The sequence below is a fragment of the Phormidium sp. CCY1219 genome (assembly GCF_055795085.1).
In genome coordinates this window covers 1-57,671 of the sequence record NZ_JAYFEQ010000844.1, presented here as the reverse complement: position 1 = coordinate 57,671, position 57,671 = coordinate 1, and the positions used below count along the sequence as shown (strand labels likewise).

41 protein-coding genes (1 of these 41 running past the window's edge) are annotated in these 57,671 nt (G+C 51.4%); 26 read left to right on the top strand and 15 right to left on the bottom strand.

Annotated elements, in window-relative coordinates; genetic code table 11:
- The 7 genes from AC0QH1_RS27085 to AC0QH1_RS27055 all read left to right on the top strand — a co-directional run.
- Window positions 1–368 carry the 3' portion of a hypothetical protein gene (locus tag AC0QH1_RS27085; protein WP_324634574.1) on the top strand. 328 nt of this gene lie to the left of the window's left edge, so the window shows 368 of its 696 coding nt (coding positions 329–696); the start codon falls outside the window, past its left edge; it ends in the stop codon at window positions 366–368.
- A 150-nt stretch (window positions 369–518) separates the two neighbouring features.
- Window positions 519–833, top strand: a complete 315-nt coding sequence (locus tag AC0QH1_RS27080; RefSeq protein ID WP_324634573.1) for a hypothetical protein — start codon at window positions 519–521, stop codon at window positions 831–833.
- Between the two features lie 160 nt (window positions 834–993).
- Complete coding sequence (locus AC0QH1_RS27075) at window positions 994–1,992, top strand: coiled-coil domain-containing protein (protein WP_324634572.1); 999 nt, start codon at window positions 994–996, stop codon at window positions 1,990–1,992.
- 100 nt (window positions 1,993–2,092) lie between these two features.
- Complete coding sequence (locus AC0QH1_RS27070; RefSeq protein WP_324634571.1) at window positions 2,093–3,190, top strand: coiled-coil domain-containing protein; 1,098 nt, start codon at window positions 2,093–2,095, stop codon at window positions 3,188–3,190.
- A gap of 395 nt (window positions 3,191–3,585) precedes the next feature.
- Complete coding sequence (locus AC0QH1_RS27065) at window positions 3,586–5,217, top strand: pentapeptide repeat-containing protein (protein WP_324634570.1); 1,632 nt, start codon at window positions 3,586–3,588, stop codon at window positions 5,215–5,217.
- Between the two features lie 126 nt (window positions 5,218–5,343).
- On the top strand, window positions 5,344–7,134 hold the full coding sequence (locus AC0QH1_RS27060) for an NACHT domain-containing protein (protein WP_324634569.1): 1,791 nt from the start codon (window positions 5,344–5,346) through the stop codon (window positions 7,132–7,134).
- A gap of 23 nt (window positions 7,135–7,157) precedes the next feature.
- Window positions 7,158–8,183 (top strand): ABC transporter substrate-binding protein, encoded by a 1,026-nt coding sequence (locus AC0QH1_RS27055; RefSeq protein ID WP_324634568.1) that lies wholly within the window; start codon window positions 7,158–7,160, stop codon window positions 8,181–8,183.
- A gap of 80 nt (window positions 8,184–8,263) precedes the next feature.
- On the opposite strand, the gene AC0QH1_RS27050 is transcribed toward AC0QH1_RS27055, so the two are convergent.
- A complete protein-coding gene (locus AC0QH1_RS27050; protein WP_324634567.1) occupies window positions 8,264–9,127 on the bottom strand; it encodes an ABC transporter permease in 864 nt (287 codons plus the stop codon).
- A 289-nt stretch (window positions 9,128–9,416) separates the two neighbouring features.
- Here AC0QH1_RS27050 and AC0QH1_RS27045 point away from each other — a divergent pair, with 289 nt between their 5' ends.
- Window positions 9,417–10,181: an ABC transporter ATP-binding protein gene (locus tag AC0QH1_RS27045; protein WP_324634577.1), complete on the top strand. Its 765-nt coding sequence runs from the start codon at window positions 9,417–9,419 to the stop codon at window positions 10,179–10,181.
- Between the two features lie 47 nt (window positions 10,182–10,228).
- On the opposite strand, the gene AC0QH1_RS27040 is transcribed toward AC0QH1_RS27045, so the two are convergent.
- The 3 genes from AC0QH1_RS27040 to AC0QH1_RS27030 all read right to left on the bottom strand — a co-directional run bounded on the left by AC0QH1_RS27040 (window position 10,229) and on the right by AC0QH1_RS27030 (window position 12,268).
- Window positions 10,229–10,498, bottom strand: a complete 270-nt coding sequence (locus tag AC0QH1_RS27040) for a hypothetical protein (RefSeq protein WP_324634566.1) — start codon at window positions 10,496–10,498, stop codon at window positions 10,229–10,231.
- Between the two features lie 56 nt (window positions 10,499–10,554).
- Window positions 10,555–10,764, bottom strand: a complete 210-nt coding sequence (locus AC0QH1_RS27035; RefSeq protein ID WP_324634565.1) for a hypothetical protein — start codon at window positions 10,762–10,764, stop codon at window positions 10,555–10,557.
- Window positions 10,765–12,034: 1,270 nt separating this feature from the next.
- Entirely contained in the window at window positions 12,035–12,268 is a 234-nt protein-coding gene (locus AC0QH1_RS27030; protein ID WP_324634564.1) for a DUF4278 domain-containing protein, read from the bottom strand.
- Between the two features lie 1,425 nt (window positions 12,269–13,693).
- On the opposite strand from AC0QH1_RS27030, the gene AC0QH1_RS27025 reads away from it, so the two are divergent.
- The 7 genes from AC0QH1_RS27025 to metK all read left to right on the top strand — a co-directional run bounded on the left by AC0QH1_RS27025 (window position 13,694) and on the right by metK (window position 21,151).
- A complete protein-coding gene (locus AC0QH1_RS27025; protein WP_324634563.1) occupies window positions 13,694–14,026 on the top strand; it encodes a hypothetical protein in 333 nt (110 codons plus the stop codon).
- A gap of 305 nt (window positions 14,027–14,331) precedes the next feature.
- Window positions 14,332–15,858 carry a photosystem II chlorophyll-binding protein CP47 gene (psbB, locus tag AC0QH1_RS27020; RefSeq protein WP_324634562.1) on the top strand — a complete coding sequence of 509 codons (1,527 nt, stop codon included), beginning with the start codon at window positions 14,332–14,334 and terminating at the stop codon, window positions 15,856–15,858.
- A gap of 137 nt (window positions 15,859–15,995) precedes the next feature.
- Window positions 15,996–16,091: a photosystem II reaction center protein T gene (locus tag AC0QH1_RS27015; RefSeq protein WP_324634561.1), complete on the top strand. Its 96-nt coding sequence runs from the start codon at window positions 15,996–15,998 to the stop codon at window positions 16,089–16,091.
- A gap of 259 nt (window positions 16,092–16,350) precedes the next feature.
- Complete coding sequence (gene nrdR / locus AC0QH1_RS27010) at window positions 16,351–16,914, top strand: transcriptional regulator NrdR (protein WP_324634576.1); 564 nt, start codon at window positions 16,351–16,353, stop codon at window positions 16,912–16,914.
- 855 nt (window positions 16,915–17,769) lie between these two features.
- Window positions 17,770–18,840 carry a 30S ribosomal protein S1 gene (locus AC0QH1_RS27005; RefSeq protein ID WP_324634560.1) on the top strand — a complete coding sequence of 357 codons (1,071 nt, stop codon included), beginning with the start codon at window positions 17,770–17,772 and terminating at the stop codon, window positions 18,838–18,840.
- A 218-nt stretch (window positions 18,841–19,058) separates the two neighbouring features.
- Window positions 19,059–19,799 carry an HAD family hydrolase gene (locus AC0QH1_RS27000; protein ID WP_324634559.1) on the top strand — a complete coding sequence of 247 codons (741 nt, stop codon included), beginning with the start codon at window positions 19,059–19,061 and terminating at the stop codon, window positions 19,797–19,799.
- Window positions 19,800–19,882: 83 nt separating this feature from the next.
- Window positions 19,883–21,151, top strand: a complete 1,269-nt coding sequence (gene metK / locus AC0QH1_RS26995) for a methionine adenosyltransferase (RefSeq protein ID WP_324634558.1) — start codon at window positions 19,883–19,885, stop codon at window positions 21,149–21,151.
- Between the two features lie 201 nt (window positions 21,152–21,352).
- Here metK and AC0QH1_RS26990 read toward each other — a convergent pair whose 3' ends face one another.
- The 5 genes from AC0QH1_RS26990 to AC0QH1_RS26970 form a co-directional block, all read right to left on the bottom strand.
- Window positions 21,353–23,293 (bottom strand): ATP-binding response regulator, encoded by a 1,941-nt coding sequence (locus AC0QH1_RS26990; RefSeq protein WP_324634557.1) that lies wholly within the window; start codon window positions 23,291–23,293, stop codon window positions 21,353–21,355.
- A 137-nt stretch (window positions 23,294–23,430) separates the two neighbouring features.
- A complete protein-coding gene (locus AC0QH1_RS26985; protein WP_324634556.1) occupies window positions 23,431–24,900 on the bottom strand; it encodes a sensor histidine kinase in 1,470 nt (489 codons plus the stop codon).
- A 151-nt stretch (window positions 24,901–25,051) separates the two neighbouring features.
- Window positions 25,052–25,501: a response regulator gene (locus tag AC0QH1_RS26980; RefSeq protein WP_324634555.1), complete on the bottom strand. Its 450-nt coding sequence runs from the start codon at window positions 25,499–25,501 to the stop codon at window positions 25,052–25,054.
- A gap of 161 nt (window positions 25,502–25,662) precedes the next feature.
- Window positions 25,663–30,411, bottom strand: a complete 4,749-nt coding sequence (locus tag AC0QH1_RS26975; protein ID WP_324634554.1) for a PAS domain S-box protein — start codon at window positions 30,409–30,411, stop codon at window positions 25,663–25,665.
- Window positions 30,412–30,821: 410 nt separating this feature from the next.
- Complete coding sequence (locus tag AC0QH1_RS26970) at window positions 30,822–31,553, bottom strand: SIMPL domain-containing protein (RefSeq protein WP_324634553.1); 732 nt, start codon at window positions 31,551–31,553, stop codon at window positions 30,822–30,824.
- Between the two features lie 197 nt (window positions 31,554–31,750).
- Between AC0QH1_RS26970 and AC0QH1_RS26965 the strand changes: the two genes are divergently transcribed.
- On the top strand, window positions 31,751–33,679 hold the full coding sequence (locus AC0QH1_RS26965; protein ID WP_324634552.1) for a HEAT repeat domain-containing protein: 1,929 nt from the start codon (window positions 31,751–31,753) through the stop codon (window positions 33,677–33,679).
- A gap of 187 nt (window positions 33,680–33,866) precedes the next feature.
- Window positions 33,867–35,747: a sulfatase gene (locus tag AC0QH1_RS26960; RefSeq protein WP_324634551.1), complete on the top strand. Its 1,881-nt coding sequence runs from the start codon at window positions 33,867–33,869 to the stop codon at window positions 35,745–35,747.
- Here AC0QH1_RS26960 and AC0QH1_RS26955 read toward each other — a convergent pair.
- Window positions 35,744–35,875: a hypothetical protein gene (locus AC0QH1_RS26955; protein ID WP_324634550.1), complete on the bottom strand. Its 132-nt coding sequence runs from the start codon at window positions 35,873–35,875 to the stop codon at window positions 35,744–35,746. The genes AC0QH1_RS26960 and AC0QH1_RS26955 overlap by 4 nt on opposite strands.
- A gap of 182 nt (window positions 35,876–36,057) precedes the next feature.
- Here AC0QH1_RS26955 and AC0QH1_RS26950 point away from each other — a divergent pair, with 182 nt between their 5' ends.
- The gene (locus tag AC0QH1_RS26950; protein WP_324634549.1) at window positions 36,058–37,050 is read left to right on the top strand and encodes a hypothetical protein; all 993 of its coding nucleotides are present in this window, start codon (window positions 36,058–36,060) and stop codon (window positions 37,048–37,050) included.
- Window positions 37,051–37,119: 69 nt separating this feature from the next.
- Here AC0QH1_RS26950 and AC0QH1_RS26945 read toward each other — a convergent pair whose 3' ends face one another.
- Window positions 37,120–38,136 carry an OmpA family protein gene (locus tag AC0QH1_RS26945; protein WP_324634548.1) on the bottom strand — a complete coding sequence of 339 codons (1,017 nt, stop codon included), beginning with the start codon at window positions 38,134–38,136 and terminating at the stop codon, window positions 37,120–37,122.
- A 177-nt stretch (window positions 38,137–38,313) separates the two neighbouring features.
- The gene (locus AC0QH1_RS26940) at window positions 38,314–38,463 is read right to left on the bottom strand and encodes a hypothetical protein (protein ID WP_324634547.1); all 150 of its coding nucleotides are present in this window, start codon (window positions 38,461–38,463) and stop codon (window positions 38,314–38,316) included.
- A gap of 33 nt (window positions 38,464–38,496) precedes the next feature.
- On the opposite strand from AC0QH1_RS26940, the gene pcrA reads away from it, so the two are divergent.
- From pcrA to AC0QH1_RS26925, 3 genes are all read left to right on the top strand, one after another.
- Window positions 38,497–40,833 (top strand): DNA helicase PcrA, encoded by a 2,337-nt coding sequence (pcrA, locus tag AC0QH1_RS26935; RefSeq protein WP_324634546.1) that lies wholly within the window; start codon window positions 38,497–38,499, stop codon window positions 40,831–40,833.
- Window positions 40,834–40,919: 86 nt separating this feature from the next.
- Complete coding sequence (locus AC0QH1_RS26930) at window positions 40,920–41,375, top strand: hypothetical protein (protein ID WP_324634545.1); 456 nt, start codon at window positions 40,920–40,922, stop codon at window positions 41,373–41,375.
- A 92-nt stretch (window positions 41,376–41,467) separates the two neighbouring features.
- Complete coding sequence (locus AC0QH1_RS26925) at window positions 41,468–42,484, top strand: WD40 repeat domain-containing protein (RefSeq protein ID WP_324634544.1); 1,017 nt, start codon at window positions 41,468–41,470, stop codon at window positions 42,482–42,484.
- Window positions 42,485–42,658: 174 nt separating this feature from the next.
- Here AC0QH1_RS26925 and AC0QH1_RS26920 read toward each other — a convergent pair whose 3' ends face one another.
- From AC0QH1_RS26920 to AC0QH1_RS26910, 3 genes are all read right to left on the bottom strand, one after another.
- Entirely contained in the window at window positions 42,659–43,996 is a 1,338-nt protein-coding gene (locus tag AC0QH1_RS26920) for an FGGY-family carbohydrate kinase (protein ID WP_324634543.1), read from the bottom strand.
- A gap of 76 nt (window positions 43,997–44,072) precedes the next feature.
- Entirely contained in the window at window positions 44,073–44,714 is a 642-nt protein-coding gene (locus tag AC0QH1_RS26915; protein WP_324634542.1) for a restriction endonuclease subunit R, read from the bottom strand.
- Window positions 44,715–45,069: 355 nt separating this feature from the next.
- Complete coding sequence (locus AC0QH1_RS26910; RefSeq protein WP_324634541.1) at window positions 45,070–48,114, bottom strand: CHAT domain-containing protein; 3,045 nt, start codon at window positions 48,112–48,114, stop codon at window positions 45,070–45,072.
- Window positions 48,115–48,328: 214 nt separating this feature from the next.
- Here AC0QH1_RS26910 and acs point away from each other — a divergent pair, with 214 nt between their 5' ends.
- The 5 genes from acs to AC0QH1_RS26885 all read left to right on the top strand — a co-directional run.
- Window positions 48,329–50,296 carry an acetate--CoA ligase gene (gene acs / locus AC0QH1_RS26905; protein ID WP_324634540.1) on the top strand — a complete coding sequence of 656 codons (1,968 nt, stop codon included), beginning with the start codon at window positions 48,329–48,331 and terminating at the stop codon, window positions 50,294–50,296.
- A gap of 278 nt (window positions 50,297–50,574) precedes the next feature.
- Entirely contained in the window at window positions 50,575–52,209 is a 1,635-nt protein-coding gene (locus AC0QH1_RS26900; RefSeq protein WP_324634539.1) for an iron uptake porin, read from the top strand.
- Window positions 52,210–52,941: 732 nt separating this feature from the next.
- Window positions 52,942–53,184 carry a hypothetical protein gene (locus tag AC0QH1_RS26895; protein WP_324634538.1) on the top strand — a complete coding sequence of 81 codons (243 nt, stop codon included), beginning with the start codon at window positions 52,942–52,944 and terminating at the stop codon, window positions 53,182–53,184.
- The gene (locus AC0QH1_RS26890) at window positions 53,177–56,311 is read left to right on the top strand and encodes a TIGR03032 family protein (RefSeq protein WP_324634537.1); all 3,135 of its coding nucleotides are present in this window, start codon (window positions 53,177–53,179) and stop codon (window positions 56,309–56,311) included. The genes AC0QH1_RS26895 and AC0QH1_RS26890 overlap by 8 nt, the downstream gene beginning before the upstream one ends.
- 146 nt (window positions 56,312–56,457) lie before the next feature.
- On the top strand, window positions 56,458–57,671 hold a 1,214-nt coding region (locus tag AC0QH1_RS26885), incomplete at its 3' end, for an FG-GAP-like repeat-containing protein (RefSeq protein WP_324634536.1).

The following is a 57,671-nucleotide window of genomic DNA, read 5'->3' as shown; positions in this document are numbered from 1 at the left end:
GGGGAATCGAACCAGCAGAAGGAATTTTTGTGCCCGAATTCGTCAAGCATTCCGGTCAGAAACCCGATGATAATGGCGTGTTGAAGCCGATTAACTATTATAGCTTGAAATGGGATTGGGTGGAACGGACGAACTGGGAGATGGTCGAACAAGCCGCATTGGTGCTTGAAGACCCGCAAAATCTCAGTCGGTTGATTGATTTGGAAGGCACCCGAGAAATGGTTTGTCTGGATAATTTGCCTCCCCATGAAATTGCTTGTTTGATGGCGGCGCATTTGGATGCGGATTCTACAAAAGATGAGATGGCGTTGCCGGCAGGATCCGATGAGGATTTTAATAGCGATCGCGAAATGGCAAACGCGATGTAATTTCTTTCTCTTTCGTCGATTTGTCGGGGTTAGAAACCGGGTTAATTCACCTGATATTTTCATTTGCAAAAAAACTAGATTAAACCCCGGTTTCTTATCCTTTTTCTTGTAGCCATCAACCATGATTTTCATACCTCAGAGGGCACTAAGGTGAAAAACATTGCGAAATTGACCCGCCAGTCGGTGTGGGAAAACCAGTTAAAAGGAAATCTCGCCACCTTTGAAGAGATTCGCAACGATAGCTTAAACGATTTGGCACTGCTAGCGGAAGATTTCCACCACATGAGTTTAATTGTGGAATCAGTAGAGCAAAATTACAGCGCCTTGCTCGAGCAAAATCAGCAGATGAAAGCCTTGTTGTTAAATGTAGTGGAATCATGCTACTGCTGGCAGGGAAATCGTTGCGATCGCTGCCAAAACATCCTGAATATTCTCGCTAATCCCCCCGCAAAAAGGGGTTCTTAAACATTGAGATTCGTTGCTTTACATTTCTTAACCCTGCGTTAAGAAAACTTAATTCAATTCTGGAACATCATCCCGGTTTTCTAGTCTACACTAGAATTATTTAGCGGTCAAACCAGACAATATCTCGCAGTCAATTGTAAATTGCAGGAGGACAATTACCATGACGCAATCCACCGCCAAAGATAATAAAGCCAAAATCCTGGCCGAGTTTCAGCAACTCCTCGAAGAGCGCAAACAGATAGAATCGAAAGTTGCCACGAAAGAAGAAGAAGCGGAAAAAGAGAAAAACAAAGAACTGCTGCAAGTTGCCTCTAGTTATACGATTGATAGTATTGTCAAAGGGTTAGCGGACCTGCAGTTAGATTTTGGCAGTATTATTACGCAGCTTGCCGAGAAACTGGACAGCGAAACCACGAAACTCGACGAATTGAAGCGGGCGATCGCGATTGAAAGCGATCGCTTAGAAGAACTGCGAAAAATCCGCGTGGTTGCCGATGCGCTGCATATCTTAACCCAAGAACACCAAGAAAAGCTAAAAATCCTGGAAAATCGCGCTGCAGAACAGCAAGAGTCCATCGAAAAAGATATGGCGCAAAAGCGCAAAATCTGGCAAAAAGAGCAGGAAGAATTCGACACAGCAGTGCGAGAACAAGCGGAACTATTAGCCCAAGCCCGGGAAAGCGAAGCCGCCGACTACAACTACGAAATACAACGCTTGCGGAAAATCGAGATGGATGAATACGAAGAGTCCAAGCGGCAACAAGAACGAGAACTGCAAGCCATTAAACGGGAGAAAGAAAAGAATTGGGCCGAACGGGAAGAATACTTGGAAGAACATCAAGCCGAATTTGAAGAAAACCAGCAAAAGATTGAAGGATTTGAGGAAGAACTGAAGCAGGCATATATCAAAGCCAAAGAAGAGGCGATCGCCGATGCCAAGCGGGAAGCCAAAGTGAAAGCAGACTTATTTGAAAAAGAGTGGGAAGGCACCAAAGAAGGATACGAACTCACCATCCAATCCCTCAACAATACCGTGGAACGTCAGACCCAAGAAATTGCCGATATTACCGCCCAGCTACAAGCGGCAATGCGACAAGCGCAAGACTTGGCGATGCGCGCCTTTCAAAGCTCATCAAATGGCAGCTCTTCTGCCAAATAATCCACCGATTTTATAGAGACGCGCCGCCGCGTCTACACCGCTAAAAAAGCCTCAAGGTTTTTAACTAAACAGTCGCCCATTCTCAGGAGAAAAACAACCGATGGTGAAAAAAATTAACTCCAAAAGCACCAAAGCCGAAATCCTGGAAGCTTTTGAAGAATTGCAGCAAGAAAATTCCGGCTTGCAATCGCAAGTTCGCAAACTGAATAAAGAAAAACAAGCCGTGGTGGAAAATCCCGTAAAAGCGGTGAAGCAAAGCGCATCGGCGGAAGTCAGACCCTCGAATAATGGGAAAACGGCGCAACAAAAAGTCAATCAAACCATTCAAAGCTTAGAATTGCTGCAACAGGGATTTGGTAGTGCGACGAGCGAACTGTCCGAACAACTCACGCAGGAAGCTGCCAAGTTAAAGGATTTAGAAGAGTTAGTCAGCCAAGAAGTTGAAGAGCTGCAAGAACTGCATGATTTAGAAGAAGTCGAAGAAGACACCTTAGATACCTTATTAGAGACCTATCAAGAACGGGCCAAAAGCTTTGAACAAGAAATCGGCGATCGCCAAGAAACCTTAGACCAACAAATCCAGGACTTAAAGACAGAATGGGAGAAAGAGCAAAACATCCATCAGCGCCAGATTAAAGAGCGCAACGAAACCCATCACAAAGAGCGCCAGCGCGACGAAGAGGAATATCGCTACAACTTAGAACTCGAACGCAATCTCGATAGCGAAGAATACGAGCAAAACAAAAAATCGCTCTATCAAGAACTGGAAGAAACGCGACTTGCCCAAGAGAAAGAATGGAACGAGCGGGAAACGGAAATTGCCGAACGGGAAAAACAATATGCCGAAGCCAAGGCGAAAGTGGAAGAACATCCGAAAAAATTGGAACAAAATATCAAGAACGGCAAAGAAAATGGCCGCAACATCGGCAACTATCAAGCCAAAGTTTCCGCCGACTTGCGTGCTAAAGAAATTGACGGTCTCAAGCGCTCCTACGAACTGCAAATTACCTCGCTAGAAGCCTCGATTAAAGACCGCGAGGCGCGCATCCAAACCCTGACCAAGCAACTGGAAGCGGCACTGAAACAGGTTCAGGATTTGGCCGTCAAAGCCATCGAAGGGTCTTCCAACGCCAATTCTTTCCAAGCCTTGCGAGAAATTGCCGTAGAACAAGCGAAAAATCAGCCGAAAAGCAAATAAACGATTATTTCGGGCATAGTCAAACGAGGGGCAATTGCGATCGATTGCCCTTTTTTTTGTGTGATTTGAAGCAAGTCAAAGGCAATGGTAGAAAAGGTGAGAATCACGGGAGATGGTGGCGAGGGTGAAATGAACCCGGGGGACAAAATCGGCGCTCAATTCTCTTTTTGGGTAGAATGGAGAGTGGCAGGCGATCGCACAGGGAAGAAGCGCCCCAAGAGCCGAGGTATTTCTGCGCCTGTTATTCATCTGGAAAAATAATTTGTGCGATTGGGCAAACTTCATCAAACTTTCATGTTCAAATTTACCCCAATATTATAAAATCAATCTGACTTGTCCGAATCCAGGTCAGCTATCCAGAACACCGAGTCCCTGCTGTTGTGGGCTGAGGATCCATGCAACAAAACAACCCTGATGCGCTCAAAATAGCCGAATATATTTCCCTTGCAGGTTCCGTTGTCGGTTCCCTCGCCGTATTGCTGTTCGGGAAAATAAACTATGGCGGGGTGATTCTGTTTTTGTCGGTGTGGCTCAACCTGGTCAACCGCCACCGGATGCACCAGCTCAACGAGCAACAGATGCTCAGCGCCTTGGTGGAATTAGATTGCAGTCTCGGGAATATCGAAGGAGCGATCGCCCATCACGTGGGGGACTTAAAAACCGAAATGATTCAACTCAATTCCCACCTGCAAGAAAACCTACCCGCCCAAGAAATCGAGCAACTGCACTTACCCCTAGCCAACCAACAACCGAAATTCGATCGCCTAAATGATTCCGTGACGCGCATCAGCGATCGCATGGACACCCTAATCGAGCAACTGCAAGCCGCCGGGGAATCCGCGCCCCCGGAAACCGAACCCAGCGCACCAGATCCCTCCCTGGAACCGCCCTTATCGGCTTTATCTCTCGAACAGCTCGAAACCCTACCCGAGTCCATCGAGCGACTGTGCGATCGCATCGTCCACTTAACCCAACTCATCCGCGAGTTAGAACAACAAATTCCCGAAGAAGTGCCACCCCGCGCCGCACCTCCCCAACCAGAAGCGCCACCGCCAGCACCCTCCCAACCGCCGGGAAGTGAGCCAGCGGATATGTCGGCTCAATCCACAGGGGAAGCGCAACTCAGCCCAGGAGAACGCGATCGCGAGACCAGTGCCACAGAAGTTCCCACCTGGGACAATCCGGAATCCATGTATCCCGCCGACCCCAGGGCCACAGAAGTTCCCACCTGGCACAATCCGGAATCCATGTATCCCCCCGATGCCAGCACCCAGGGAATTCCCACTTGGGATAATCCGGAATCCATGTATCCCGCCGACCCCAGGGCCACAGAAGTTCCCACTTGGGATAATCCGGAATCCATATATCCCGCCGCCCCAGTTGAGTCTGAGGTTAATTTTCCCGCACCGATCGCCCCAACCTCCCCACCCGTGCCGACAGAGGCGGCACAATTTGCAGTGGGTTATCCAGATGAGGTGTTCCCCTACATCGACTTGCGGGGCGTGAGTTTAATGGGAACTAGCTTAACCCAGGCCAATCTCGCCGGGGGAGATCTGTCCGAATCCAATCTCAGCGAAGCGGATTTGAGCGGTTCTGACTTGCGACAAGCTAACTTAATGGCAGCCAATCTCAGTGGTGCAAATTTAGCCCAGGCCGATTTGCAGGGGGCAAATTTAGTCGGGGCCGACCTCAGTGGGGCGAATTTGTGCAACGCTCACTTGCGAGGGGCTAATCTCACGGCTGCCCATTTATGGGGCGTGAATCTGAGTGGATGCCATCTCGCCTCACTTAAGTTAAGCGGCTTCGACCTCACTGGTGCCAATCTCAGTGCCACCGATTTATCTTTTTGCGATTTAAGCGGAACCAATCTCACCGGCGCAAATCTCGCGGGCGCGAATCTACAAGAGGCAAATCTCAGTTATGCCAATCTCACGGGGGCGGCGATCGCCGGGGCGGATTTCGGCGCAGGGGAAACGCTGGCAATTCTCACGGGTGCGATTATGCCCGATGGCACGCAACATGAATAATTCCGCAGGGGGTGGATAGATAGGAATTCTCAACCAGCGGTACAATTCAGTTGGGAAGTGCGAGCGAATTTTACAACTCCTAAACGAACCGCGATAGAGTCGCTATAGAGTCGGATAATCGTTAAAATGAATCAGATGCACACAGCACAGAAGTCACCTGGGGGGAAATGGATGCAGCAAATTCAGGAAGGCGACGGAATTTTTAACGCACTCGGCGATCGCGATCCGGAAGCAGAGGAGATTCGCGAAATTTTGCTCGAAAAAGTCAAAACTGCTTGGATATCCGGTGTTTTGCAAGCATCTCTGCGCGATCGCCCTCATCTGGAGGTGAAGGCGGAAGTCCGGGATCCGGCGGTGGATTCTCCCCCAGAGAACACCCGCGCCACTCTCGCGCCACAAGCGGGGGAAAAACTGCTAATTCTCGGGGAAGCGGGGGCGGGAAAAACCACGGCGCTGCTAGAAATTGCCCGCGATCGCCTCGCACTCGCCGCCCGCGATCGCGATCGTCCGGTTCCGGTGGTGTTTCGTCTCTGCACCTGGACGAAAAAACACAAAGTGCTATTTGAATGGTTAATCGAGCAATTGCATCATCTCTATCAGCTCGCTCCCTATGTGAGCGATGAGTGGTTAGAGGATCGCCAAGGCTTGCCGTTTTTGCTGCTGCTGGATGGTTTGGACGAAGTGAGTTCCGCAGAGCGGCAAAACTGCGCCGAGGCCATCGATCGCTTTTGCCAGGATCGCCCTCAGATAACGGTGGTCGTAACCAGCGCGATCGGCGAATACGAAGCCCTAGAAACGCCCCTCCAGTTCGATCGCACCCTGGTTTTGCGATCGCTGACCCCAGAGCAAATCCAGCCCTATCTCGCCGCCGATATCCTCCCGGAAACTCCCGCCCCAGAAATGCCTTGCACTCCCCTCACCTTACGCCTGATGGCGGAGGTCGGTACTCAGGAGAACTGTACCGCGACGCCCCTGTGGAACGCTTATATAGAAAATAAACTCGATTGCATGGCCGCCGAGAGTCCTTACTCCAAGCGCGACGCCCAACACTGGCTCACTTGGCTGGCGCAAAATATGTGCGAGTGTTCCAGGACTTTATTTTTAATCGAACAGATGCAGTCAAACTGGTTGCCGAAAGGATGGCAGGAACAAGTGTATAGCCTGGGACTCTGGGCGATCGCCGGCATCCTCACTGGCCCGATTATCGGGTTGACTACCGGGGCGATCGGTGGCGTGGTGATGGGCTGGATGCGCGGACCGATGGGCGCTGTGCTGTTTCGCGGCTTGCGCGGTCCGGTAGCCTGGTTTTGGCTTCGTCTCTGGACTCGCCGCGCGATCGCCAGCTTCGCCGGATTGCTGCGCCCCCTGCTGGGGATGGTTGTGCGAGGCGTTCCGCACATGAGCAGTAGAGTGCTGGTCAAATGGCTGCATCGCAAAATCTGGCGATCGCTGCTGCGCCTCCCTTACAAATTAATGAGCAAAACTGTCTTTCGCAATGTTACCCCCAAACTCATCCAAAAGACAATCCAGCGCGGATTTCCCGGTTGGGGAGAGAGTATCGTGCGCGAAACAATGCCCAACCAACGAGTCTGGATTGCGGTCAAAAATGCCCGGTTTTTCGGCATTCTCGGCGCAGCCATCCTGATAATCCTCGCCGAGGCGATCGAGGTGTCTGTATTCAAAGCGGCGATCGCCGGATTGCTATTAGGAATTTTTGCTGCAGGCGGTTTGTGCATCAAACACCTTTTGCTGCGCTTTATGCTAGGATTCATGGGATTGACTCCCTGGAATTATGCCCGATTTCTCGATTGGGCTACTGAAGTGGGATTCTTGTACAAAGTCGGCAGCGGATATATTTTTATTCACCCCCAGTTACAAACCCATTTAGTCGAATTTAATTCCGCTAAAATAGAATAACTTTAACTCTGTTTATGACACCCATGAATCACTTTTGGACTCGTCGTCAAACCCTTTGGATGCTAACCGGTACCGCTGCAGGTCTTGCCTTGCACGCTTGCACCCCTAACCAACCGCGATCGCCGGAAACTTCCGATAAAAATACCGCCTCCATTGGCTTATTTACCTGGGTAGGGTCTACACCGCTTTACATCGCCAAAGAAAAAGGATTTTTCGATGACCTCGGGCTAGACTTAGATGTAAAAGTCTTTTCTGCCAATACTGATGCCAATACCGCCTTTATTGCCAATCGTTTGGATGCAGTTTCTCCTGTGGCTTCGGAAGCCGTTACCCTCGCCGCCACCGGCAAGGATTTTCGCATTGTTTTAGTCCAGGATACCTCTGTGGGTGGCGATGGCATTTTAGCCCGCAATAGTATTGCCGAAATTGCCGATTTTAAAGGAGAAAGAATCGCCGTAGAAGAAGGTAGTGTCAGTCACTTCTTTTTGCTGCAAGTTCTCGACACCGTAGGCTTAGATTCGGAGGATTTTACCCTCGTCAATGCCCCTCCAGATGCCGCCGCTGCTGCATATCAATCCGGGAATATTCCTATCGCCGTGACCTATGCCCCTTATTTGCAAAAAGCCAATGAAGCCCAAAGCGATGGACGAATTATTTACGATTCTTCGCAAATGCCCACGGCAATTACTGACCTCTATGTTTTCGATGCAGCATTTAGCGATCGCCATCCCGAAACGGTGTTAGCCTTTGTCCAAGGAGTCTTGCAGGGATTGGAATTTTTGCGAACTAACCGCGAAGAAGGAATTGCGATCGCCGCCCAACAGTTGGATATCCCCCCAGAAGAATTAGCCTCGGCGCTCAACGGCGTGCGACTTCCGGATTTACAGGCAAATCTGGAATTACTCGCTAACCCGCAAAGCGATCGCTATTTGTTAAACTCCATGCAATCCCTAGCGCAATTCCTCAAAGCACAAGGTCAAATTCAACAAGTCCCCGATTTAGCTCCTTTAATCGAACCTAAATTTATCCTGCGAATCGACTCAGTTTAACCGTCGGGTGGGCAGATTGCCCACCTTCCCCTCCCAACCCACTCTAATATGAAAAATCCCCCGGTTGTACCCTATCTCGATTAATGCTGAGAATACTCCGCCCAAGGGGTGACTTTTTTCGCCACCCATTTAAAGGCAAAATCCAGTAACAACCCAATCGCCCCAATGACCACAATGCAAACTAGCACTTGGTCTGTTTGCACGAAACGCTGCGCCCTGGCAATTCTAAACCCCAATCCGCGATCGGCAGCAATTAATTCCGAAATCACCAAAAAATTCCACGCCCCCGCCACATTCACCCGCAATGTATCCAGAATACTTGGCACTGATGCGGGTAAAATCACCCGCAATAAAATATCCCGTCGATTTGCCCCCAAGGTATAGGCGGCATTTAACAATTCGCTGGGAATAAACTTCACCGCATCGGCTATCATTATGGCATTATAGAACACAATGCCTAAAAAAATAATGACCACCTTTGACATTTCCCCCAACCCAAACCACACCACTACTAACGGAATAAATGCAGCCACTGGCATATAGCGAATGGTGCCTACAATCGGACTAAACAGGCTTTCCATACTGTAAAATGTTCCCATCGCAATCCCCACGGGAATTCCTACCGCCGCCGCCGCTAAAAATCCCCCGAAAACGCGACCAAAACTGACAAAAATATCCACCCACAAGCTTTCGTCCCTCTGTTGTGGGTTTAACATGTCTATCCCCGCTTGCAATACCGCCGTGGGGGTGGGAAGCAGCATCGGCGTCACCACTTCTCCATAACTGAGTATCCCCCACAGCAGCAGCGGTATCCCCAACGCACTCACCGCCAGCAGGATCCGCAACCGCTGCGGAAATCCTTGGCGAATGCTCCAAAAAATGGAAGGCTCTAAATAGGGTTTCGGCGATCGCGGCATGGTCTTTCTCCGATGTTTACCTCTCATTTCTCCCCTCTTTCTCCTCCCGCAATTCTACCCCAGCTCGTCCCTGGATAAATTGTTACAATTTTTACCATTTTTTGGCCATTTTTTTTGCCAATCTATCTGGACAAATGCAAAAATTTGTGATACCCTTATATCATAATGGGAATAGTGGCAAAATTTTTAAAAATGCTACTATTCCCATTATCAGATAATCTATCATATTTTCAACCCTTTGTCCAGGGAAGTCTCAAAAAAATGGCCAAAAAATTTGTTAAAAATTGTTAAATTACGATTGAGTGATATCAGCGTCATGCAAGAGCGAATTTCCAGCAGGGGCATTCCCCAATTACAAGTCAAAGAGTTATATAAGCGCTTCGATCGCCTGATGGTATTGCACAACATCAACCTGCATCTATATGCTAACGAACTGGTTTGTATTGTGGGCGCTTCCGGGTGTGGAAAATCCACCTTATTAAATATTATTGCCGGCTTGATGCCACCCACCTCCGGGCAAGTGCTGATGGATGGCGAACCGATGTTAGGACCGGGAAGCGATCGCGGCATGATTTTCCAGAGTTATTCCTTATTTCCCTGGTTAACCGTCGCCGAAAATGTCGCCTTTGGCTTGCGCCTAAAAAACATGCCCAAGCAGCAAAGAAAGGAAAAAATCGAGTATTATTTAAACGTGGTGGGATTGAGTCAATTTGCCAGCGCCTACCCGAAACAGCTCTCCGGTGGAATGAAACAGCGAGTGGCGATCGCCCGTGCGTTAGCCAACGAACCGGAAGTTTTGCTGATGGACGAACCCTTTGGTGCATTAGACGCACAAACCAAAGAACAGATGCAGCAATTTACCCTGGATTTATGGCAAAAAACCCAGATGACCGTATTGATGATTTCCCACGATGTGGAGGAAGCGATTTTTCTCTCGCAACGCATCTATGTAATGAGCGCCCATCCGGGGGAAATTAAAGAAGAATTGGCGATTAATCTCCCAGAATTGCGGGATTTAGAGATGAAACTCTCGCCGGATTTTATCGAGATTAAGCGACAGGTGATTCGTGCCTTGCGATAAATGTTATCCAAGGCGGTGGGCAATGCCCAGCCTACAAATTGAGTGATTTAAGGCAAAGAATCGAATAAAATCCACTTTTCTTCATAAGCGATTAAACCAGCGGCGTAAGCGTCATCTAAAAATTGCATTAATGCCACACTGGCGCTCAGTTTCATCACGAATAAGCGGGCGGCGGCGGTAGCGCTGCACTGGCGGGAATAAATCACCTCGTCGCTTTCTCCTATATCGTCATCGGGAGGAAAAACGCGAAAGATCCAACCGCGCGATCGCGGAAAAATTTTGATGTGCCAGCCGCGATATATTTCTTCGGTTTCCATTGCTTTGGCGAAATGATTTTAGGCTGATTTTTTGAGGGCAAAAATCTGGCAATTTTTTACGGGTCGAACCGAACCACATCTGTGCGTTGGGGGTTAGACGGTGAGGTTTCGGTTGCACCGGGGTGACTCACGGGTGCGGGCATGGGTGAGAAAAATTTCAAACCAATGGCGATCGCGGCACTAACTAAGGCAAAGAGACACAGATAATCTACAAAACGAATCAGAAGTGTCAGGGCAATGTGCTTGTCATTTTTTCGGAGTGGCATTATAATAAAAGAGATGATAACTGACCACTTCTTCACCTCTATCTCGTGCTATCCGAATGGTTTTTTCAAGGTAAATCAAGGTTTATACTATCAATAGCTGGGCAAATTGAGTAAAAAAGCCGATGTTAAAGATAGGGTTGCTAACTTTGCTATACCTGCAAATCCGCCCGGAGGATCTGACACCTCCTACCGCTGCGCTCAGAGTTTTGACCTGCTGCATGCCAAGGGTTCGGGGGCAAGAGCGCCAAATCCAAATGCCTCAACCCGCTTATCATCGGTCAGCAGTTTGAGCCAAAAGCCGAACGAGTTGTCAATCCGCATCCTGCAACCCACGCCCCACCTAGGATGAGTTGCACTGATAAAAGGCGGGCGATCGCAATCCAACTCCATGCCCACACTTCCCCAGTGCCCAACTTCCCACTACTATGCCCACCACTACACGGGAACTATTCGGGAGTTTGGTAGCCCCGTCTTTTTAAAGCGGGGCGGAAAAACGACTCGCTTGTTTTAACAAGCGAGATTAGTTGCAATTAAAAAGTTAGTAAGGGTAAAAGCCTACGCGACGAAGCATCCTAGTTCAGATGAAATTCCGGCCACCGGAGAACCGACGGCTCTAAATAGAAGTGCACAACGACATTGAGCGGAGCAAACAACGCAGGTTGTGGAGCGTATAGAAGTTAAGGGAAGTGCCCGGAAAGCAAAAAAAGCAAGTAGCCTGAAGCGAAAGCAACAGGGTAGAGGGTCGGTGGCAGAAATGCCTTTTGACAGACCCTTCTGAGTATAACTCGGAGAATCTGCGCGTATGCGCGACCGCAGAGTGTCAACTTACTCTATGCGCTGCATCCCACTGGCGTTGAAAGCCCAACTTGCTCAGGGTGTGACTCTAACCTCAACCGTGAAAGTCATCTGTTCCGGGATTTTCTGGGATTGGGCGAACGGGCGAACATTGATGCTGCGATCGACAATTTCTCCAGGGATGACCCCCAACGGAACTGGGCACCAAAAGGCTGGCAATTTGTCGGTGGGGAACTGCGGCAGGTTGAGTAGAAGGGGGGTTTGCGATCGCCCATGAGCGAAATAGTCCCTAACAAAAAAGCAAAATCATACTCCAGACGATAATTTCCATAAGGGTATCCACTGGCAATCATAGAAAGAGTTGGCTCTTGCGCCGAAGTTGCGTAAGAGCCAACTCTTTAATTAACGATCCGCCTCAAAAACTATCCGAAGTATTGCGTTTTCAAGCGCTATAGTTGGATTCAAAAAAACTGAATTAAACCAAAGTGAGAGACAGTGAAGTTAACTCGATTGTTTTTGGAGATTGTGTGGTTTCTGGATTCATCTGATACGCCACGCCCCGATACATCAGGGTAACGGCAGGAGGAGTTGCAATTTGCGGTTTGGATTGAGTGTAATAACTCACTCCACGATAGTTGGCGATGCTGGAAGGCTGGATTGCAGGTACGTTGGAAGGTTGATACTGGATGCCGCGATAGGATAAACTCATTTTTTTTTGGCAAAGGTTAAATTGATTTTTGATGAGCATAAATGAACTCAAGATTGCCCTTTCCCTATGCTCGTTAGAGTGCTTTTGAGATTTTTTTCTTATTCTCTTGTTTCCAAGAAGATAAGGAGAAGGGATGGACAAAAAGCTGGGGAGTAGGTTTCCTTGTTTCCTTCGGTTTAGCTCGTGAGTGGGAATACAACAAATCTAGCAACGCTTTTAAAGAGTGTCAACCCCAAAAAACTAGAAAATTAAAATTTATATTGTCATCAATTGCTTGTTTAAAGCAAATTAATAGAGAACACAACTAGGAACGAGAAGCCCATTTTTGCTACGTTTGCATCCTCGTTTACATCGAAATTCTCTAATATGTATCGGTTTAATAACTGTCGCATGGCTTGAAAATAAAGCAGTAGTTTGTTATGCAAATTTATTTTATTTCTGCCAAAGATAATTTGCAAGAATCTCCGAGACATTCAGGAGCAGATTCCCCCAACCCTCTTTTTAAGGGCTTAGTTTTCCCCATTTTCAAGAGCGAGGGGGATTTTAAGCAAAAATGCCACCCTTTGCATGCCGGTGGAGGGGGGGGAGGAGACTCCGCCTCGGGAGAGGTTGTCCGGGGAGCCTGAGAGCGAGTTAAGCTTGGGAAAGAGTTAAAAACTTGTTTGCATAAGTGCTTAACTGTTTCGTTATTAAAGAAAACTCGTATTAGATTCGGATTTTTAATTTTTGCCAAGGTGCATTTTTCAAGTTCTGGGGAGGAAAAGTGGACTTCGAGTTAGACTTGTGGGGTAAATCCGCCCGAGTTGTTGGTTGAGATGTCATAGTGAAATCCGGGCCATTGCAAGTCCGAGAGTTGCTGTAGACGATCGCTAGCCACCCCGAGGGTCCGTGCAATGGCTTGGAGGATGCTTGTTTTTCCTGCACCATGCATGGCAATCAGAACAATCAGATCCCTGGCTAAAGTTGTATCGGTATCGGTGAAATTGAATGAGATATCGCGAAATTTTTTGAAATGTTTTCAATGGAGGGATTGAACTTTCATAATAAAATAGCCGTGACAGTAACATTGGCGATCGCCGTTTAGGTGAGGGAATCAGACAGAGTGATGGGAAGATGCATGGACACTGAGGGAAAAGTGGTGGAGCGGATGGATCGGAACAAGGAGGAGGATGGAAGCGAGAAGCGATCGCGCCTCAACCGGAGAGGTAAAACGCTTACCTGAGCGGGATGTACTCTCGCCACAAGGGGGAAGAGAAATAGCAAATCGCGCTAACGCAAAGAGATTAAAAATTATTCGGATGAGAGCTGGATGGAAAAATGAGAGGAGTGATGCATGGGGAGGCAACACGGTAGGCGGTGAAAGCCGCCCTTAGTGGAGTTTTCCGTGCATATTAAACACAGATTATAGGCGATCGGGAGAGGCTCGTGAAATATTTTTTTCTAACAGAAGGCTGGACCGTAGGTCGAGTGTGGGGAGTAGAAGGACTGTGGAACGCGATCGCGTGGCGACGCGAACCCGCGATCGAGAGAATCAACCTGAGCATTGTGGAGCATGAAGAGATTTTGTGGCTTTATCGAGTTGAAGACGCGGTGATCATGGTAGAAGTCAAGCCCAAGGTTCCAGACGCCAGTGGAGCCTCAAGTATCGGGCAAGTGTTTCTCCGGCGGTTAATGAGTGCCGAGCAAGTGATCGAGAGATTAGCGGCGTCAGAAGCGATTTGCCAGATGAACAGTAGCAAAGGGACGAAATTCACCTAAATCGGCGTAGGGAGGGGGAAATCACCGGGGCGTGAAAGCCCATTCCCGGAGGCACTAGGGGGGATTTGGGAGTCCAGAGCGATCGCCGAGCGAGAACAGAAGCCGGAATAAGCTTGCATTCGACTCCATCAAACGTTACACTTCTTTAAATACTGTCTCATTTTTTGAGAACCGATGGTCTGAATGCCACTCCTGTCAAGCCCAGAGGCGATCGCCCCCGGGTTTCCAGGCAAGGCAAAGACCCTATAAAAGGCTCGAAAATAGCGTCCAAGTAGAAATCTCTAATAGAGGAGGAAGTGTAGTCGATGGGACTACCCTGGTACCGAGTACACACAGTCGTCCTGAATGACCCAGGGCGTCTGATTGCCGTACACTTGATGCACACTGCCTTAGTGGCAGGATGGGCTGGCTCGATGGCCCTATACGAACTCGCCGTTTTCGATCCAAGCGATCCGGTTCTGAACCCCATGTGGCGTCAGGGCATGTTCGTGTTGCCCTTTATGGCACGGCTAGGGGTGACGGATTCTTGGAGAGGTTGGAGCGTTACCGGCGGCACCGCCACCGACGTGGGCTTCTGGTCATTTGAAGGCGTAGCCACCGCTCATATCGTCCTGGCTGGTTTGCTGTTCCTAGCAGCCTGCTGGCACTGGGTTTACTGGGATTTGGAACTGTTCAACGATCCTCGCACTGGCGAACCAGCCTTAGACCTGCCAAAAATGTTTGGCATTCACCTGTTCTTATCCGGTTTGCTGTGCTTCGGGTTTGGAGCCTTTCACCTAACCGGGCTATTTGGTCCGGGCATGTGGATTTCCGACCCTTACGGATTAACCGGGCACGTACAACCGGTAGCGCCAGAATGGGGGCCAGACGGATTTAACCCCTTCAATCCCGGGGGAATCGTCGCGCACCACATTGCCGCCGGAATTGTGGGAATTATTGCCGGCATCTTCCACTTATCCGTGCGTCCGCCAGAACGGCTTTACCGAGCGCTGCGGATGGGGAACATCGAAACCGTACTTTCGAGCAGTATTGCTGCGGTATTTTTCGCGGCATTCGTCGTCGCGGGTACCATGTGGTACGGTTCGGCGGCGACCCCCATCGAACTGTTCGGTCCGACTCGCTATCAGTGGGATAGCGGTTACTTCCAACAAGAAATTAACCGCCGGGTGCAAGTCTCTATGGCGCAGGGCGCAAGCCAGTCCGAAGCCTGGTCGCAGATTCCCGAAAAGCTGGCGTTCTACGATTACGTGGGCAACAACCCCGCCAAAGGCGGTTTGTTCCGCGTCGGTCCGATGAACAAAGGCGATGGAATTGCCCAAGCGTGGTTGGGTCATCCCGTGTTTGAGGATGGTGAAGGTCGGGAACTGACCGTGCGTCGGATGCCCAACTTCTTTGAAACCTTCCCGGTGGTCTTAGTAGACTCCGAAGGCATCATTCGCGCCGACATTCCCTTCCGGCGCGCAGAATCGAAATACAGCTTCGAGCAAACTGGCGTGACGGTGAGCTTATACGGTGGAGACCTCGACGGTCAAACCTATAGCGACCCAGCAGTGGTCAAACAGTTTGCCCGGAAAGCCCAGTTAGGCGAACCGTTTGAATTCGATCGCGAGACCCTAGAATCCGACGGGGTGTTCCGCACCAGCACTCGCGGTTGGTTCACCTTCGGTCATGCCTGCTTTGCCCTGTTGTTCTTCTTCGGACATCTGTGGCACGGATCGCGTACCATCTTCCGGGATGTGTTCGCCGGGGTCGATCCGGATCTCGAAGAGCAAGTGGAGTTTGGCGTCTTCCAGAAAGTGGGTGATATCAGCACCCGGAAGCAAGAAGTTTAAACTCTGTGTAGCTCTCTAGCTATTTAGAAAGGTCTAACAACGATGCGCGTTGGTTTTGCTTGCCCCGTGCTGTTTGTTAGACCTTTTTTCTGTTGCCTGGTAGACTGGAAAAAACAGAATTATCAGGAAGTTCTCATATGGAAAGCATCGCTTACATCCTAGTTCTGACCTTGACCCTGGGTTTGCTGTTCTTTGCGATCGCATTTCGCGAACCGCCTCGGATTGGCAAATAACCCCTTCCGGCAAGTTATTCCATAGCCCCTGAGCCAATCTTATCTGTTCGGTCATGCTTTTGCGATTCGCCGGAGAGGATAAGAATGTTGGCTCAGAGTTTTGCCGTTGAATGGCAAATTTTTGCTTGCCTCTTGGCGACGAGGGGCGGAAAAACGAGGGGCAAAGCGCCAGGGGAAATTTTTCACCTGCATTGATAGCGCTTTGTCTTTGCAATTTTCCGCCCAAACGCCTTTTATCTGTGCCCAGAGGACGATTATTATGCGCTGTCCATTTTGCCAACATACAGAAAGTCGGGTTCTCGAATCGCGATCGGCCAGAGACGGTCAAAGCGTTCGGCGACGTCGAGAGTGCTTGAACTGCCAGCGTCGCTTTACCACCTACGAGCGGATCGAATACGTTCCCGTGACGGTGATCAAGCGCGACGGAGGACGAGAGTGCTTCGATCGCTCCAAATTGCTGCGCGGCATCGTTCGCGCCTGCGAAAAAACCGGGGTGGAAGCCGAACAAATCGAAGCGTTAGTGGATGAAATCGAAGCCTCGTTGCAGCAGCAGCGGGTGATGCGAGAAGTCTCGAGCAACCAAATCGGAGAATTGGTTCTGTGCCACCTGCAAACACTCAGTGAAGTGGCCTATATCCGATTTGCTTCGGTTTATCGCCAATTCCAAGGAATTCGCGATTTTGTCGAAACCCTAAACGATTTGCAAAACCGCAGCGAGGCGCAGATGGAGCGATTGACTCCCGAGATCGACGATCGCTCCTGCGATTCTTCTGCCACTTCATCCGAGACCCAAGCCCACGACGCTTCCTTATTTATTCATTAATCTTTCTGCGATTCTCGCGCCGCTTCCCTGGCAAACCGAGGCACAGGGAGCAAATTGAGCCTGCCTGGGTTCTCGCTTGCAGAAAAAATTCCCCTGGCAATCTGGTCAAGGAGGAGTTGGCAAGATATAATAGATGGTCTAGAATAAAAAATTTGGAATGCGATCGGCTAAACTAAAAGCAAGCTTCTTCGTCAACCGCCGTGCTATTAACACTGCTGTTCGTCGCCGAAGTTCAAAAAAAGGAGCCACTGACCGGGACCAATCAACCCCTTCACCTCTTGGGAAAGGTGGAAATTGTCCAAAAATCAGGGGGTCAGCACAGGATCCAAAGCCAGCGATCGCCATCCAACATTTCCTGAAAGCAAGGAGAATTTTCCTCCTTCCTTGGTAGGAAAAACGGGGAATTGCACCCCATACAAGTCAGGATAAACATACTTCTACAAAAGCTACAGAAAGTCTTTCCCACAGCAAGAGCAATTCGAGCAATCCGGCAAGACTTTCCCTGCGACATCAGCCGCAGTTCATCGAGTAGAATAAAAAAACGGTACGCGCGCCCAGCGCGAAACCTCGACATCCTGTCGAAAACGCCCTTCCCAGAACCAACTGGGTTGAGGAGATAACACCCCGCCATAAGGCAAGCGGCGGGTTGTGCCGGGGAATTCTCAGGCATCCACAGAGAAATTCAGGATCGAGCGCCTGACTCGCCTGAAGACGCTTCTGCCCCCAAGGCGGGAGAACGTCAACCGAGATTTTGAAGTCCTCGCCCTCGGGCGGAGTCCTGAAAATCTGCACTCAATTCATCGCCAAAACCCACAAAAATCAACACACGGAGACAAGTTCCAGGAAAATATACGCATGGTCAATCAGAACACAATCGCCAAAGATATTGGCTTTACTCACGAAGATTTCGCCGCCCTACTCGACAAGTATGACTATCATTTTAGCCCCGGCGATGTAGTGGCCGGCACAGTATTCAGTCTAGAGCCAAGGGGCGCTCTGATTGACATTGGTGCAAAAACAGCGGCATACATCCCCATTCAGGAAATGTCAATCAACCGGGTTGACGCCCCCGAAGAAGTCTTGCAATCCAACGAAACCCGGGAATTTTTCATCCTCACCGATGAAAATGAGGACGGGCAGCTTACCCTGAGCATCCGCCGCATCGAATACATGCGGGCATGGGAGCGGGTTCGGCAGTTGCAAGCGGAAGACGCTACGGTACGCTCGCAGGTGTTTGCAACCAATCGCGGGGGGGCACTGGTCCGGATTGAAGGCTTGCGCGGGTTCATTCCGGGGTCCCATATCAGCACCCGCAAACCGAAAGAAGAGCTGGTGGGAGAAGAACTGCCGCTGAAATTCCTGGAAGTGGACGAAGACCGCAATCGTCTAGTTCTGTCTCATCGGCGGGCCTTGGTGGAACGCAAGATGAACCGCCTGGAAGTCGGCGAAGTGGTGATCGGCACGGTGCGCGGCATCAAGCCCTATGGTGCCTTTATCGACATTGGGGGCGTCAGTGGATTGCTCCACATTTCGGAAATTTCCCACGATCACATCGATACACCCCACAGCGTCTTCAACGTGAACGACGAACTGAAGGTAATGATCATCGACCTGGATGCGGAACGCGGACGGATTTCTCTGTCTACCAAACAGCTCGAACCCGAACCCGGGGATATGGTCAAGAATCGCGATGCGGTGTACGATCGCGCCGAAGAAATGGCCGAAAAATTCCGGGAGCAGTTGCGCCTCAAAGAACAAGGCATTAGCCCGCAAGAGGCAGAACAGCAGGCAGCAGCAGCCGCCGCCCCCACCCCCGCCCCCACCCCCACCGAGGAGGAAGAACCTGCAGCGGTGGAACCCGAAGGCGAAGAACCAGTGAGCGAATCCGAAGAAAGTCAAGAAGACGCGGCACCGGTGACAGAATAAGTCTCGCCCAATTCGCAGATAAAGAGCTGTCGGCGATCGACGCCGAAAAGGTTCGGGGTGAGGAATTTTCCCTGGCGGGTGAAAAGGTAAAGGAGATTTGCTCTCCACACTTGCCACAACCGCCCAAGGGACAACCATTCCGGGGACAGACTCCCTCGAACTAACAAATGTCTGCCCGACAGCTTTTAGCGAGAGTGATGTAAGTGGAGAACAAGCCATTGGCAACCATTCAATGTGGCACGGTCAAGTTCGAGAATATCCAGGGGATTATTTTCGACAAAGACGGCACATTAGAAGACTCGGAAGATTTTTTGCGAATCTTAGGACAAAAGCGATCGCGGATAGTAGATGCGCGGATTCCCGGCACTGGAGACCCCCTGCTCATGGCATTCGGCATCCATGAAAACATTCTCGATCCCACTGGGTTATTAGCGGTGGGCAGCCGGGAAGAAAACCAAATTGCCACCGCCGCCTATATCGCCGAAACCGGTCGCGGATGGTTAGAATCCCTCAACATTGCTCGCGACGCATTTGCCGAAGCGGACGAACTGTTCGAACAAGATCCAACTCCATCCCCCTTGTTTGTGGGCTGTCTCGAAGCCATACAAGTTTTGGCTCGGGGGGATATCAAACTGGGCATCCTCTCAGCCGATCGCACCGAAAGAGTGCGAAAATTTGTCGAGCATTATCAGCTCGGCAAATACATTCAACTACAAATGGGAGTAGATTCTGGACCATCCAAACCAGACCCCTCCCTTTTTTTGCAAGCATGCCAAACCCTGGGTGTAAAACCAGGGGCCACCTTGATGGTGGGAGATTCGCCGGCAGATATGCAAATGGCAAAAAATGCCGGTGCGGCTGGATGCATTGGGATTAGCTGGCGTCCGGCTGGGGCAAGGCGTTTAGAAGGGGCGCAGGTGGCGATCGCCAGCCTGGATGAAATCCAAATTTTCCCCTAAGACTTGCCTGATGACCCAAAAGTCTATATGGTAAAAGGCACCGCAGAATTGTAACCGATCGTACATTTTAGGAGGACTTCATTTTGCCTCGTCGCTACCTATTCACATCTGAATCCGTTACCGAAGGACATCCCGACAAAGTCTGCGACCAGATTTCCGACACAATTCTGGACGCCCTGCTGGCTCAGGATCCGAAAAGCCGGGTCGCCGCTGAAGTGGTGGTCAACACCGGCTTAGTCTTAATTACCGGGGAAATCACCTCCCAAGCGCAAGTCAACTACGTAGACCTCGCCCGGGAAAAAATTGCCGAAATTGGCTACACCGACGCTGACAATGGCTTTTCTGCCAATAGCTGCTCCGTGCTGGTGGCCCTGGACGAACAGTCTGCAGATATCGCCCAAGGGGTGGACCAAGCGCAAGAAACCCGCACCAAACTCAGCGAAGAACAACTCGACGCGATCGGGGCGGGCGACCAAGGGTTGATGTTCGGTTTCGCCTGCAACGAAACCCCAGAACTGATGCCGATGCCCATTTCTCTGGCCCATCGCATGTCTCGCCGACTGGCTGCAGTTCGCAAAACCGGTCAATTGCCTTACCTGCGTCCCGATGGCAAAACTCAGGTGACGGTGGTTTATGAAGATGGCGTCCCGGTGGCGATCGATACGATTTTGATTTCCACCCAACATGACCCCAGCATTGGCGAACTGACCGATAACCAAGCCATCCAAGAGAAGATCCAAAAGGATCTGTGGTCAGCGGTGGTGGAACCTTGCTTCACCGATCTGCAGGTGAAGCCGGACGATCGCACCCACTACTTGGTCAACCCCACCGGCAAATTCGTCATCGGTGGCCCCCAAGGGGACTCCGGTCTCACGGGACGGAAAATTATCGTCGATACCTATGGCGGCTATTCTCGCCACGGTGGCGGTGCCTTCTCCGGTAAGGACCCCACGAAGGTAGACCGCAGCGCGGCTTATGCTGCTCGCTATGCGGCGAAAAATATTGTAGCCGCTGGTTTGGCCGATAAGTGCGAAGTGCAGCTCAGTTATGCCATTGGGGTGGCTCGCCCGGTGAGCATGATGGTGGAAACCTTCGGCACGGCGAAAGTGGACGAAGAGAAGTTAGAAGAATTAGTCAACGAGCATTTCGAACTGCGTCCGGCAGGAATCATCCAAGAGTTTAATTTGCGAGGTCTGCCCGGAGAACGCAACGGTCGCTTCTTCCAAGAAGTGGCGGCATACGGTCACTTGGGTCGCACCGACCTCGACTTGCCTTGGGAAGCCACGGATAAGGCTCAGTTGCTCAAAGATGCTGCGAGTTCTGCGGCGGCTACTGCTCCTGCGATCGGATAGGAAGATGGGCTTAATGCTTTTCCCATAAGGCGATGAGGCCGATAGTTTAAATCTTGTATATTGGCGGCAGCTTGAATGGCTGCCGCTTTCTTGTATAGCAATTACCTTTAGTGAGGTATATTTGAGTGCTAGGGGTGGTGCGTGACCCCTGGCGGGGATTGGGTGGCGGTTGCAGGGATTGAGGAGCGGGGGTCACGCACCCTACGGGGGGTCGGTTTGAGGAACGTTGGCCAGAGACGCGATCGCCTCCACCAAGCGAGCGGCGTCCAGGGGTTTGGGCAAGTGAACCTGAAAGCCGGCGGCTAGTGCTTCGCTCACATCCTCAAAGCGCGCGTAGGCGGTGAGGGCGATCGCCGGAATCGGATTTCCCTCTTCTCGCACAAAGCGGATCAAATCGTACCCATTTTCCAACGGCATCCCGATATCGCAAACCAGCACCATCGGATCGAAGCGCTCGAGTTCCGCTTTCGCCTCTGCGACCGACCCCACTGCCCGTACCTGCGCCCCATATTCTTCCAGCAAGAGAGCCAATAAATCCCGGGCATCGATTTCGTCATCCACCACCAATACCCGCAGGTTGACCAAGGGAAACTTATCTGCATCCTCACCTTCTCCCCCACTGGCAGAGGCTTCCTCCGGATCGCTCGATCCTTGATGCAGGGGCAACCAAACCGTAAACGTGGTTCCTGCTCCTTCCCCATCACTGGCTACCGAAATTCTGCCGCCGTGCATTTCCACCAACTGACGGGCGATCGCCAATCCCAGACCCAGCCCGCCAAAGGAACGAGTGGTGGAGGCATTCGCCTGACGAAAGCGATCGAACACGAAAGGCACAAACTCCGGATCGATCCCTTGCCCGCTATCGCGCACCTGAATTCGCGCCTCAGACTCCAGGCGATCGAGTCGCACCTCCACCCATCCGCCAGGGTCGGTAAACTTCACCGCATTGGATACCAAATTCCAGAACACTTGCTGCAAGCGATTCGGATCCCCCATCACCCAAGCTTCTTCCGGATCCAGTTCCACCCGCAACTCGATGTCCTTCGCTTGTGCGGCTAAACGGACCGTTTCGATCGCCGCCTCGATGGTGGGAATCAAGGACATTTCTCCGACACTGAGACGCATGCGCCCCTGAAGCAACCGCGAGGTATCCAGCAAATCCTCCACAAGCTGCGTTTGTAACTTTGCATTGCGCTCGATGCTCTCCAACGCCGCCGCCCGTTTGGCGTCACTGAGCTTGCGGGCGCGCATCATCGTCGCCCAACCCAAAATCGCATTCAGGGGCGATCGCAACTCGTGAGACAACACCGCCAAAAACTCATCCTTCATCCGGTTGGCATTTTCTGCCGCCTCCCGTGCTGCTTGTTCCCGTTGCAGCACCTCGAGCCGCTCTTGCTCCACCTGTTTGCGATCGCTGATATCATCCATCAACCCATCCACAAACACTTTCCCATTGCGGACCGCTTTCGTCTTGGTTAATTCCACCCACAACGAATTGCCATCCCCTCGGCATATCTCCACTTCTGTCTGCAGGAGATTATCTCTCTCGTGGCTTTCTATCTCCTCTAAAAACGAACCGATGGCGGAAGACCACTGCTGAGAAAGCAGCTCTTGTGCGGCGGACAAATCCTCCACCCCAAGTAAATTGAGAAACGCTTTATTGCCCTGCACCAGTTTTCCCGCCCGGGTGAGGCGAAACACCCCCACATTTAAACGATTCAGTAACGATTCCAATTCCGTTTGTAAGGTAGCCGCCCGCTGTTCGGCTTGGGTGCGTTCCCAAGCCGATCGCACCGCCGCCGACAAGCGGGAATAGTGCTTCGGCGACTTGACCACATAATCGTCCAACCCCTCTTTCATCGCCCGCACGGCAATTTCTTCATTACCGCTATTGGTAAACATCACCACCGGCATTTTCGGGTAGCGTGCTTTCACCGCTTGCAACACGTCAATTCCCGTACTCCAGCGCAGTTGATAGTCACTCACCACTAAATCGAACTGTCCTGCGTCGATGGCCGGTTCTAAGTGGGCGAGATCGAGAATTTCTTCAAACTGCACCGCCTTAAACTCGCGCTTCAGTTCGCGGACAATGAGAAAGCGATCGTCTGGGTTATCATCAACGAGCAGAATGCGTAAAACCATGTTAGAGAGAATTCAGTTGAGATTGCAGTTGAGCTTCAGGCCCGTGACACTCACTCAGGAACCGACCCCCATCCAATGGGACGAGCCGACGGTTTCTCGTTTGTTACTCTTCGATTTTAACCAAAGGTAGCGCATTTTTATGAGGCTGCGGGCAATTCTATCCAAAATCGGCTGCCTTGACCTAGCTCGGAGTCCACCCCGACTCGACCCCCGAGGCGATCGACGCCCTTGCGGACCAGGGCCAAACCGATGCCGGTGCCGGAATAGTTTTCCACCCCATGCAAGCGCTCGAACACGCGGAAGACGCGAGTTTGATTTTCTGGCGCGATGCCCATGCCATTATCTGCCACCCACAGGCGCACCCAGCCGTCTCGTTCCTCGGCCCAAATCCGCACTTCTGGCACCGGTTCTGGGGGGACAAATTTGAGGGCATTGGTGAGTAAATTGCCAATAATCTGGACTAAAGTGGGGTAGTGCCCCACCACCGAGGGGAGGGGTCGTCGCAGGTCAATTTGGGCATGGCGAGCGGCTTGTTTGGTTTCGATCCGCCGCAGGACTTCGGTGAGTACCGCGTCGAGTTCTACCGGTTCGCGGGGAAGTTCCGAGCGAGTGATGCGGCTGTAGTCGAGCAAATCGCCGATCATTTTTTCCAGGCGATCGGCAGAGTTGGCGATCCGGTGCATGTATTCGCGACCGCGATCGCCCACCTGTGCGGCGCAATCTTCCAGTAAAGCTTGGCTAAATCCCTGAATGCCGCGCAAGGGTTCTTGCAAGTCGTGGGAAGCGGAATAGGCGAAGGCTTTCAGTTCTTCATTCACCTCTTGCAACTCGGCGGTGCGCTCCTGCACTCGTTGCTCCAGGAGTTGGTTGAGCTGCTGCATGGCGTCGTCAGCTTGCTTGCGCGGGGTAATCTCTTCGAGCAAGCCTTCGATCGCAGTTTGATTGTTGATTTCGATGGTGGTGGCGCTCAGTTCTACCCAGATGCAGCTACCATCCGGGCGCTGGAGCTTGATTTGCCGTTTTTCTGTTTTCTCTTTAGCGGTTTGCGCTGGTAATTCTAGAGTTGGCGTAGCATATTCTCGGGCTTCTGGCAAGGAGCTGACGCCAAGCAAGTGCAAAAAAGTGGGGTTGCATTCGAGTAATTCGCCTTCGAGGGTGGCGCGAAATACCCCGACGTTCAAGCGTTCTAGCAAAAATTGCAATCGCACTTCCAAGGCTTCGGCTTTGCGCTCGGTTGCGGCGCGTTCTGTGGCGAGCTTTACCGCTCTCGGTAGGCGGATAAAGTGTTTGGGGGATTTGATGATGTAGTCGTCGAGACCGGATTTCATCGCCTCTACGGCAATTTCTTGGCTGCCGGTATTGGTAAACATGACCACCGGGCAAAAGCGATCGCGTTGTTTGATCTGTTGCAGGACTTCCATGCCGGTACTCCAGCGCAATTGGTAATCGGTAATCGCTACATCGAAATTCATTGCCTCGAGGGCTTGGGCGAGACCTTCGCGATCGATGACTTGTTCGATCTCGATTTGAGAAAACTCGCGCCGGAGTTCGCGAATAATCAACAGGCGATCGTCGGGATTATCATCGACCAGTAGGATGCGAAACACGGTTATCCTTCAACAATGGATGAGAGTGGCTAGTGGTCGATCGCCCATCCCGCAGGCAGGAAAATCCAGGGGTTTTGCGCCCAGATTTGCCATTGCGGTGGAACCTACGATCGCCGGGGCGGCAAAAAACCAGGTAAACGACATTTGCCCGTTATTTTAGTATTGGCTGCTGATTTAACGACAGCCAGTAATTATTCACGTCTCCTAACATGTTTTGTAAGGCTTTAAAATTGGGAGGTTTGATTAAATACGAGTTGATGCCAATGTCGTAAGCGACGTTGATATCGGCATTTTCTCGAGAAGCGGTGAGCACCACCACTGGCAGTCGTTTGAGGTTGGGTTGCTGGCGCAGCCATTCTAGCACTTCGAGACCGGATTTGCGCGGAAGTTTTAAATCGAGCAGCATCAGCAGGGGCAGGGGGTAGGTATCGCGATCGCCATATTCCCCTTGCCCCTGCAAGTAGGCGATCGCTTCTTCCCCATCTTTGACGATATGAATGGGGTTAATGGCATTAATTTTGCGAAAGGCACGTCGAATCAACAAGATGTCGTTGGCGTCGTCTTCGACGAGCAAAATCGTATAGTTGCTTTGGTTTAACATGATGAGTCCTCTGTGGTCGGGAGTGGGAGAAGCGGGAAAATCGGAAATGCAACTTTGGGTAGGAGGGATGAAATGGACTGATTTTGTACAGATGCTATTTTAAAGCCTCTCTATCTCTTAGGGTAGCACTACAGTGGGACTCGAGCGATCGCCAATTGAGTTTATTCGACAGACTGCGCGCTTTTCTCCCCCGCCTCGGGCAGTTCTATCCAAAATCGGCTGCCCTCGCCCAGTTGGGAGTCCACCCCGTAGCGACCTCCGAGACGCTCCATACCTTTGCGGACGATCGCCAAGCCAATGCCGGTGCCGGCATAGATTTCCACACCATGCAGGCGTTCGAAGACCTGAAAAATCCGGCGTTGGTGCTCTGGGGCGATGCCGATGCCGTTGTCGGCAATCCACAGGCGGATCCAACCGTCGCGATTTTCTGCCCAGATTTGCACCTGCGCGGTGGTTCCGGGGGGCTGGAAAATCATTGCATTTCTCACGAGATTTGTCAATACTTGTACGAGAATGCTGCGATGACCGCGCAGGGTGGGCAGGGGGTGTTTCACCTGGATCTGCGCCTGTCGCTCCTGTACCTCACTTTCAAGCAGGGAGCAGATTTCTGTGAGAACTAACTCCAAGTCTACCCGTTGCAGTTCGATGTCGGCGCGGCTCAATCGGCTGTATGTGAGTAAATCCTCAATCAAACCTTCCATGCGCTCTGCTGCATTAACAATGCGTTCGGCGTATTGGAGTCCGAGTTCATCGAAGCAATTGCCGTAGTCTTCGAGCAACGCTTGGGCAAACCCCTGCATCGCCCGCAGGGGAGCGCGCAAATCGTGAGAAACGGAGTAGGAAAAGGCTTTGAGTTCTTCGTTGACCTCTTCGAGTTCGGCGGTGCGCTCTTGCACGCGCTGTTCTAGGGTGGCGTTCAGTTCGCGCACTTGGGCTTCGGCTTGGAAGCGATCGCTGATATCGAGGACGATAACCACGGCGGCGATGATGGTGTCGTCGCGATCGCGAATCGGTGCTGCATTTGCCTGAATTATCCCATAACTGCCGTCCTGGCGCAAAAATTGAATTTCTTGTCCGCGCACGATTTCTCCGTGGTATAATGCCCGCGCTAGGGGCCATTCTTCTTGCGCTAAGGGTTCGCCGTTGAGGTGAAATCCGGCATACTCGCTATATAAGGAAACGAACTGGGAAGGATGACCCAAAATCTGCCCCACTTGGTGATTGGCGAGAATGGGTTTGCCCGAGGGGGCGGCGGCAATTCCTACCCCTGCCGGCATTTGCTGCAGTACCGCTTCAAAGAGCGATCGCTCTTTGTCTAATTCGGCGAACAGTCTTTCCCGTTCTGCTTCGGCATTTTGCCGCTCGATCGCCGTCGCCAGCAGGTTGCTGACCGCTTGTAGGAAGTTGGCATCTTCTGGGGTGAAGCGGTGTTTTTCCCGGGTATGTGCGCCCAATACGCCAAACAGGCGGGTGCGATCGGGAATCACCACACTGATGCCGCTGACGATTTGGCGATCGAGCAGCAGAGACGGCCCTGTAAACCGGGTTTCGGCGTTCAGGTCTTCTACAATCACCGGTTCGCGGACGCCCAGAGTATAGCTGGCTTGGGAATTTTCCGTCGCATCTACGGTGGCGCGACCGATTTCGTCAGCGTCCCAGCCTACCCCAGAACGCAACAGCAAGAGATTTTCCTCGGGCAGCAGTTGCAGTATTTTAGCATACTCTACATCCAGATTTTCGGCCACGATCGCGGTCATTTCATCAAATAAGCTGTCCAGATTTCGAGTGGAAAGGGCAATCTGACCCAACTGAGCGATCGCTGCTTGTTGTTTCGCCCGCTTCGCCAGTTCTTGTTGCTTAGCAATACTCTCGCTGATGTCTACCGTCACCGCCAAAATTTGATAAATTTCCCCCGCTTCGTTCAACATCGGCACGTATTTGGCAATAATCGAAAATGGCTGAACTCCGGGCAAAGTAATGGTAGCATTTACCGTCTGGGTGCTGCGGGTTTCTACCGCTTTTTTCAGGGTAGGTAAATAGCTTTGGGTAACCTCTGGCGGCCAGATTTCTTCGTCTCGCCGCCCGATGAGTTCTTCTGCTGATTGGCCGCTATATTTTTCCCCGGCTGCATTCACAAACTGAAATCGTCTTTCGGCATCGTAAATCACGAAGACATCGGGAATATTATCCAATGCGGTGCGAAATTTTATTTCGCTTTTTTGCAAAGCTTTTTGGGCTTTTTTGCGCTGGGTAATGTCAACAATTATCGAGCGACTGCTCAGATAATTTCCTTCGGCATCTTTTATGGCTGTGGCGCTTAACTGCACCGGAAAGGTCGTGCCATCTTTGCGAACCATTTCAAATCCTAGCCCTTTAACAGCTCCTTGCTGTTTAAACCGCTGGAAGTTTTTATAAAAAATTTCCTGACTTTCCGAGGTAATTACGTCAGTAAATTTGCGTTTGCCCACAATTTCTTCCCGCTGATATCCCAACCACTGGAGTTCGGTATCGTTGATGCGGGTGAAGGTGCCGTTTTTATCTAAAGAATGGTAGCCGCAAGGAGCGTTTTGATACAAATCGTTTAACTCTTCGGCTAAGGCGGTGATTTTTTGTTCGGCATGTTTGCGCTGGGTCACATCGTTTGCCATCGAAATAACCAACCGTCTGCCATCGGGTAGGGAACCCAATGGGGCGGAAGAAAAGCTCCAAATTCGCTGGGTTCCCCGGTTGGTTTGGATGATAAATTCGCCTTCATCTACCCGGCGATCGAGTTCGTACAATTTTTCGATCTTTTCTCGAACCACAGCTTTGCGGTTGCCATAGGCGCGATCGGTCCATTCTTCCACCGTGGGAATCTGTTCGGGACGGTACCCGGTTAGTTCGGTCCAGGTTTGATTCATGTAGAGGTTTTCGCCATCTTCGGCATGAACGATCGCCGGAAAGGGAGCTTGATTGAAGAAGCGGCGAAATCGTTCTTCGCTATTTTTTAGCGCTTGTTTGTCTTGCTTGGATTCGATCGCAATGCCGGCGAGATGAATCGAGCGTTGGATGAGTTCCCAATCGGCGGCACTGGGACTTTTTGGGGTACGATAGTACAGAGCAACGGTGCCGATCGCTTGGTTTTGGCTGGACATAATCGGCACCGACCAACAGGCGCGCAGTCCGCATTGCAAGGCGGCATCTTTATACCGTTCCCAGCGCGGATCGGTGGCGATATCGCAGGCGATCGTCGGTTCGCCGCGATAGGCAGCACTCCCGCAGCTTCCCGCATTCGGCCCGATTTTCACCCCGTTGGGCGTCACGGCTTTAAACTCGGCTGGCAAACTAGGAGCGGCGATATAATGCAAGGTTGTGCGAGTGGAATCGAGCTGCAAAATCGCACAAATGGCGTCTTCGGCGTGAGATTCGATCGAGAGGGTGAGTTGGTGGAGAATCTCCGGGAGGGGTACATCCTGGGCGATCGCCTCTAAAATCCGATTTTGCCCCAGCAACAGAGCTTCCGCCCGTTCGCGCACGTGGATTTCCCGACGCAGAGACTGGTTGACGGTGGCTAACTCGGCGGTTCGTTCTCGCACGCGATTGTCTAAGTCGGCGGCGAGATGCTCGAGGGCGGTTTCGGCTTGTTTGCGCTGGGTGATATCTCGTCCTTCTGGAATCAGCAATATCACTTCCCCGGTGTTGTCGGCGATCGGTTTGAGGGAAAAATCAATCGGAGTGAGGGTGTTTCCCGCGCCGCGCACTTCTACTTCGTAGCGCAAGAATTCGCCGGCTGCAGCGCGGGCGATCGCTTGTTTTAATTGCTCCTGAGTTTCTGGAGAACCGGTCCACCACCGCGCCTCCCAAAAGGGTTTCCCGATAACCTCTCCCGCCTTTATCCCGCCAAAGTCCAAGGCGGTTTGATTCGCTTCGAGGACAATTCCCTCGGGAGTCAGCAGTCCGATAAATTGATAGGTTTGGTGGAAAATAGCGCTAAATTGCCTCTGACTTTCTGCCAGTGCTTTGATACCTTGCACTCGTCGCAGGTCGATCGCATCGAGAATGCGGGCCACATGCCAAATGATGCCGGCAAATACCACGGCATTTAACACGCTCAATACGGCGATCGCAAAAGCCATTTTCTCGCTATTGCGGTACAAGGCGATAATCAATCCCCCCAATATCGACGGGATGAGAATGGCCCAGGGTAACAGTCGCCTCAACATGATGCCCCCGGCATTTTCGCCGATGACGCGCTGCATCCACCCGCGATCGGGTGCGTTCAACCATACCCCGAGGGACAGCAGCATAAAGGCGATCGCGGTATGAATCGCCATGCCGGTGTAAGACCCAACGCTGTAGAATAAGGTAATGTGGTAAACATGCCCCAGCAATGCAGTAAAGGCAATGAAAAACGTCCCGGTTGCCAAACCCTGCGCCCATCGGTCTCGTCTTCGGCGCGCCAGGAACAATGCCAAACCAATGCCGATAAAGTTTATCGCCGTATTGGGAGCCATGCGCCCCTCGGCTAAGGCATCTACTGCATGGGGACTGTCTTCAAACAGCAGTTCGTCAATACCCAAATTGACCCCAAAGCCATACTCGATGCTGGTGAGTACCCCCAACAGAACGATCGCGGCGATCGCGCTATAATTGAACCGCTGGAAACTCTTTCCCCGGCGACCCTGGGGCGCGTCTCTCCCGGACAACCACAGGGAAATTCCGCCCAACAATAGCCCCAAGGCGGTGTTGCCTTTCATCGTCACCACGCCTGGGAGCAAGCTTTTGAGCCATTCTATCTCGAATATCCACCCCAGCAAGACGGCAATACTTATCGCGATCGCCGCCATGCCAAAAAGCTGTCCGAGACGTTGAAATCGTCGCACCAGTTTGGTGGATTTGGGAATGGGTGGGGGTTGAGTTAAATCAGTCATGGCATACGCTAATTTCAGGAAAACCCAGATTCACGCAACAGAATCATCCTTGTCACCTATGCTCCTCATAGTAGCGAGTCGATGGCAAGTTGAGTTTAGATCCGGTTGGGAATCAAGAAAGTTTTAATAATTTCTTACCAATCGTTTAAAATAAAAAGTCGGTTTAATTTTCCAACTCTACTCAATGGATGGATCTGGGGTAACAAAAGCCGGGAACCAATAGAGCCAAGTTTATGGTATTTTGGACAAGCTTTGTTCTATCTTATCATTTTTCCCCTACCGATGGGATGGGGGTCTGAGGTAGCGATCGCAGGGGATAAAAAACCGGGATAATAGAAAAGACGCGCCGGGGCGCGTCTCGATATCTAGAACCCACTGAGAAACTTAGCACAAATCGGCTAAATTGGCGATTAGTAGCGAACTTCCAAGGTCACGGAGGCGGATATCTGCTGTTCGCCGCCGATAACGGGGGTGGCGCGGTCCAAACCTGCAACTTCGCTTCGCAGGAAGGGTTCCGGGGTGGGCGTCGCCGCATTCACCTGAATTCTAACGATTTCCTGGCGGGAGAGATTCAGGGAGTCGAGGACCGTATCTGCTTGGGTGAGGGCGTCATCGGTGGCGGCACGAATGGCTTGCTGGCGGGGGGCGGCAATGGCTGCATCTGTGGCAACGAAGGAAATGCCATCAATCCTGGTTGCGCCTGCATTTACGGCGTTATCGAGCAGCGCGCCGGCGTCTTCGGTGGGCAGGCGAAAGCTGACCAGATTCGAGGCAGAATAGCCGGTGATGACGCGGCGATCGCCCTGGCGAGAATAGAGGGGGTTGAGGCGGATGCCGGTGGTTTCGAGTTGGTCTACGTTGCGCGAGCGCAACAGTTCTACCACCGCCTGCGATCGGCGGGCGGCGTCTTGCTGGGCGTCGGCGGCAGTTTTGCCTTGCACTTCTACCCCCAAGCGCACCTGGGCCAACCGGGTGGGAACGTTCACCACTCCCTGACCGGTAACGGTTAAGGTATTGAGGCGCTGTTCCTGCGCCACCACGGGATGCACCCCGGTGAGGCTCACCACCCCCAAGGCTAAGGATAAGGCGGTAAGTTGACTCCAGAGATTGACCCGAGGGCGAGATGGTAGAATTCGATTCATAGCTATAATTGTGGTGACAAAAGTTAGGGTTGGGTCGGTTGACACAGCGGTAAAATTGAGCGCAGATGGGTTACAATGCTCGGCAATCTGGCCGGCTTTCTGGCAGCAGGGCGATCGCATCCGTTACTTTTCGGGGGCGACCAGATTGTGCCCGTGCTGTTTCCGGTTGCCCCATCTGATTTTCTTTGCTTAAAAAGATGACTACACTACAGCCTCCTCTCGATCCGCTGAGTAGCATGAGCGACGATCGCCTGCGCGAGTATTTGGCCCAACCGCAAATCCGAGAAACTCTGGGGCAGCAGTTGGCGTGCATTCAGCGCGAAAGCGATGCCCTGCGGGTGGTGAAATTGGCCTTAGAGGTGGATTTGACTTGGGGGGCGAGGGCGATCGCTTCCCTGAAACCGATGTTTGTGCGCTCTAGTTTGGGGCTGATTTTGCGCTTGGGGGTGGCGCAATGCGTGAAAAATCGGCTGTTCGGGTTGACGCGATCGGATGGGGCGATTCGGTATTTGATGCAGCAGGTGCGCGAAAGCGACCCCACGGTGTGCGCCTCGGCGGTACGGGCGATCGCCCAGATTGGCTCTGATGCTGCAGTAGAGTCGTTGCAGCGCTTGTTGGAAGGGGCGGATGACCCCTTGCAGGCATGGGCGGCGTGGGGATTGGGGCAAATTGACACGGCGGCGGCGGTGTTCCAGTTGCAAGAATCCCTACATCATTCTAAGTCTCGGGTGCGGGAATGGGCGATTTGGGCGCTGGGACAACAGCGATCGGCGGCTGCATTTTCCGCATTGCAGGAAGGATTGCAGCATCCGGATGCTGAGGTGCGCTGGCGGGCGGTGGCAGGAGTGGGAGAGTGGGGAAAAGACGGACGTTGTGCGAGTGAGTTGGGGGAGGATTGGCCACAACGCTGGTCGGCGGCGATTGAGAACTTGGTGAGAATGCTGACGGATGAGGAGGATTTCGTCCGCGAAAAAGCCGCTCGCGCCCTGGGAAAGCTGAAGGCATCGGCGGCGGTGCCGGCGCTGATCCCCTGTCTGGACGATCGCGATGTTTACGTGACGGTCAGGGCATGTGAGGCACTGGGGCAAATTGCCGACGATCGCGCATTGGCTGGATTGGCACAAGCCCTCGCCCATCAAAATGCAGATATTCGCAGTGCAGCGGTGCGGGTGGTGGGCGACATGGGCAGCGATCGCGCGGTGGTTCTGGCGTTACGAGGCTTGCAGGATAGCGATCGCTTCGTGCGCGCCCGGGCGGCGGAAGCCTTGGGTAAAATCGGCAGCCAGCGGGCAGTGCGGGGATTGTTACAGGCTCTCTGCGATGGGGAGTCTTACGTGCGCTGGCGAGCTGTGTCCGCGTTGGGACATATCGGCAGCGATCGGGCAGTGAGGGCGTTAGGTGAGGCGATCGCCGATTCAAATCTGTCCGTGTGCCAACAAGCGATTCATGCCTTGCGTCATATCGGCTCTCACCTCGCCGTCGATACCCTCGAAACCGCGATCGCTGCCACCGAAAGCCCCGAAATTCGCGCTATAGCTCAAAATGCTTTAAATCAAATTTTAAATTCTGCCGCAAAAACTCCATTATTTCACAATAGCACACAATCGGAAAACAAACACCCCCAATTGCCAAAACTTTATATTACTTCATTTTCCCAAGCCCGGGACTATCTGCGAGACAACCTAAAAACGCGATCGATTCGCGGGGTAATTTCAATTGGCAGTGCCACGGTTTCTCCGCCCCCGGGATTTGCCGCAGTTCCCCAGCGATTGCGGTTGAAATTCGACGATATCGACACGCCCTATGATGACCCGGATCGTCATTTGGCCAGCGCTGAAGATATCCGCAAAATTCTCGCCTTTTCTGAAGAAATCCACCCCAGCAAAGGGACGTTGCTCGTCCACTGTCAAGCGGGAATTAGTCGCTCTTGTGCAGTGGCGTTTGTCCTTTGTGCCGCGTTACTCGACCCGGGAAAAGAACCAGATGCCCTCGATTATGTGTTGCAAGCTCGACCCCAAGCTAAACCGAATCGATGGATTGTAGAATTGGCCGATGAAATTCTATCTCGCAATGGCAAATTGATTGAAACTCTAGAGGCGATCGGCACGCGCAACGTTCGCTTTTAGGCTAAGATAGCCTCATACTCCCCGTAGGGCGATCGCCACCCACCAATTGACTGATTTACAACAATTTTCTGGGAAATTGCTAATTTAAAATGGTAACGTGGGTAGGCTCACCCTCCCACCCTACTCTCTCCCAGACAACAGCGCACAATTCGAGAAAAAACCAGGGATTGACAATCAGCCATCAGCCATGAAAAGACGCAATCTGTTAAAGTATTTAAGCCTGAGTGCAGCTACGGTGGGATTGAGCAAAGTTGCCCATGCCAAACCACCAGAAAAGTACAATGTTTTGTTTTTGGCTATAGACGATTTGCGACCGCAAATTCAAAGCTATGGTGAAAGTCAGATGCTGACACCAACCTTGGATAAATTAGCAGAACAAGGGGTGTTGTTCGAGCGTGCCTATTGCCAAGTGCCGGTGTGCGGAGCCTCCAGATTAAGCATTCTCACCGGGGCGAGACCGAATAAAATTCCCGGCGAACCGATAGGGCGATTTTGGACTTACAATTCCCGATTAGATAAAGAGATCGTTAATTGGCTGGGTCACTTGGAACCGGCGGGCATCAACCGTCCGAAAACAGCCGAGGGAAAACCCGCGCCGACTCTCCCGATGTTGTTTAAACAAAACGGATACAATACCCAGTCTGTGGGAAAAATTTATCATGTGATGGAAGATGATATCGATGCCTGGAATTATGGGATGACGCGGTTTAAAGACATTCGGGTTTATAATATTCCTGGAAACGAAGGGAATGCGTATGAAATTGGGGAAAACCAGCCGGATAATGCTTATCCGGATGGGGTGACTACGGATTTGGCGATCGCCGCCCTGCGAAATTTAAAAGAACAGCAAAATCCCTTCTTTTTAGCTGTGGGATTTGTTAAGCCGCATTTGCCCTTCAACTGTCCAAAAAAATACTGGGATATGTACGATCGCCGTGACATCGAACTGGCACAAAATCCTTTCGCCCCCACCGATGCACCCCCGGAGTCTTTACACTTTTGGGGAGAATTGAGAAGCTATCGCAATCTCGTATTTGCAGATGAAACGCGATCGCGGTTAGATGAAGAATACGCGCGCACCCTGATTCATGGCTACTATGCTTGTACCACCTTTGTCGATGCCAGTATCGGCTACATTTTGGACGAATTAGAGAACTTGGGACTGGGAGACAATACCATTGTGGTGGTGTGGGGAGATCATGGGTTTTTGTTGGGAGAACATAATTTATGGACTAAGCATACAAACTATGAAGTTGCTTTGCGAGTGCCGTTAATTATCGATGCGCCGGGAAAAGCAAAGAATGCAAAAACCGCCGCATTAGTGGAATTGGTAGATGTTTATCCGACTCTTTGCGAACTGGTGGGCATTGAAAAACCCGAACATTTGCAAGGTACCAGTTTAGTGCCGCTTTTAAATAATCCCCAGCGACGTTGGAAAGGTGCGGCGTTCAGTCGATACAAATATGGAGACACAATTCTGACCGATCGCTATAGCTACACGGAATACATCGATGTAGAAGATAATTTGGTGTCGCGAATGCTCTACGATCGCCACCGCGATCCGTTAGAAAATCGCAATATTGCCAATTTGCCCGAAAATGCGGCCCTGGTAGAAACCTTGAGTCAATTACTCGCTAGTGGGTGGGAAAGGGTGGTATTTGGCAAAAGCAATTTTCCCCTGCCCCTCGATGTTTTGCCCGATGGCACGATCGTGATTCCCAAATCGAACGATAGTGGCAAATCCAAGGGGGAATCTGCCACTGCTTTACCCTTGAGTTTAAAAGCGAAACAAATCGAAATGTTAGATAAGCAAGCAACCCTTTCTATTGGCCCGGAAAAACAGCTTGCGTTCCAGCTTGACAGTGGCGATCGCTTCCAAATGGCGCGTTTGTGGTTTGTGGCAAAACATGACCCCACCTCACAGGCGATCGCCTTGGAGACCATCTCAATTCAACCGCCCGCTTGGCGATGGAACTCCCCTAAATCCGGCGACTACTTTTACCAACTGCAGCTCAAAAAAAGTAATGCAAATTACATCGTTAAAACCGGATCGGTGAAAATTCTCTAAGGGTGGGGAACTACTGCTGGAATCGATGGGTTATTCCAGCCAAAGGGATTGGCAGGAGTTATTGCGATCGCGGCTAATTTTGAGCCATGTGTTTCCCCGGCGTTAATGGTTGAAAAAGTATGAGTCATTGCACATTATCCGGTTCATGGCTCAATTTACCCCCAGTAGTGGGCTAACCCACCTTACATAAATTCACTTTTTTTGATATCATTTAAGGTTAACTGGTAAATTGAGAATTTACACTTATCCGAGCGGCATTTTCCACCCTAAGACTCAGATAAATCAGTAAAAACTACTACGGAATGGGGCGATGAAAAAATCACTATTGGTCAGTGCGGCAGTATTTTTGATGGCAGGATTTGGCGCGACCCCCGAACCTGCACCCGTCAGGGCGCAAAACCGGGGGGCGAGTGTGGTCCAACTGGGGAATGAGGTGTCGAACAGCCAGATAACTCCTGCGGAATTAGAATTGCTGAGTACGGGAGGAGAACCGAAGCTGAAACTAGAGTTTATTCCGCCAGCCATTGGGGCAGAAGAACGGCTGAAAATGAGCGTGGATATGAACTTAAATATGGCGATCGCCGGTCGTCCGATGCCTTCTTTTGAAATGCCGACAATGGAGATGAGCTTTCAGAGCAAAGTTACCCAAGTAGACAACAATGGCGATGTTTATTTAGAGTTAATTTGTGCCGATGCCAATTTTGCCGACGCCGCCAGCTTCCCCCCGGAGGTGATGGAACAAATGCGATCGCAAATGCAGCAGTTTATCGGTTTAAAAAGCTCCTTTGTCATCGACGCTGCAGGTCATACGAAAGATATTAGCTTTGATTTTCCCCCTAATACCGACCCTAACGCGATGCGAATGTACGAGCAAATGTTTGCCTCTTTGAGCGAACTTTCTGCCCCTAGTCTGGATGAAGCGATCGGCATCGGCGCGCAATGGCAAGTCACCGCTTCAGTTCCCACGGGAAGCGGCATTAATGTGGTGCAAGTTTCTACCTATGAGGTGGTGGATTTGCAGGATAATTTGATGACAATTGATTTTGAAACTCAACAACAAGCCGATCCGCAAAACATGAGCTTGCCGGGAATGCCACCCAATGCTAAGGTGAATTTAACGGCATATGAAGGTCAGGGAGAAGGTCAAATAGCGATTGAGGTGGGAAAAATTATGCCGATTCGCGCTCAGCTTTCAATGGCTACTAATAGCGCCATGCAGATTACAGTTATTGAAGGCGGCAAAGAAGAACAAACCACGATGGATTCTAATGTGTTGATGCAAATTAATTTAGAATCGAATTGATTGGCATGGGGTGTTTTGAGGCGTAGGGTGGGCATTGCCCACCCTCCCTTTGATGGGGGTAAAGCGCAGCTATTCGGCATTTTGGCGGGCGTAATTGAGGTTTTTTTGATATTCAATTACTTTTTGTTGAGCGGTTTGGTGATTGGCGCTGGATTCGGGAACCGCTTGCATTAGCGCGATCGCTTCTTCCCATTGAGTGGTAACCTGTTGCCAAGCTGGCGCTGTATTTGCCTTTTGTGTCAGAACCGCCGCATTCATCGCGGTATTGAGACCTTCTTGAAACAATTCCGACGGGGATAAGGAGGCGATCGCCCGTCGTTCGGTTTTGATAATAAACTCAACCCGACGATTCTTTTTTCTTCCCTCGGGATTATCCGTGCCATCTGGCTTATAATTGTCCGCAATCGGTTGACTTTCCCCCATTCCTTTGGTTTGAATTCGCGTGAGTTCTACATCAAACTGATTCACGAAATAATATTTAACGGCGGCGGCTCTTTTTTCGGAAAGCTGCTGGTTGTAATGTTCGTCCCCTTTGCTATCGCTATGCCCGTACACGAACAGTTGCGCGTCGCGGAAGTGCTGCAATAGTTGATGAATTTTCTCTAACGAGGGTTTGGCGGCGGCGAGAACCTGGTATTTATCGAATTCAAATAAAATATGCTCGGGCAGATTAAATTTAATCCCTTCGATGGTGGTTTCTGCCTTTAATTCTTCCAGCATTTCCTCTACTTCCGTAGGGGTAAGGATGACCTGTTGGTCTAAAATTCGGGTGGCATCGATGGGACTGGTGCTATCTTGTGCGATCTCCCTTGGCGCTGGGGTGGGAGGATTGTCGGCGGGGAGGGGTTCGGAAAGGGTTGCCGCTTCCGCACTCTGCGTCAGGGATAGGCGATCGGCGGTTTTTTCCGATGCCGAGGGGGAAGGTGATGGGGAAACGGTGGGGGTATTTTCCGATGCGGTGCTGGCGGTTTCGGTTTTGTTGGGGGTTGCTGAAGAAGGAGAAGGTTTTTGTGCGACTGGCGTGCTTTCACATGCAGCACACAGCACCGAGATGCTTGCTAAAATTGACAAGATTCGACGAGTCATGGCTGCGCCCTAATGTGGAATTTTTATTTATTATTTTACTACAGTTGGGTCGGTTTTGTCACGCTTTTTCCGTGAAGAATTATTAAAAAAATCGCCCTTGGCAATGCGTTGTCCTCGGGTAAATTACGCAAATTAGATGTTTTGGATGAGGGAAGTTTCCCGGAAATTGGGAAAGATTTATTTGTATCCTCTGAGGGGGGTAGGATTATTCTGGGAAGCGATCGCGGTGGTGACGGGATATTTTGGGGGGAAATTTTCCCGGGCATCCATAAAAGGCGATCGGGCGAAGCCAAATTTCGGTAAAATCGAAAGGCGACTCGATCGCAAATCAAGCCCCTAGCGCAGTTCTCCGGTTCAACGATGACCCCAATCACAATTGATTTTCTCAGTCAACTCAACCCCAACCAACGACGCGCCGCCGAACACTTTTGCGGTCCCTTGCTAGTGGTGGCGGGGGCGGGTTCTGGCAAAACTCGGGCGCTGACCTATCGGATTGCCAATCTGATACGCACCCAGCAAGTCCATCCGGACAATATTCTCGCGGTGACTTTCACGAATAAAGCGGCGCGGGAGATGAAGGAACGGATCGAAAAGATATTTGCCGATGCCTATGCTCTGCAAAAATACGAAAAGCCGTTGGTGGCGTTGGAACCGGCGGAACAAACCCAGGTGCGATCGCGGGTGTGGAAAAGCACCATCAAACCCCTGTGGATCGGCACTTTCCACTCCCTGTGCGCCCGAATTTTGCGCTACGATATCGACAAATATAAAGACGAAAATGGTCGCGAGTGGACTCGCAGCTTCTCCATTTTTGATGAAAGCGACGCGAAAAGCCTAATCAAAGAAATCGTCACCAAACAGATGAATTTGGATGACAAAAAATTCAATCCGCGTAAAGTGCGCTACGAAATTAGTGGGGCGAAAAACAAAGGCTGGACCGCGCGCGATGTAGTGGAAGACCAACCGAACCCTCGGGGACGGATTATCGCCGAAGTTTACAACCGCTATCAAGATGGGCTAGCAGCAAATAACGCTCTCGACTTCGACGATTTGATTCGGATTCCCGTGGAACTGTTTCGGAAAAATTCCACCGTGCTAGACTACTGGCACCGACAGTTTCATCACATTTTAGTGGATGAATATCAAGATACAAACCGCACCCAGTATGATTTAATTCGCTTGCTGGCCACCAACGGGGAACCGGCAAAATCCTTTAATCAATGGAGCGATCGCTCGATTTTTGTCGTCGGCGATGTAGACCAATCAATTTACAGTTTTCGCATGGCCGATTTTACCATTTTGCTGGAATTTCAGCAAGACTTTGGCGATGGATTGCCCGACGAAGAGACCCAAACCTTAATCAAACTCGAAGAGAATTATCGTTCGCGGGAAAACATCCTGCAAGTGGCCAACCAACTGATTGAAAAAAATACCGAACGCATCGAAAAAGTGCTGCGCCCGACCCGAGGGGAAGGCGAAACCATTTTATCCCACCGTACCGAAAACGAAATCGACGAAGCGGAATTTGTGGTGAATCAAATTCGGATGCTGCACGCCCAGCATCCGGAATTAGACTTAAACGCCTTTGCGATTTTATATCGCACCAACGCGCAATCGCGACCCTTTGAAGATGTATTGGTCAGGACGGACCTGCGCTATCGCGTTGTGGGGGGACTGCGATTTTACGATCGCAAAGAAGTCAAAGATGTGTTAGCCTACCTCAGAGCGATCGCCAATCCCGCCGATAGCATTAGCTTGCGAAGAATTATCAACACTCCCAAACGCGGAATCGGCAAAACCACCCTCGACAAACTCGAAGCCGTCGCCCAAGAACTCGGCGTCCCCTTGTGGGAAATTATCAGGGATGAAACCTCGGTGAAAACCATTGCCGGAAGGTCCGCCAAATCGGTGATTGAATTTGCCCAAATCATCAAAAACTGGCAAGCCGAAACCCACACCTTACCCGCCCTAGAAATCGTCCAAGGCGTCATTGACGATTCCGGCTATATTGCTGCCTTGAAAAACGAAGGAACCGACGAAGCCGAAAATCGCATCGGCAACGTGGAACAACTTTATAGCGCCATCATGCAATACGCCGAGGAACAAGAAGACGAATCCTTAGCGGGGTTTCTCGCCAATGCATCTCTCGCCAGCGATTTAGACAGCTTAGGAGAAGGGGAAGAAGCGGTTTCGTTACTCACCTTACATGCTGCCAAAGGGTTAGAATTTCCAGTAGTGTTTATGGTGGGCATGGAAGACGGATTATTTCCCAATTTCCGCAGTCTGAACGATGCCCGGGCATTAGAAGAAGAACGACGACTCTGTTATGTGGGAATTACCCGCGCCCAAGAACGATTGTTTTTGACTCATGCGGCGCAACGGCGCTTGTGGGGGTCCTACGAAACCACTCGTCCTTCGCGATTTTTAGCCGAATTACCGCGCGAATTGCTGCAAGGAAATGCCGTGGCTAAACCGCGCCGCCAGCGCCGCATTCCCACCGGAAACCGGGGTAAAGGTGCGGCGGCGGGGGCGGTGGATTGGAACGTGGGGGATTTGGTGATTCACGATACCTTTGGCGCGGGAGAAGTGTCCCATGTTTTCGGTTCGGCAGGTAAAATTTCTTTGGCGATTAAATTTCCCCGGGGGGGACAGAAAATTATCGATCCGCGCACAGCGCCTATGGAAAAATTAAACTAGAATTTGCGGGTGGAGGGGCGAAAATATGGGTCAAAAATGCCCCTTTTTCCCGCGACAAGGCAGGATCTACCACTTACACGAAAAGAATGGAAAGAGGTTTAATTTGGTTGCCGTTGCTGGCCCTGTTTATCGGGTTGGCGTGGGCGGGTTGGAACGAATATCAGAAAGTGGAAGCCTATCGCAGTTGGGCGCAGCAGTTCGATCGCGCGAAGTACGATATTTATGCGGTACTCGGACAGCGTGGCGATCGCATTACTTGGGGAAAACCCACCCGTAGCGGTCCGGTGGATTTAAGCGGATTTTCCCTGCAAGCGGTAAAATCGATAAAGATGTGGGTGGACGAACAGCCGGTGGACCTGGAACGACCGCCCGAAACTCTCAACGGTGGTCGCATCTACTTAGAATTTTTATTGTCCCCACCGGATAGCGCCGCGCGAATTCCGTTTACCCAAGTTTCTCTTGCCCTAGAATGGGCCAAGTATTTGCAGCAGGAGTGGCAAAAGTGGCAGGAAAAACCCCCGGATGGAACTTTATCCCAGTGAAGCGCGACGGAAAAACGCTGGCGGAGGTTTTTAGCCTGCGATCGGCGATGGATTCAATGTAAATTGAAGGTTTATTTTTTCACCAATCACAGATGATCTTACAGTCTTTCTCCTGGAAAAAATTTGGCGCGATGGTTGTTGCGGGAATGGCAACGGTTTCTACCGTTCATTTTGCAGTGGGGATGAGCGCCCCCCCGATTTTTGCCCAACAGCAACCCACCAATGCACAATTGCTAAAAACTCTGGGCGATCGCGCCTTTCCGATTTTTGCGGTAGCGGTGAGTCCGGATGCGCCGGTGGTGGTGAGTGGCAGCAATGAGGATACGATTAAGTTTTGGAATTTCAGCACTGGGGAACTGCAATACACCGCACAGGTGCATTTAGATGATGTGAGGGCGCTAGCGGTGAGTCCGAGTGGGGAACTCCTCGCCAGTGGTAGCGATGACACCACTGTGAATCTGTGGGATATGGAAACCGGACAGCTTCTCTATACCCTCTACGGTCACGATAAAGGGGTGAAATCCGTGGCATTTAGTCCCAACGGCGAGATTGTCGCCAGTGCCAGTTGGGATCGGACGATTAAATTGTGGGATGTGAATACCGGCCAAGTGATTCGCACCCTGTCGGGCCACGAGGATGGCGTGGATGCGGTGGCATTTAGTCCCGATGGCACTACCCTCGCCAGTGGCGGATTAGACCGCACCGTGCGCTTGTGGGATGCGTCTAATGGCGAATTGCTGGCGACGATTCCCGCCCACGATGACTGGGTGAGTTCCGTGGCGTTTACCCCGGATGGGGAACTGTTGGTCACCGGTAGTTACGATAATACGGTGAAAATTTGGGATGTGGCGCGCGGGGAATTGCTCGAAACCCTTCGCGGGCATGATTTCCCGGTGTACGCGATCGCCGTCACCCCCGATGGGCGCACGGTTGCCAGTGCGAGTGACGATCGCACGGTGAAACTGTGGGATATCGCCACCGGCAGAGTGCTGGACAATTTGACCGGTCACGAAAAGTCCGTGTTTGCTCTGGCAATGGATCCCGATGGCAGAGTGCTGGTGAGTGGTGGGAATGACAACACGATCAAAATTTGGGAGTTAGAGAATTGAGGATTTCTCCCGCGTAGGGTGGGTGATGCGCCGCACCCAATGGACGACGCCGGGGCATCACCCACCAAAATGCTACGTCTCGTTCAGTCTCCGTTCCCAGCATATGCTGGGAACGGGCATTCGGAGGTTCTGCCTCAAACAGATGGGGTCTACGGGGGTTATGGTTTTTTGGGTCTATCGGGAAAGGGGATCGCGCACTTGCGGGTCGGATTTCAAGGCCAGCAATGCAGTGCCGTAGGCGGCTTCCGTGTTGGCAGATGTGGCCACATTGACTCTCAGGTAGCGCTGTCGAATCGCTGTCCAGGTGGGGTTTTTGGCTCCACCGCCGGCAGTGTACACCTGTTTGAGGGTGGTGGCTCCCAGTTCTTGCAACAGTTGATAGCCGCGCGCTTCAATCCGGGCAATGCTTTCGAGTAGGCCGTGGAGAAATTCGGCGGGGGTGTCGGGACGCGGATCGAGGCGTGGGGGTAAGTTGGGGTTGTTGATGGGGAAGCGATCGCCCGGGAAGATGAGGGGGTAATATTGCAGGGGACTTTCGCGATCGGGGTTGATTTGGGCGCTCAGTTCCGTGAGCTCTGTATCGGTGAAAAATTGCCGCAATACCGCGCCCCCGGTATTGGATGCGCCGCCGGTGAGCCATAAGGTGCCTTGGCGGGCGGGAAGGGCGGGGGGGTCGAGGCGGTGGCTGTAAATGCCGTAGCGCGCATCATCCACGCGATCGCGACTCAGCAGTTTGAGGACTAAGGTAGAACCGAGGGAGGTCACGGCTTCCCCGGGTTCTCGCGCACCACTGGCGAGAAAGGCGGCGATGCTGTCAGTGGTACCGGCGCAGACATAGCACTCGGGCGGCAACTCGAAGCGATCGCCCATTTCTGCGGTGACTTCCCCAATCCGGCTTCCGGGCTTGACAATATGCGGCAAATAGGGTAAGACTTTCTGGAATAATGGCGCAATTCCTTCGAGCAACCAACTGGGATAAAAGCCGACTTGCGGATCGTAGCCGAGTTTGAGGGCGTTGTGATAGTCACTAATGCCGATTTGCCCGTGCAGCAGGAAACTCAGCCAATCCGCTTGATGCAGGAAAAATAGCCCGGTTGTAGATACGCGATGGAATGCGGAATGATGGATTCTGTCGTGGCGCGCGTACCACAGCAGTTTTGCCAAGCTAGAGGTGGCGCTGATGGCGGGATGGTTCGGCGGGGCAATGGTTTGCAAGCTGTCCATTACCGAACTTCCTCGGGCATCATTGTAGAGGATGGTTTCGGCAACTGGGGTTCCCGTGCGATCGCACAGCAAGACCGTGGAGGAGGTGCCATCAATGGCGATCGCCTTCATCTCTCGCCGGATTTCTACCGGAATTTGCTCCAATAGGTCAAATAAGGCGGTTTGCCAGCTTTCTGGGGTTTGGGTGTCTAGGGGATAGTGCGCGATCGTCTGAATCTCCGCGCCCGCGTCAATCGCGATCGCGCGCGCTCCAGAGGTGCCGAAGTCAATGCCAAGATAAAAAGCCATCTGGATATCAGCAACGGGACAATTCCTAGTGTACGCGATCGGGCTGCATTGGAAACAGTAGCGCGATCGCAAAATTTCATAATTGGCAAATCGCTTTGAGCACTTGCAGCAATTGCATCGCCGCCTCGGGATTCATTAAATTGAGTTCTGGCATAAGCTGATAACTGGGCGGATTTCCCTGCTGCATATACACAAACTGATAGTGCATTCCATTCGTCGTTAATCCCCACTCCGATTCTTGCCCACTGAGATTTTTAAAGGCATAAACCAGCAATTGAGGTAAGCCCATATAAACCGTAAATCCACTATTTTTCGCTTCGATGACCAATACCCAAAACGAGACATCTGTGCTGCTCATGGCTTTTTCTCGATTGACCGCCAAAATATCCAAGCGCCCGGTAATTTTGGTGTCTTCATCCTCAATGGTTATTTCCGCAATATCTTCTTCTAAGCTAATCTTAATCGGACTGCGATAAAATCCCGCCAACCGCATCAGGGGAAACGTGGTCAGTGCTTTCACCAATCCTTCGGAAACTTTCTCGCTATAAAGGTAGTTTTCAAAATCCTCGCGAATTTGAGCCAGTTCCTGCTGCTCGAATTCGCTGAGCGGTTCTAGGGATAATAAATCGCTGAATGAAGCAGCAGGAGAGTGCTTCTGGATTTTTAACAGGCGATGAACTTCATTTAAGGAGAGTTGTTTGGTTTGCAGGATGGTCATGGCTGGTATTGGCAAAGGGGTATTTAATTGATTGTAGCAGAAAGACGACGCAAACTTAAGTTAAAACTGAGTAAAAAATAAAAAGCGATTAAAATCGCGCCTAGGCAGGCCAAGTCCGCCTACGCGGACTAATTCGTTTGACATTTATTCATTTCAAATGGCTCGGATTGTTTGCTTGTTAATAAAAAGCGATTAAAATCGCGCCTAGGCAGGCCAAGTCCGCCGACGCGGACTAATTCGTTTGACAGATATTCATTGAAAATAGCTCGGATTGTTTGCTTGTTTAGTAATGGTTTTAGTCGGGTTTTAACCGAATTTAGCTACTAGGCGGTGATTGAACTCATCGGCGGCGAATTTACCGCAAATTCATGCGGGCAAAATGCTCTTGCAGTAACTTGTGAATAAACCGATAGCGTCCGCCCACTTCTTGCAAGAACATGCGCTGGGTGGCATATTTCAAAAACCGGGCATAATTCCAGGGAATATACCCTTTCCAATAGAGAATCAAGCGCAGGGTAAAATGTTGAATGCAGGCGGTTCCTGCTGGGGACAGACCTAAAAATAGCCCGATCGCCATGCCAATCGAAACAATTTGCACGGTGTCTGCAAGGGAGAGTGAAACAGCGGAGATCGCCTCGGTTTGGGCAAATAACATTGCAAACAGATGCTTGCGTGCCAGAAAAGCAATTCCTCCCATCGAGATTGCCCCCAAAACCGCAAAAAACAGAGCATTTTTGAACGACTGCTTTATTCCTTGATTTGGGTGTTTGGGACGTTCGATTTCCGGACTGGTTATTTCAAAAGTCAACAGGAAAACTGGCCCCATTAGTGGAATTATCCAGTAGGGCAAAGGCAATCCGGCAAATCCCGGCAAAATCCAAAAAATAACCTTCACAATTGGCCATGATATTAGTCCACAAATCAATCCCACCCCGATAGATTTTAAAATTTTTACCTTAGACTGGAGGAGAGTGGCAACGGGTTTGATGTGCAGCTCTTTGCCAAAGGTTAAAAATACCCAAAGGCCAAAGAAAAATCCGTAAAATAGGGCGATTACGACCAAGAGAAAAAACCAAACAATGGCAGAGAGTTGAATGTGATTCCCCAGAAACACAAGGGCGTGAATTCCGCTAATGATTCCGCCAGCGATTAATCCATAAATGGCAGAAACGCCGAACCGATACAGGCGTCGATTGACAAGATTCGGCAGCAACAGGGGTTGCATGTCTTCAATGGCAAAGTTAGCCAATTCTGTTTGGGAAAAGCGGTCTAGTGTTTTCGCCAACCAGATGAGAAAATGCCGGGTTTGCTTAGCACTGGGGGGGCGATTGTGCGGGAAACGGAGGGGTTTAAGGGGTCGCTCTAGCATCTGTTGAATATAAGTATCGAGTAAATACTCCTGGCGGGATTCATTGGTGGTTAATTGCTGCCAATGTTGTAGGGAAATATGACGATAAGCTAAGGCGATCGCGCTCAAAAATAAAGGAACTCGGGCTAATTTGAACAAAGCGCGATCGCCTTGAATTTTTGGCCATATTTTCTCTCTATCTACTATCTGTAAATAGTCTTTGATTTGCGAGTGGTTCAAGGGGTGCAAGCAGATAGAAGCATTCAGGTGTAATTGAATGTCCGATCGCTCGTATGCTTCGCGCCGACTGCAAACCACCAGGGCGGGCGATCGCATTTCGCCGTGCAAAAATTGATTAATTGCTCTCACGCCGGGTTCTTGTCGCCCGGATTCCAGTTCATCCAACCCATCTAACAAGGGTAACAACTGACCCGTTTTCAGCCATTGTTTGCCAAGTTTTGGCTTAATATCATATTTATTCTGAAGTTCAACCGCGATCCAGTCTCCGATTCCTTGGGTATCCTCTTGCCAAGTGGCGAGATTTAAGAGAATTGGCATCGGTTCTGTTGCGACTTTCATCGCGCGATCGCACAATTCTCGTGCCAGTTCCAACAACGTGGTGGTTTTCCCGCTACCGGGAGCACCCAAAATCAGCAATTTTCCCCCAATACTCTCTTTATCAAACACATCCACAATATCCATCCAATCGGGCAACATCTCGGGGGTGCGATCGCCCACTTTTACCTCCACATCCCACTGTCGCTTCACCTGCTGTAGTTGATGCTCTTTCCCCACATTTGTCAACAACCCTCCATGCAAAGATTGCTCTAACCGACTCTCGATTTCTGCATTAACTTTTTTGAGCAAATCTTTGCGATATGGCGCATCCGATCGGGCGAAAAATTGCCGCCACAACTCCCACCACTTTCCTCCCGCCAAGGGTTGAGGCGCAACGGCGATCGGTTGGTTGCGCCCGCGCAATTCACCCCAGGTGGGCGGTTCCATTGCTGGATGTTGATAGATAACCGGCACCCACTGAATTCCCGGATACTCTGTTTGCCAAAAATCCTTTAATTTTAACCGCGCTTCTCGCAGCGCAGCATAAAAAGAGGAACCGCGAGCAAAGGCGGTGAGAAAATATTCTAAAAAATCCTTCGCTACTTTGTCGGGGACTTTTTCTTTCATTACAATGCTTTGTGCCAGTTGCAGTTTAGCCAATTGATGCGCCAATCCCAATCCGTCGCAAGAATTAAAAATGGCGATTTGCAACCCGCCTTGGATAGCATGAGACAGAGCATTTTTTAAGTGGTCTATGGTCAATTGTTCTCGATGGTTAACTTCCAACCACCCGATTTCCCCGTTTTCGCTGGAACTGTGTCCGGCGAAGAAAAAAATATCCCATGTTACCTGGTTGCTCCACAGTCTGTGGAGTAACTGTTCTTTGCTGGGGCGTGTTAGGAATTCGATTTTGCCTCCGACGTTGCGTAACCGGGCAATTTGTTGGCGATCGAAATCGGTATCCAGATTATCGCTATTGCCCAAAACGGCTAAAATTCGCGCCCGTTTTCGGTGCGGTGGCGGCAGAGGAGGAATCGCGCGATCGGTGGTTCCACTCAAGGCAATTTCTACCTGGTTTTGGGCAAAGATATCCCACGCCATCCAGGGTAACTGTCGCAATTGTCGATGGTGGGTGATAATAATTGCGCGAATGTCGTCTGTGGAATTTAAGTGCTGCGCGATCGCATGGCGAATGGGTTGCCACTCGGCGCGATCGCCGTTGAGCCAGCAATTTAGCTGTTGTTCTAATTCTTTGGCGGCATTCTCACTGGAGTTTTTGCTTTGATTTCGCTTGTTGGCGCGGGATGTGCCTTTATCCAATCGAGCTTTAAACGCCTCTTGCCACTGGCACAACAAGTGCGGCATCTCGGAGTTTCCCGGGAGATGACCGTCAAGCTGCAAACCTCGGTTGCCATGTTGATTTAGCTTCAATCTGGCGGGAAATCCGTCCGCGAAATTGCCGTTACCAAACTCGATAGAGATATAGGCGATCATTTGAGTGAAATTACATAAACTTGTGCGAGGGTCAACCCACCCTCTGCTAGCTTAACCGATCGCCCACCGCGCGATCCAGGACTTGCCCCCTTTCCCGAGTGGGATGCCCCCACCCTACCTGCGCCCCAGAAAAACTTAAAAAAATCTAAATATTTTTCTGGCTCAGAAAGAGGGAAAATAGTTGGAAACGGTAACTAAAATTACAGCAAACCCTATGTCCCAACCAACTATCGAATCCATACTCAAGGAAAAACGACTGTTCCAACCCGGGGCAGAATTTTCCCAAAACGCGCATATCAAAAGCCTGGACGAGTATCAGCGCCTCTACGAAAAAGCAGCAGCGGATCCGCCGAAATTTTGGGCGGAATTGGCCGAAAAAGAGCTGCATTGGTTCAAAAAGTGGGATACGGTACTCGACTGGCAACCGCCGAATGCGAAATGGTTCGTGGGCGGACAAACTAATATTGCCTACAATTGCCTCGATCGCCACTTAACCACCTGGCGCAAAAACAAAGCGGCATTAATTTGGGAAGGGGAACCGGGGGACTCGCGCACCCTGACCTATGCCCAATTGCATCGGGAAGTTTGCCAGATGGCGAATGTGTTCAAGCAACTGGGGGTAAAAAAAGGCGATCGGATTGGCATTTACATGCCGATGATCCCAGAAGCAGCGATCGCAATGCTTGCCTGTGCCCGGATCGGTGCCCCCCACACGGTAGTATTCGGGGGCTTCAGCGCCGAAGCGCTCAAAGACCGGCTGGTTGACGCAGAAGCCAAACTGGTGATTACCGCCGATGGCGGGTGGCGCAAAGATGCGATCGTGCCCTTGAAAGAACAGGTGGATAAAGCCCTCGAACATGGGGTGCCCAGCGTAGATAACGTGCTGGTAGTGCAGCGTACCGGGCAAAATACTCACATGGAACCCGGGCGCGATCACTGGTGGCACGACTTGCAAGCCAATGCATCCGGCGAATGTCCCGCCGAACCGATGGAGAGCGAAGATATGCTCTTCATCCTCTACACCTCCGGCACCACGGGCAAACCGAAAGGGGTCGTTCACACCACCGCCGGCTACAACCTTTATACTCACATAACGACCCAATGGACCTTTGACCTAAAAGACACCGATGTGTATTGGTGTACTGCGGATGTGGGCTGGATTACCGGGCACAGCTACATCGTGTACGGGCCGCTGTCCAACGGGGCGACCACGGTAATGTATGAAGGTGCGCCTCGTTCCTCTAACCCGGGATGTTTCTGGGATGTGGTGGAAAAATACGGCGTCACCATTTTCTATACCGCCCCCACCGCAATTCGCGCCTTTATCAAAATGGGCGAACATCACCCGAAAGCCCGCAATCTCTCTTCCCTGCGAATCCTGGGCACTGTGGGCGAACCGATCAACCCAGAAGCCTGGGTATGGTATCATCGCGTGATTGGCAAAGAACGCTGCCCGATCGTGGATACTTGGTGGCAAACCGAAACTGGGGGCTTTATGATTACCCCCATACCCGGGGCGATTCCCACCAAACCGGGTTCCGCAACTCTGCCCTTCCCGGGGATTATCGCCGATGTAGTAGACTTGGATGGCAACCCAGTGGGTGAGAATCAAGGCGGATATTTGGCCATCAAACATCCTTGGCCGAGTATGATGCGGACGGTGTATGGCGACCCCGATCGCTTCCGTCGCACCTACTGGGAGCATATTCCGCCGAAGGATGGCCAGTATTTCTATTTTGCCGGGGATGGCGCAAGGCGCGATGAAACCGGCTATTTCTGGGTGATGGGTCGCGTGGATGACGTGATTAGCGTCTCGGGACACCGCCTGGGAACGATGGAAATCGAGTCGGCGTTGGTGTCTCACCCGGCGGTGGCGGAAGCTGCGGTGGTGGGCAAACCCGACGAACTGCGCGGCGAGGCGATCGTGGCTTTTGTCTCTGTAGAGGAAGGCTACGATGCTGGCGACGAACTGGATAAGCTGCTCAAGCAGCATGTGGTGAGTGAGATTGGTGCGTTGGCCCGTCCGGCGGAAATTCGCTTTACGGACGATTTGCCGAAAACGCGATCGGGTAAGATCATGCGTCGCTTGCTGCGAAATCTGGCCGCAGGTCAGGAAATCGCCGGCGATACTTCTACCCTGCAAGACCGGAGTGTGTTAGATAAGTTGCGTTCTGGCGCGTAAGCCGATCGTCGCTTGGGGGTTTGCAAGGGCGGGGAATTCATTCCCCGCCCGTAGGACTTCCGCAAATTGACCCGATAAGAACTACCTGTAGGGTGGGCAACGAGTTGCCCACCCTACCTGTAAGGTAGAGGCAAAAAATTCCTCGTATTCCCCGGCGAATGGGCAGGGAATTTCCCGCAAATGGGAATTTTTCTGATATCATGTAGCCCAGCGCTTTTCATTGCAGGGTGTCCAGGCTTTTCGCGCGCTTCAATTCGGTGTGAGGAGATTTTACCACAATGAGTCAACACTATCGCAATTTTATCTGGGGAATTCCGCTCTGGGTGGGATTTGAGGCTCTCCTGGGTTTGGCAACACATGCAATGCCCCTCCCCTCTGTGGCACCTGCCCCAGGGGACTCGGCAGGGTTGTGGCCCCCGGGGACTCCCTCTGCTCAGGGCAATCTGGATGCAGGGCCTCTGGAACGGGTGAATTCGGTGTCGAACCTGCGGGATGTGACGCCGACGGATTGGGCGTTTCAGGCGTTGCGATCGCTCTCGGAGCGCTACCAGTGTTTGTTGGGCTACGATGATGGCACCTATCGCGGCAATCGGGCGATGACCCGCTATGAATTTGCCGCCAGTTTGAATGCCTGTCTCCTGCGAATTCAAGACCTCATCGATACTATCGATCCGTTACCGCCAGAGGAACTGGTAGATATCCGCCGCCTGCAATCGGAATTTGCCGCCGAATTGGCAACCCTGCGCGGGCGGGTGGATGCATTGGAAGTTCGCACCGCACAACTGGAAGCGAATCAGTTCTCTCCCACCACGAAACTGGGCGGGGAAGTGCTGATGGCACCGGTGGATGCATTTGGCGATCGCGGCGAAACTACTGCAGGCGGCGAAGATACGGAGTTATCTTTTGGATACCGCATGCGGCTAACTTTGGATACTAGCTTTACCGGGCGCGATCGCCTCCGAACTCGCTTGGAAGCGATCGAAATGGCTGAGTTGGACGATACCACCGGCACCGCAATGGCTCGCCTGGGGTTCGATGGGGACAGCGATCGCGCCTTTGAACTCGATCGCCTGGAATATCGCTTCCCCGTGGGCGATCGACTCCGCCTCTGGGTCGGCGCAGTCGGTGTAGGCCAAGATGATATCCTCCCCACGATTAATCCCTTGTTTGAAAGCAGTGGCAGTGGGGCACTTTCTCGCTTCGCCCGCCGCAACCCCGCTATATTCCGTCAACCCGACGGTTCCGGTATCGGGTTTGAATATACACTCAGCGAGTTCCTCTCCCTGCACGGCGCGTATCTCGCAGACAATGCCGCTACCCCCACCTCCACCAAGGGCCTGTTTGATGGACCTTACAGCGCTAGCGCACAAGTTACCTTTTCTCCAGTAGATACCTTCGATATCGCTCTGTCTTACCTGAATGCTTACTATCCCGCCGGCGAGGTGAATCTCTCGGGCAGTACCGGCAGTAACAATGCCCGCCGCCCCTTTACCGACGATATAGCTACTTCTGCCAATCACTTCGGCATCCAAGCCAGTTGGCAACTGCAACCTCTCACGATTGCCGGTTGGGTGGGTCTGTCTTACGCAGAAGCGCGGGTGAGCGATAATGGCGTGAGTGAAGGGGATAATGCTACCCTGTTTAATTGGACGGTGAATGTGGGCGTGCCGGATTTAATTAAAGAAGGCAGTTTGCTCGGATTTATCGTCGGTCAACCGCCCAAGGTGACGGATAATGATTTCAATGCCCGGGAAGATGAGGATACCTCCTTGCATTTCGAGGCGTTATTCCGCTATCCAATTACCGATAATATCAACATCACTCCCGGCGTTTTCCTGATTACCCATCCGGAACATAATTCCGATAATAACACCATTTGGGTGGGTACGGTTCGCACGGAGTTTGATTTTTAATCCCCCTGCCATCGCCTGGTTTTCTAAATGTGAGAATTGAGAATCGAGAATTGCCTTAATTCTTAATTGTCAATTCTCAATTGTTAATACTTAATTTATCTCCCCCGCAAATTACCACAGGAATTACCACAAAAATGATAAATTGTCAATCCCCATTGCGGATTGCAAAGAGGGTTCCCAGAAAAAGTTTCTCATTGTTAATTGGTATTTATTGATTTGAGAGGTAGCACCGCGTATAGGAGGAAAACGCACCTCGAGGGCAAGGTAAGAAGAAAGGTAGCAACTTGAATAAAAATCTCCCTATTTGTTAGCTAAACCTCAATATTGATTACCCCCAATCGAGTTGTATCGAGTTTTAGGTTACAAGTTTCATCAAATTGGCTACAGGTTTTTGATTGACAAAAAAGTTTTATTGTGATAAAGCAAGCATCATCCATCTCTTTGTATCCACCAACCCTTTAACTCGTAAGGCATTCAGCATTTTTGCCCTTAACCCGAGGTAAGGGGAAGCCGAGGCACCCCGCAACCAACCCGTGGATATTGCCACAGAACCAATCAGGAAATTATCACCAAGAAACTCTTGACATTCAGACAAGGAATCGGTCAAGATATGTCTAACGATATAGCGCCTAAAAAATGGCTAAAATTGCGATAGTAATGCAAGTAAAATAGCTGTAAATTAACCCCAAACCGCATTTCTTGCTCACGTCATCAGGGAAAATTGTGTCACCCATGAAGCTACAACTAGCGTTCGTGCGAATCAGTCAAACACCGATCGCTGCTTCTACACCCGTTTTCAGACAATTCCCCTTCATCGACCCCTCGGATGAAGCGGAACGGAAAATCGTGGCTACAGTGGCGATCGCTCCCCTTATTTCCTCCACCCTAACCCGCCTGACACCCAAAGCATCCTCCGCTTTTTTGAGGGTCACTCCTCCATTGAAAGGATATTTCCTGTTGCCCGCTGATGTCTAAGTCTCAACCCCTAACCGTTGCCCACTCCCAGCAGTTCCCAGAGTGGTTGCACGAACAGCAAATTAGCCTTGCCTTCACCACCTATCAAACCAATCGGTTATTCCTCATCGGATTGCACCCCGATGGGAGACTTTCCGCAGTCGATCGCGAATTTGACCGTCCGATGGGGCTTTTTGCCACTCCGGAACGGCTGGTGATGAGTACCCACTATCAAATCTGGCAGTTCGATAACCTCTGTCGCCCGGAAGTCGGAGTCAGCGATTATTTAGAATACGACAAACTCTACGTTCCCCGCGTCGGCTATACCACCGGCGACATCAACACTCACGATGTGATTGTAGACAAAGACGAGAACTGGGTGTTTGTCAACACTCAATTTAGCTGTCTCGCCACCCGCGATCGCGACTGCAGTTTTCGCCCGATTTGGCAACCGCCCTTTATCTCCTCCCTCGCCGCCGAAGATCGCTGTCACCTCAACGGATTGGCAATGGTAGACGGCGAACCCGCCTATGTCAGCGCCTGTTCCCAAACCGACAGTCCCACCGAATGGCGACAACAGCGACAAGAGGGCGGCTGCATTATCAATATCCGGTCGAACGAAATCGTTTGCAGGGGCTTAACCATGCCCCACTCGCCCCGGGTTTACCAAGAGAAACTCTGGATCCTCAACTCCGGGACTGGTGAATTCGGCTATGTGGAGTCCGGACAATTTCACCCGGTCAGTTTTTGCCCCGGATTTGTGCGCGGATTGGCATTTTATCGCAATTTTGCCTTTGTCGGACTTTCCAAACCCCGACATAACAACTTTCAAGGGTTGGCATTAGACGATCGCCTCTCAACCCAGCAGCAACAAGCTCAATGCGGATTGATGGTTATCGATCTCAACAGCGGCCAAATCGTTCACAAGCTGCTGTTTGAAACCATCGTTACAGAATTATACGACATTGCCGTATTGCCCGGAGTGCGGCAACCGATCGCATTAGGATTTCACACTGACGACATCGAACGATTGGTGACGTTTCCGGGTTCTGGACGCATTGTATCCACCCGCCCCGGCATTCATCAAGTCCCGGAAATCCAGGTCAAAGTTATCGAATCCGAGGAACCCAGAACAACCGCGCCTCGGAAACGTCCCCCCCTCAAAATGGCAGTGGTGCAGTTCGATCGCGGCAGGCAATTGCAAAAACAAGGCAAATTAAAAGAAGCAGTAGCTTGCTTTCGTAAAGCGATTACCCTGGATCGCAACTATACCGCTGCCTACAATAACTTGGGAAATCTCCTGCAATCTCAGGGGAAAACGGAAGAAGCGATCGCCTGTTACCAGAAAGCCCTGGAACTCAATCCCAGCTTAGCACCGGCTCACTGCAACTTAGGCAGTGCGAGACAAATGCAAGGGGAAATTGAAGCAGCGATCGCCAGCTATCGGGAAGCCCTGCGCCTCAAACCGGATTTCGTGCAAGCGCACCACAACCTAGCCCAACTCTTGGAAGCAGTAAAAGCCGCAGATAAAACCGCTGAAAATACCGAGGTGAAAACGGCGATCGCGCCCCCAAGTGCTACCCCTGCTGCACCCACAGCAACCGCCCCAGTTTCCCACCCTTTGCCCAAAGTTTCTTTAATCATGACGGCGTACAATACTGCGGCTTATATCGAAGAAGCGATCGCCTCGGTTCTGGCGCAAACCTATCAAGATTGGGAGTTAATTATCTGGGATGATGGATCGAAAGACGAAACTCCATCCATTGCCCGTGCTTATGCCGAACGAGACCCCCGCATTCGGTTTTATGGCAAACCCCATCGCGGCTATTCCCCTGCCTTAATTTCCAGTTTCAACCTCGCCCGAGGCGACTATTTCGGTTGCGTAGATTCCGATGACATTCTCGCCCCCACTGCCCTAGAAGAAACCGTAGCAATTTTAGACAGCGATTCCGATTTAGGAGTAGTTTATACCGACCATATCGATATGGATGCCAGTGGCAACAAGCAGGGGTTAAATTATCGCGCTTCAATTCCCTACTCCCCCGAAACATTGCTGCGAGATTTTATCACCTTTCACTTTCGGTTGATGCGGCGGCAAGTCTTTGAAGCGGTTGGCGGTTTCAATCTTGAATTTCAATCGGCTCCCGATTATGATTTGTGTTTGCGATTGTCGGAAATGACTCAGTTTTACCACTTAGCCAAACCGCTGTATTTCTATCGGCAGCGCCCCCAGCAAATCACTCAATCCAGGTCCGTCAAATATCAAGCGGTTTACAACCTCACCCCAGACAATCTTGCCCCTTACGATGCCTTCACTTTTCCCAGCTTGCAAAAACGCTGGCAAACCCAAAGACAACGGGGCGAACTCATCGGCATTTCCGCCACCATTGACAATCGCATGGTGGGCATGGTTATTGCAGAAATCATCCCCGAATCCCAGAATCCCGCCACCACCTATGCCAGCATTCTCTCCTGTTTTGTCGTTCCCGATGCGCAACAGCAAGGCATCGGCACTACTCTGATAAACCACTTAGAAAAAGAACTGAGAAAAATCGGCTGTCAGCAGATTGAAATGACTTATAAAAGCAGCGAATTGACCACCCTTGCCTTGGAACCTTTGTTGCAAAAACTCGGCTGGTTGCCGCCAAAAACCACCTTTATTCTGGCTCAAACCACCACCGCCAAAATTGCCGAAGCCCCTTGGCTGTACAAGTATCCCTTACCCGATTCCTTTACCGTCTTTCCCTGGGTAGAATTAACGGCAAAAGACCGCCAAACTCTTCTCGAAAAAGGAGGATATCCGCCATCACTCAATCCCTTTTTAGATGAAGCCCGTCTGGAACCGATGAATAGTTTGGGATTGCGCCATCAAGGAGAAGCGATCGGCTGGATCGTCACTCACCGCGTCGCCCCCGATACCATTCGTTACTCCAGCTTATTCGTGGGTGCAAAATATCAAAAACTCGGACGCGGAATCTCTCTGCTCTCCCAGTCGATTCAACAGCAAATCGCCAGTGAAATTGAAAATTGCACCTTATCAGTCGCCTGGGAGAATCAACCGATGAGCAAGTTCTTAGAACGACATTTGCGGCCCTATTTAACGGGCATTGGTGTGTCTCGCCAAGCCGTGAAACCGTTAACCCCTTAAATTCAAATGGATGAGCCAATGAAACCCTCCCGATCCCCTCCTGCCTCCCAAATTGCCCATCTGGGGAAATTCCCAACCCCCCATACCCAACTCAAATCCAACTCGCATTCAACTGTCCATTAAACATTACCCCTTGATTAACAATTATGCCGATTTTCAACACCGCTGTCCCCATCCCCTTCGGTCTCAATGATGTGGGGAGTCAGGCCGCCCCCACCTTCGTGGATATCGACAACGATGGGGATTTAGATGCCTTCATTGGGAACAGTGACGGCAACACCCGCTACTTTGAGAATACCGGCAGCGCCACCGCCCCTGTCTTTGCCGCCCCCCAAACCGACCCCTTCGGTCTTGCTGATGTGGGGACTTATGCCACCCCCACCTTCGTGGATATCGACAACGACGGGGATTTAGATGCCTTCATTGGGCAGATTTTCGGCAACACCCGCTACTTTGAGAATACTGGCAGCGCCACTGCCCCTACCTTTGCCGCCGCTGGCGTCAACCCCTTCGGTCTCACTAAGGTGGGGTTTTATGCCTCCCCCACCTTAGTGGATATCGACAACGACGGGGATTTAGATGCCTTCATTGGGAACAGTAACGGCAACATCCGCTACTTTGAGAATACCGGCAGCGCCACCGCCCCTGCCTTTGCCACCGCCCAAACCGACCCCTTCGGCCTCAATGATGTTGGGTTTTCTGCCACCCCCACCTTGGTGGATATTGACAAAGATGGGGATTTAGATGCCTTCATTGGGAACAGTGACGGCAACACCTCCTACTTTGAGAATACCGGCAGCGCCACCGCCCCTGCCTTTGCCACCGCCCAAACCAACCCCTTCGGCCTTATAAAAGTGGGGTCTTATGCCAACCCCAGCTTGGTGGATATCGACAACGACGGGGATTTAGATGCCTTGATTGGGGCACGTGACGGCAAAACCTCCTACTTTGAAGATATCACACCCATCGTCAGCATCGCCCCAGGTACCACCCCCGCAGAAGGCGGCGCAACCGCCGGCACTTTTACCCTCACCCTCTCCGAGACTGCCACCGCTGACACCACCATCAACTACACCGTCACCGGAACCGCCACCTCGGGAACCGACTACACCGCACTCTCCGGAACCGTCACCATCCCCACTGGCAGTACCACCGCCACCATCGACGTTACCCCCACTGACGATGCCATTATCGATGCCGGTGAAACAGTCATCGTCACCCTCAACACCGGAACCGGATACAACGTCGGTTCCGCCCCCAACAACACCGCCACCCTCACCATCACCGACAACGACAGCGCAGGCGTCACCATCACCCCCACTGCCACCACCGCCACCGAAGGCGGCGCAACCGGCAGCTA

What these genes read in the sequence shown, in the direction of transcription:
- AC0QH1_RS27075 (WP_324634572.1), top strand. Translation starts at nt 994, where the DNA reads ATGACGCAATCCACCGCCAAAGATAATAAAGCCAAAATCCTGGCCGAG.
- AC0QH1_RS27070 (WP_324634571.1), top strand. Translation starts at nt 2,093, where the DNA reads ATGGTGAAAAAAATTAACTCCAAAAGCACCAAAGCCGAAATCCTGGAA.
- AC0QH1_RS27065 (WP_324634570.1), top strand. Translation starts at nt 3,586, where the DNA reads ATGCAACAAAACAACCCTGATGCGCTCAAAATAGCCGAATATATTTCC.
- AC0QH1_RS27060 (WP_324634569.1), top strand. Translation starts at nt 5,344, where the DNA reads ATGAATCAGATGCACACAGCACAGAAGTCACCTGGGGGGAAATGGATG.
- AC0QH1_RS27055 (WP_324634568.1), top strand. Translation starts at nt 7,158, where the DNA reads ATGAATCACTTTTGGACTCGTCGTCAAACCCTTTGGATGCTAACCGGT.
- AC0QH1_RS27050 (WP_324634567.1), bottom strand. Translation starts at nt 9,127, where the DNA reads ATGAGAGGTAAACATCGGAGAAAGACCATGCCGCGATCGCCGAAACCC.
- AC0QH1_RS27045 (WP_324634577.1), top strand. Translation starts at nt 9,417, where the DNA reads ATGCAAGAGCGAATTTCCAGCAGGGGCATTCCCCAATTACAAGTCAAA.
- AC0QH1_RS27040 (WP_324634566.1), bottom strand. Translation starts at nt 10,498, where the DNA reads ATGGAAACCGAAGAAATATATCGCGGCTGGCACATCAAAATTTTTCCG.
- AC0QH1_RS27035 (WP_324634565.1), bottom strand. Translation starts at nt 10,764, where the DNA reads ATGCCACTCCGAAAAAATGACAAGCACATTGCCCTGACACTTCTGATT.
- AC0QH1_RS27030 (WP_324634564.1), bottom strand. Translation starts at nt 12,268, where the DNA reads ATGAGTTTATCCTATCGCGGCATCCAGTATCAACCTTCCAACGTACCT.
- psbB (WP_324634562.1), top strand. Translation starts at nt 14,332, where the DNA reads ATGGGACTACCCTGGTACCGAGTACACACAGTCGTCCTGAATGACCCA.
- AC0QH1_RS27015 (WP_324634561.1), top strand. Translation starts at nt 15,996, where the DNA reads ATGGAAAGCATCGCTTACATCCTAGTTCTGACCTTGACCCTGGGTTTG.
- nrdR (WP_324634576.1), top strand. Translation starts at nt 16,351, where the DNA reads ATGCGCTGTCCATTTTGCCAACATACAGAAAGTCGGGTTCTCGAATCG.
- AC0QH1_RS27005 (WP_324634560.1), top strand. Translation starts at nt 17,770, where the DNA reads ATGGTCAATCAGAACACAATCGCCAAAGATATTGGCTTTACTCACGAA.
- AC0QH1_RS26990 (WP_324634557.1), bottom strand. Translation starts at nt 23,293, where the DNA reads ATGGTTTTACGCATTCTGCTCGTTGATGATAACCCAGACGATCGCTTT.
- AC0QH1_RS26980 (WP_324634555.1), bottom strand. Translation starts at nt 25,501, where the DNA reads ATGTTAAACCAAAGCAACTATACGATTTTGCTCGTCGAAGACGACGCC.
- AC0QH1_RS26975 (WP_324634554.1), bottom strand. Translation starts at nt 30,411, where the DNA reads ATGACTGATTTAACTCAACCCCCACCCATTCCCAAATCCACCAAACTG.
- AC0QH1_RS26970 (WP_324634553.1), bottom strand. Translation starts at nt 31,553, where the DNA reads ATGAATCGAATTCTACCATCTCGCCCTCGGGTCAATCTCTGGAGTCAA.
- AC0QH1_RS26965 (WP_324634552.1), top strand. Translation starts at nt 31,751, where the DNA reads ATGACTACACTACAGCCTCCTCTCGATCCGCTGAGTAGCATGAGCGAC.
- AC0QH1_RS26960 (WP_324634551.1), top strand. Translation starts at nt 33,867, where the DNA reads ATGAAAAGACGCAATCTGTTAAAGTATTTAAGCCTGAGTGCAGCTACG.
- AC0QH1_RS26955 (WP_324634550.1), bottom strand. Translation starts at nt 35,875, where the DNA reads ATGACTCATACTTTTTCAACCATTAACGCCGGGGAAACACATGGCTCA.
- AC0QH1_RS26950 (WP_324634549.1), top strand. Translation starts at nt 36,058, where the DNA reads ATGAAAAAATCACTATTGGTCAGTGCGGCAGTATTTTTGATGGCAGGA.
- AC0QH1_RS26945 (WP_324634548.1), bottom strand. Translation starts at nt 38,136, where the DNA reads ATGACTCGTCGAATCTTGTCAATTTTAGCAAGCATCTCGGTGCTGTGT.
- pcrA (WP_324634546.1), top strand. Translation starts at nt 38,497, where the DNA reads ATGACCCCAATCACAATTGATTTTCTCAGTCAACTCAACCCCAACCAA.
- AC0QH1_RS26930 (WP_324634545.1), top strand. Translation starts at nt 40,920, where the DNA reads ATGGAAAGAGGTTTAATTTGGTTGCCGTTGCTGGCCCTGTTTATCGGG.
- AC0QH1_RS26925 (WP_324634544.1), top strand. Translation starts at nt 41,468, where the DNA reads ATGATCTTACAGTCTTTCTCCTGGAAAAAATTTGGCGCGATGGTTGTT.
- AC0QH1_RS26920 (WP_324634543.1), bottom strand. Translation starts at nt 43,996, where the DNA reads ATGGCTTTTTATCTTGGCATTGACTTCGGCACCTCTGGAGCGCGCGCG.
- AC0QH1_RS26915 (WP_324634542.1), bottom strand. Translation starts at nt 44,714, where the DNA reads ATGACCATCCTGCAAACCAAACAACTCTCCTTAAATGAAGTTCATCGC.
- AC0QH1_RS26910 (WP_324634541.1), bottom strand. Translation starts at nt 48,114, where the DNA reads ATGATCGCCTATATCTCTATCGAGTTTGGTAACGGCAATTTCGCGGAC.
- acs (WP_324634540.1), top strand. Translation starts at nt 48,329, where the DNA reads ATGTCCCAACCAACTATCGAATCCATACTCAAGGAAAAACGACTGTTC.
- AC0QH1_RS26900 (WP_324634539.1), top strand. Translation starts at nt 50,575, where the DNA reads ATGAGTCAACACTATCGCAATTTTATCTGGGGAATTCCGCTCTGGGTG.
- AC0QH1_RS26895 (WP_324634538.1), top strand. Translation starts at nt 52,942, where the DNA reads ATGAAGCTACAACTAGCGTTCGTGCGAATCAGTCAAACACCGATCGCT.
- AC0QH1_RS26890 (WP_324634537.1), top strand. Translation starts at nt 53,177, where the DNA reads ATGTCTAAGTCTCAACCCCTAACCGTTGCCCACTCCCAGCAGTTCCCA.